This window comes from Photorhabdus tasmaniensis, assembly GCF_011189505.1.
Lineage (GTDB): Bacteria > Pseudomonadota > Gammaproteobacteria > Enterobacterales > Enterobacteriaceae > Photorhabdus > Photorhabdus tasmaniensis.
The window spans coordinates 1-57,671 of sequence record NZ_PUJU01000015.1; the positions used below are offsets into that span (position 1 = coordinate 1).

Here is a 57,671-nt window from a genome sequence, read left to right on the forward strand (position 1 = left end):
GCCCATTGTTCGGCGCAGGTTGAAAACATAAAGATTACCTCAAGTTGTGTTTTTTATTGAGATCAATCTATGAGGGAAAAGTTCAATAACGAGGGGGCGGGTTAAAATATTTGTGTAGGAAAGACAGGTTCTTAACATGGCGGCAAGCTCCGTTTGGTGAACGGAACTTAATTAAAATAGAGTGACGGATAAAAAACAAGCACTTTGTCAATAATCTGCAACCACCGACTTTAGTCGGTGGTTGTTGAGATGCCACTATAGTGCGCTGACGCCCCTAGGCTTCAGAAATCGCACCGGTTGAAAAGGTGCTTCTCTGATATTGCTCACCTCAGGTGGCTCAGGGGTAAAGTGTTTTTTCGTTTTCATGAGCGGAGAAATTACCTGACTGAAAGAATCAAGCAACAGGCAAAAGCGGATCAAGCGATGTTCGCCATATTTTGGTTATCAATAGGGGGCTGGTGAATGGTTCCCAAATTTTACTTGTATGAATAAAAAAATAGGGGTGTAATAAAAATTATAATTGAATGATTCATAAGATAATATTATATATATATTAATAATTTTTTCGTTATAACACATTTTTGTTTATGAAAATTTCAAGAGAAAATAATGAATAACAAAATGAATTGTACTATTAAATCGATATTTAATGGATTTCCTGATATACCTCCTGAAAATTATTTTCAGGAAGGTTTTTTCAGAGATCCTGCAAGAACAATAAATACTGATGATAGATATTTTCTATCTCCAGCGGATGGATTCGTTATATATATAGACATAATAAACCCAGATGAAGCAATTGTTGAAATAAAAGGAAAAAAATATAGCATCCAAGATATTATAAGGGATAAGTATTATAATAAACGTTCACTTGTTATTGGTATTTTTATGACATGCTATGATGTACATGTTAATAGAGTGCCATATAATGGCATGCTTAGTTATTCAGAGCATGAACCCCTAGAAACAAACAATCTACCTATGATTGATGTGGAAAATAATATTTTTTACCAAGAGAATCCAAAATTTATACATGATGATTATTTGCATTTAAATCAAAGGGTTATAAATAAAATATATTCTCCTTCTATCAATATTAACCCGGCAGGAAAATACATCGACTAAGCTGCATACTTGATAAACCTCGAATTGAAATAACTGATGACGCGTTTTGGTTGGCGTTGTAACTTGCGCATACAAGAACGAGTTCGTTTTTTGATCTCTTCGACACTACGCATTGCTGGCCTGCTGTGTATCATCCCTTTGACATCACAGTTCAGATATTCATCTGGATTCAGTTCCGGTGAATAAGCCGGAAGATAAAACACCTCCAGACGACGTTTCACTGAGGGCTGCTCCAGCCAATCTTTCACTTTTTTGGCATGGTGAACCCGCAGGTTATCCAGAATTAAAAAGCTTTTGCCTGGACGGGATGTCATCAACGCCCGCATAAATTTGAGCAGGGTATCTGCCGTCATATTGGATTCATACAGCATAAAGCGGACGGTTCCCTGATTAGAAATGGCGGAAATCATATTCAGGGTATGCCGCCTGACGGGGATAGGCTGAGTCGGTGTTTTCCCTCTGGGCGAATAACACCGGCCATGTTGCTCGGTATTTCGGATACCGGTTTCATCGCCCCAATAGATTTGGGCCTGTTCTTTTTTGGCGCGTTCCTGGATCTGGGGATATTCTCCGTTCAGCCACGTTTGTACACGAGCCGGGTTCTGCTCCCACGCCTTCTTCAACGGCTTTTGCGGCGTAAATCCCCATCGTTTGAGGTAATCACCGAGTGTTCGAACCGGAATATCCATTCGCCAGAACTGATAGATCAAGGCCGCGACGGCCCGCCGTGTCCAAAGTGAAAAACCCAGATTGTAATGATCGGGCATATGGTCTCGGATGGCCTCAATGACTTTCTGTTGCTGAATGGCGTTCAGACGGCCCACTTTATTTTTGGGGCCCCGTTTCTTGATGGTGAGTACGGCTTGACCCTCGGTCTGATAGCGTTTGAACCAGCGGCCAGCGGTATCCGGATGAATATTCAATATTTGGCCGATTTCGCGGAAGGTCATATTTTTTTCCCAACGAAGCCGGATAGCTTGCTGCCTTAGCAGTGCTTGTTGCTCAGTAGTGAGCTTGCGTGCGTCTGTTTTCATTCATACAGTATATCAGATATAAATTTCCGCCGGGTTAATAAAGAGTATTATGTGGCACAAATTGGTGACTATGATGTTGATACAATAACACCATTTCATATACAGCAAAAAAAACCTGTCTATCAAGGTGATAGGTTTTCTATGATTCGATATGGTTCACAAGTTGATTTAGTAATTCCTGTTACTAATGATGATGAACTAATTTCATTGGTAACTGAAAAAGAACATGTTACAGGTGGTATAACCAAGTTAGTCAGGATTAATGATAATTATCTATAATAAAATGTTATAAACTACAATTAAGGTCTTACAATGATGAAGAATTCTCCTAATATTATTTCTGATATAAAAATGCCAGTCTTTTTACTAGCACCTCCATTTTCACTAAATACAAATGTAAGAAATAACATTTGGATGGAAGAACTTGATGATTCTGAAATCAATGTTAACAATAAAGTTGCATTGAGGCAGTTTTATAATCTTTATAGCTTTATGTCATCACAGTCCCTTGTTTATTTATTGCCATCTGATACTCATCAGGAACTACAAGATCAAGTGTATACTGCTAATTTGGGAATTATTATTGGTGATGAAGATCAAACAGCAATAGTCGCCAATTTTTCATCAGAAATAAGAAGATCAGAAACACCTATTGGAGTGAATTTCTTTGAATCATTAGGTTATAAAACTGAAGTTTCACCTTATCACTTTGAAGGTGAGGCAGAGCTAAAGCATTTATATGGCAATATATTTGTAGGTGGTCATGGGATAAGAAGTGATATTAAATCCTATGATTGGATGGAAGATAAATTTGGCCTTAAAATTGTGAAAATAGAAGAAAAAGATCCTTATCTCTATCATTTAGATTGTATAATTTTACCATTAGATAAAGAAAATACTCTCGTATATACTAAGGGATTAAATAATGATGAATTGAAAGAATTAGAAAAAGTAACAAATATTATCAGTATTGATAAAGACGTTGCGTACAGTGGAATCTGTAATTCTGTTAGAGTTAATCAATATATTCTTTGTTCATCTAATATTAATAATCTAAAGGTAGGAACAGAAGATTATATTAATGAGATGAACAAAAATCATGAATTGGAAAAAATTTGCTCTAAATTGGCATTAACACCAAAACTATTCAATTTATCTGAGTATATGAAGAGTGGAGCATTACTTTCCTGTATGGTAATGCACTTGAATAGATACTCCTATAAAATACAGGTAATATAGTGTGATTTTTATCGTGTCATTTTAATTAACTTTGTTACTATATAATATATATTTAAAAGCATGAAATAGATTCTTATAAAAAATAGCATCTGTACATTTTATTTTTATTAAAATGACCACTTTGTATAATTATCAAATATAACTATTATGATGACCAAATTGAACAAGCATTACTCCTTGCTGTATAAGGGATGACACAAAATTATCTAAATTTTCAATTTATATTGAAAACGAAAATATTTTTATTTTCATAGGATATATTCCAAGGAAGGTTTTTATTACATTTTAATATGACGTATTGATGGTTTTTAATATTCACTATAATATATAAATCAGCATAACTTGATGTAGCCTACATGTCTCATAAGCAATGCTGCCTTGTCATTTGAATTTAGATATTATTAATACAGAGGTGATTTGTATTTTTGTAACTACATGTTACATATAAGTTTAAGACACTCATAAATAAATATAAACTACCACTAGGTTAATATGTCATATTATTTTAATTCTGCTATAACTGAATCTAAGTCCTAACTGTGAACAACATATGAAATATATTAAATTTATTTATTCTTTTATACGCAAACAAAAAACACCATTCATGCTAGCTATTTTTTTTACTATTATAGCTGCTTTGGCTGAGGTTGCATTCCCATTTCTTGTACAAGAACTGGTTAATTTTTTATTGAAAGACAAGCTAATTCTTAATTTTTCATTTAATCAACTAATAATTTCGCTGGTATTAATATCGTTATTAATTGTAATAAGTCATACTATTATTATTTGGATGCAAACAATTAGCACATCTGAACTAAGTTATAACATGAGGAAATCGCTTGTAGACTCTTTTCTTTCATTCCCATATTCTATAAATAGAAAATTTCATTCCGCAAGTCTAGCATTTAGAATAAAAAACGATACTTACCTTATATCAGATAGAGTTAGAAATTTATATAGTAAATTTCTCTATGATACTTTATCTATTATTGGTCCATTTATTGCCATAGCCCTAATTGATATTAAATTATCTATTTTAACATTAATGATAGTTAGTTCAGTCACTTTCATTAGTAAACCTATAACCAATAAAGTAGCTGTTTATGAAAGAATCCTACAAATTTATAACTCTCGGCTGACAGGAGTGATACAGGAGTCATTTTCTTGGATTAAGACTGTAAAAATTTTTAATTCTGAAATATCAGAGAAAAATAGAATCAACGAGGTAAATGTTAAAGTAAAAAATATCGAACGGATAACAGGTTTATTTATGTCATTATCCACTCCTCTTGGTTTCTTTGCTCAGTTTGCATCAACAATCATTATACTTTGGTATGGTGGATTATTATTAATGGATGGAAAAATCAACCCTGGAAATTTTATCGCAGCATTCACCTATGAGCAATTAATGTCATATTCGATTAAAGGATATAGCAATCATTTAAATATATTTTCTTCCTTAAGGTCATTGTTAGAAAGAACTTTAGAATTATTAGACGAAAATAAAAAAAATCCTTGTCGACAAAATCAATCAATAATAAACCACAGCTCTAATAACATTGATATAAATATAAAAAATTTCTCCTATAATGATAGAGATGTTTTGTTAAAAAATATAAATATTTGCATACAAAAAGGTGAGCGAATTCTTATTGTTGGTGATAATGGACAAGGTAAAAGTACGATATTTGATATCATGACAGGACTAACACCATTAAACGAAGGAACTATTTCTATTTTTGGTGATACTCTATCCTCTATAGGTACTAAGAGTTGGTTGAAAAAATTTGGCGTAATGTCACAACAAACTCAGATTATAAAAGGTACTTTATATGATAATCTTCATATCGCTAACACAGAATCAACTAGAGAAGACATGATCTCTTCATTAATAAAAGCCGGTGGTAATGAATTACTGGATAAACTAAAAAACGGCCTAAACTCATACATTGATGAAAAAGGCTCTTCTTTGTCAGGTGGAGAAAGACAACTCATTGGATTAGCGCGATTATATCTTAAAACACCACAGATATTATTATTTGATGAACCAACTACTTATTTAGATAATAACAAGATAAATGGTTTTATAGAATCGATGAGTAACCTTGTTTATGGTAAAACGGTATTCATGATAAGTCATGATCCACGTATATTCAAACTTGCAGAACGAGTTATCAAAATCGATAATGGGGAAGTTACATTCGATGGGGATTCACAGGTATATTTGGAGAAAAAAACAGAAAAATAACAAGTTATATTTTATAATGATTTAAATCTGGATTATTATTACTTAAAATCGCATAAAACCCCTTAATTATTAGCTATATAAGGAGTAATTGATTATCTTATAGTTTTGATTTTTTATTTATCTTTAAATGAAATAAAAATAATTAAGTTTGCAATCATAAAATAAAACTTATCACTCTGTGGTAAGTATATTCTCTGCATCTTAAAAAGTGAGTTTTAGTGAAAATAAAAATTAACTGATGTAATTATATCACATTAAAATATAGTGGGTATTGAATGAACGAAAATTTACTAGCATCAGATGTGAAGTTAAGAACTTCAAACATATCCTTACCAAAAACAATGTTAGCTCAAACAATAAGGCCTGAGAGATATGGTCATCCCTTAATTGCCTTTGAATTAGAAAGAGTATCTATACCCCCCTTGGAGCCTGATGAATGTTTGATCAAAGTTATGGCTGCGGGAGTCAATTATAACGGCATATGGGCTGCTAAAGGATACCCAGTTGATGTTGTCAACCTTCAGAAAAAATATGGAACATACAATGGACTTCATATTGCTGGCTCTGATGCATCTGGGATTGTAATAGCACTGGGTAAGAACGTTACAAATATAGCTATAGGGGATGAAGTAGTGCTGCACTGTGGCTGGTGGGATGGTAGTGTATCGGGTGATGAAATTATGGATAAATCAGCTAAAATTTGGGGTTATGAAATAAATTTCGGAGCCTTTGCTGAGTACACTCGTGTTAAGCAACATGCAGTCCTGCCTAAACCAAGCCATTTAAGTTGGGAACAAGCTGCTTCCTACATGCTATGTGGTGCTACGGCCTATCGAATGTTCCATGGTTTTGAACCCCATACGGTTAAAGCTGGCGATGTAATACTCATCTGGGGGGGGAGTGGCGGATTGGGTTCAATGGCTATTCAATTAGCTAATGCTGCTGGTGCAATACCTGTAGCTGTTGTTAGTAGTCAAGAAAAAGCTGATTACTGTCGAAAAATAGGTGCTAAGGGAATAATAGATAGACGTAATTATAAACATTGGGGGCCTATAGAAGATCTGATCAACCCATCTAAATACTCACAATGGGTTAGTGAAGCAAGACGCTTTCAAAAAGAAATTTGGAAACAAGTAGGAGAAAAGAAAAATCCTAACATTGTAATAGAACACCCTGGTGAAGATACTTTTCCTACATCTTCTTTTGTTTGTTCTCAAGGAGGAATGGTAGTAATTTGCGCGGGTACCAGTGGATATAGAGGTACATTTGACATTCGTTATCACTGGATGCGTCAAAAAAGATTCCAAGGCTCTCACTTCGCTAATCAAACTCAATGCACTGAATTCAACAAGCTAGTATGCCAAGGTGTAATATCACCATGTTTAACAAGGGTTTTTGACTTTGAAAACTTACCGGAAGCACACCAAATCATGCTTGAAAATAGAGAGCCTTTAGGAAACTTCGCAATTAGAATTGGCTGCCGAGTGGAGAAATAAGAAAATGCATTTCATTCAGAGATTCTTAGACATTTCCCATAATCACCCAGAATCACTAGCAGTTATTGAGAATTCATCTGAAATCTCGTATAGGGAATTATATGAACGAGCTAACCGCCTAGCAAGCATTATTGCTTTAACTGGCACAGGGAATATGGTAGGCGTGTTAATGGGGAAAAGCATTGATTATATAGTTTCAATTTTATCTATTCATATGTCAGGCAGAATAGCTGTTCCCCTAGATAGCAGTTATCCAATTGAAAGATTAAAGCAAATGATTACTTCTGTCGATTTATCGTTATGTCTAGTTAACCAACAACTGAACATAGAATTGGCGAAAACCTTAAACGAACAGACTAATCAACTATGTATCAATGAATTGCCTATGTCTCCTGCAAATAATAGAGATGATGAAATTACTATTAAATTGCAAGATAAAATACCATCCTACGTTGTATTTACATCAGGAACTACTGGAAAACCTAAACCTGTTGTGGTGCCCTACCAAACTTTGTCTACACTGATTTCTTGGATGGGGAAAACACATCAACCAAACGGCACCACATTACTATATGCCACTCAAGGTTTTGATGTTTCATTTCAAGAAATTTATAGCACTTTATGCTACGGTGGTCAGCTATTAATTATCACAGACGAACAAAAGAAAAATCTGCATACTTTAATTCAACTGATATCCTTACGATCAGTAACTCGTCTATTCTTACCTACTTCGATGTTAATCCCTTTTGTTACTTTTGGGTTACATGCAACCCAGCCATTAACCGATCTAATGCAAATAATTGTAGCTGGTGAACAATTAAAAATTACACCAGCTATTAGACAATGGTTTAAATCTCATTCCCATTGCCAACTTATTAATCATTATGGACCATCAGAAACGCACGTGGTGATGGAATATCAACTAGAAGGCGAACCAAATGGCTGGCCAGATTTGCCTCCAATCGGTCAAGTAATTCCGGGCAACATTGCTTACTTACTTGATGAACAGTTTCAACCTGTTTCATTAGGCACTATTGGTCAGCTTTATATTACAGGGCAATCTCTAGCATTAGGCTATCACCAAATGAAAGAGCAAACGCTAGAAAAATTTGTAATACATCCCAAAACCCAACAAATAATGTACAAAACTGGTGATCTCTGTGCTCAAAATAATAAAGGAATGTTTGAATATAAGGGAAGATGCGATCGACAGTTTAAAGTCCGCGGTTATCGAGTTGACCTGAAAGAAATAGAAACTACCGTTACTGACTCTGGTCTGGTAGAGGATTGCCTTGTAGTAGCTAAACAGTCAGGTATGACAACTCTATTAATACTCTACTTTACAGCAAAAAGTAGTACTCATGATATCAGCCTAACTTTACACGCATACCTAGCAGAAAGACTACCAGACTACATGTTGCCATCTTTCTATAAGAAAGTTACAGATATTCCTCTAACTCAAAATGGCAAAGTTGATATTAAAAGACTCCCAACTATTGGGGGAGTTAGATCTCAGATACCTTTGCCCTATGTCGCACCACAAAGCAAGCTTGAATCGGCTCTGAGCGATTTAGCTGCAGCTTGTTTTGGCCTAGATAGGATTGGAGTTAATGATAATTTTATGGATATTGGTGCTAATTCTCTTACCCTAATTTCTTTTTTGGCCGAACTTCGCTACATGCTATCTCATGACTTTCGTCAAACTGAATTATTCGAGTTTCCTACTATTAGACTCTTGTGCAATCACTACCAGCAATTGAATAACAATAATAAAGAACAACTGAGTAACACAATTAGACCTTCCAACAAACGTAAAACAAGAACTAATGCCATTCAACATATACACGGGAAAAAGAGGGGGTAGTATGCTAAATAACCAAGAAGATCAAACATCATTAGATGAAACCACTATTGCAATTGTTGGAATGTCTTGTCGCTTTCCAGGAGCTTCATCAGTAACACAATATTGGAAGAATCTCCTATCTGGAACTGAAAGTATCCAAGTCAATACATATACCGATGGAGGAATTCATTCCCATGCTGAACTACCTGACATAGAAAACTTTGATTACAACTTTTTTGGATTCAACTACAAAGAAGCACAATTGTTAGATCCACAACATAGATTTTTATTAGAGTGTGCTTGGGAAGTGATGGAAAATACATCACTACATTCTAAAAGTGAGTCAATTGGAGTCTTCTGCGGTGCAGGCCCAAGCTCGTATTTCATCAACAATGTTCATGGTCAATCTGACCATAGCGGAGCTTGTGGTTTGTATCAATCAGCTGATACGTTAACTCAATTTATGGCTACTGATAAGGAGTTTCTTGCTAATCGAATTGCTTATAAATTTAATTGTTGTGGTCCTGCAATTAATATTCAGGCGGCTTGTGCGACCTCAATATTTGGTATTCAAGCCGCAATTCAAGCAATCTTATTAGGTGATTGCGATGCGGCATTAGTCGGAGCAGCAGCAATTCCTGTTCCACAATCAATTCCTTACTATTTCGAACCTGGTATGCCTTTTAGTTCAGATGGTCACTGTCGTCCATTTGATGCGAAAGCTAGTGGGACTGTGTTTGGTTCCGGTGCTGCTATCGTTGCCCTTAAAAGACTTACTGATGCTATAAACGACGGAGATCATATCCATGCCATTATTCGCTCAGTAGCTACAAACAATGATGGCAGCAATCGAGCAAGTATGTCAGCCCCTTCTATTGCTGGACAAACCCGTGTTATTCGTGATGCTCTTGAAATGGCAGACATCGATCCTGGACAAATTTGTTATATTGAAGCCCATGGTACCGCTACTCCAATTGGTGATCCTATTGAGATAAAGGCATTAGCTAATGCCTTTATTGATCGCCCCCTCGAAAATACTTGTTACTTGGGAAGTGTAAAAGGTAACATTGGGCACCTGGGATGGGCGGCAGGAATGGCTAGCTTAATTAAGGCGGTATTAATTACTCAACATAAAATAATCCCTCCCACTATTAACTTTGAACAATACAATCCACAATTACATATTGAAGAAACCCCTTTTACCATCAACAAAGACGCGATAGTTATAACAGAACCTCGTGTCATTGTTGGTGTCAGTAGTTTTGGATTAGGAGGGAATAATTCACATATAATCATTGAGGAAGCTCCTAAAAGAAGTCTTATTACTCCATCACCATATCATGAGAGAGCACACTTACTACCTATTTCAGCTCGAAATAGTGATAGTTTACAACAATTACGCACTTCTTATTTACAGTTTCTCGAAAATCAGGAAGATAGCACCTTTCCTATATTCGTTGCTAATCTCCAGCATTCTAGAACATTTTTCGAAAAACGAGCATTCGTTATCGCTAGCCATAGGGAAGATGCTATAAGTACATTAGATAGTTTGTCGCTTAATACCAAGCAAGTAATAGAAGAAGTACCCAAAATTGCTTTGATGTTTTCTGGTCAAGGAGGAGAACATCAAAATATGGGAATGGAACTTTATACTTATGAAGCACTATTCAAAAAAGAACTAGACAAGTTCGATCCTGTGTGTTTAAAAATTTTTGATACTACTGCCGCAAACCTGCTATTTGATCCCCAATTAAATGAGAGAATAATAAACGATATTACCTGTTCACAACCTATGATATTTGCCTTACAGGTGGCAATGGCTAGGTTGTTACTAAATAGTGGTCTCACTCCTGCGGTCTTATTTGGTCATAGTTTAGGAGAATATGCAGCTGCTTATATAGCGGGAGTTTTCAGCGCCGAGCAAGGATTCAAAATTCTAGTAGAACGAAGTAGGTTATTAGATTCGTTAGGAAATATAGGAGCGATGATATCTCTTGAATGTGACCATACGTGTGCATTGAAATTAATAAAATCTTCAGGAAATAATTTTTCGATTGCAGCAATAAATACAGCCAATAATACGGTAGTTTCAGGAACTTTAGAAACAGCTGACCAGTTAATGCAAATAGCAGCAGAGGCAGGTGTAAAAGCAGTACGATTGAACATTTCACGGCCAGGACATTCTTGGTTACTTGATCCACTGCTAGATCGTTTCGAAGAATACCTTGCTAACGTTGAATTAAGTTCTCCCACATTACCTTTTATTTCTACAGTAACGGGGAAATTAGCTGAGAGTGAAGTGACGACTACTAAATATTGGTGTCGTCAGTTGCGAGAAACTGTGAACTTTAAAGCCAGCGTAGACACTACTATTGAGATTGGAGGGACACATTTAATAGAGATCGGCCCCAAAGGTACGTTATCAGGACTTATACTTGGAGATGTAAAAAATATTTTGAGTGTACTACCAATATCCAGAGGAGGGAGAAGAGATCATCGACAATTTTTGACTGTTTTAGGAGAATTGTTTTACGCCGGTATCAACATTAATTTTCCTCACAATGAAGAAAAAATGCCTGTTCTTGAGGGATTACCAACATATCCATTCCAGCGAGTTCGTTGCTGGATTGAAGCACCAGATGCTTTCCACTCTTTAGAGAATTATTGTTACCAATTAATTTGGCAACCATTAACAGTGGAAAAAATAAATGTACAATCCACCATTTCTCAGAAAGTTTTGTTTCTAGCGCCAGATGAAATACTCAACAATACAGAAATTGGTTACTTAAAAAATTCCTTTCAACAATTTCATATTGTTGACTTGAATACACTGATAACAGTTGATATGCCATCTGATGAAACCTTGAAGGCCACCACAGCTCAAAATTTTAATATGCTATGGCAAAAGTATTCTGATGGTGTGGACAAAATATACTTAGATCTACGCAATCAGCTAAACAACGATATATCAACAGCCATAACCACTTGTTCTCTAGTGCTAAATTTTTTGCAATCTATCATTAATACTTATAAACTCCAACCACAGATTTGCTTGCTATTTTCAAAGAAACCTAGCAGCCATGAAGATATGACCCTCTCACCTGTAACGAATAGCATTATAGGTATGCTCCGTTCGTTGCTAATCGAAGAACCAAACCTTAAGGTAAATGTTATTAATTTTGCCAGAGAAGAAGCACCCCAGAATGAAGAGGAAGCAAGCCCGATCCAATTATTACCGTTAACTGAAGAATTAGTCGTGACAGTTCTGCGAAATCAAATATTCGTGCCACGAGTAGAAAAAGTAGAAAAAGTAGAAAACACTCATTACATATACCCAACAGAACAAGATTATATCCTGATAGGTGGCGCTGGTGGAATTGGTGTGCAATTGATTAAAAATCTTTGTGCCGATCAAGTCCGTTCCATTCATGTAATCGGACGCTCGGCACATCCTAATAAGGAGCTGAGCGAATTAATGGATCGTTACCCAATTATCCAATATTTAGGATTTGATCTATCAACAGAGACAGGATATAAAAAATGTAATGATTGGTTACAGAGTACCTCAATTCACAAAGCAGGAGTTTTCAACCTAGCTGTAGACCTCAATGATAAATTGTTTGGGAGTATTCAATCACATGATCTAACTCTCTCATTCAATTCTAAATGCACTAGTATCTTGAACCTTTATCAACTATTGTGTAAACATAAAGTGGAGATTAGCTTCATTTTCAACTTCTCTTCAGCCACCTCAGTTTTAGGTAATGGTGGACAATCGAGTTATGGTGCTGCTAGCGCTTTTCTCGATGTAGCTCATGCAGCTTTATTTCCTGCTGCGGGTAAGGTATTCACAGTCAATTGGGGAGTATGGCGTGATGCAGGGAAATTAAGAGATGACCAACAGAGAATACAACGTCTTGAATCAGATGGACTTTTTAGCCATAACTGTGAGCAAGGACTCTTATTTATTCGCCTATTGTTAGCCAGTCCAGCTCGTATTATAGCTTTTATGAAAATTGATCCAAAAGTACTAAGTAATAAATCCCCTTTACTAGCACGCTTTCTGGAAAATTTGGTGGATGACACAGACGATAATAATCCCTCTTCATCAATAACCACCATAACCCGCCTTCTCGCGTGTAGAAATGAATCTCAAATGAGTTGTGTGCTCGAAACATGGCTCATGTCTACTATTGATGCATTAATTGGTCTAGAAGAGTCCATCTACGGTCAATATGACACGATAAAAAATATTGGTTTAAAAGCAATGGGTTTTGATTCCTTAGCGATCGTACAACTCAAAAATGCAATTGCCGTTCAATTAGATCTGCAGTGGACTGCTAAACAGCTATATTCTTACCAAACATTAAGTGAGTTACATACTGACTTGCTCTCTCACATAATCCAGCCAGCCTGGCATGAAGCTCATCGAGTATATAATGGAATAACCTCAAAAACTGAGCAAAATTTTTCAATTTCATTACAGCAATCTCGTTGGCTTTCGCTTATAGACAAAAATTATGGCCTGCGTATTATTCCCTATCTGATTTATTGCCCTTTCAATCTCGGGCACTGTCGCACAGCCTTGGCTAAGGTGATAGATGAACATCGTTTGCTGAGAACTTATTTTCCTAGAGGACTGCCATCTGTAAAAACTACATCACAGATCATGGATGATTTTGAAACGTTAAGTTCTAATCTATCTTCACTAACGACCGAAGAAAAAATTCAGCAAATTACTTTTTTAATCCAAGAAATGGAGCAGAGACTTCCTAAACCTAAAAATAATATAACTTGGACTATACACTTTATTGATGTAGGAGAACCGTTCTTTATTGCACTTTTAGGTGTTCAGCATCTGGAATTTGATGGAAAATCTCTAACGCTGTTTTTTGATGTATTTGGTAAATACTTACATTGCCTCTCAAATAATAAACTGTTAGATCATGTCGAACACAAACTCGACTATAATGTATATGCTCAACGTCAGAAGCAGTATCTACATAAACAGTGGAACAATGATTCTATCTTTTTCAAAGGACTATATAACTCCTTTAAAGGCCCGACTGTGTTACCGAACCATCCTGGATTTATGCCTACAATAGCTCGTTCATCATCACGACACAGTATCGAAGCAATTAATGCTAACAGAGCCTTGAACGAACTTTCTGAACTATATAGATTCAGTGTATTCCACGCAATTTTGTATGTTTATGCCAAAAGCATGGCCGACATTATTGGCCAAGACCAGTTGATTATCAGTACAATTAGTAGTGGTCGAGGATTGGGTGAATTCAATGACATAATCGGTCCGTTCACTTCACCTCTACCAGTGCCACTTACTGTAAGCCATGATGACTGGTTAACTGGAATTTCAATAGTTGCACGCACACTTGATGCCATTCATGATTATCCATTAATGCATCCATCAATGTTAATAAGTAAGATACCTGCGTTTGCAGGACTACCAATCGATACCTACTTTTCAGATATAGGTATCAATTTTCTCAATTATCGCCATATAACTGAGGAATCAGAAAAGATAAGAATCGAAGGAATAGAGATTTTAGGTCCCGTATCAGCGAATTTATTATCAGGAGCCAATGTCGAAGATATGCGGCGTGTTCCAGGTCTTCACTTAGTTGTTGAGATTAATGGTGATGATTTGCGTTTCAACTTTTGGTTTCATTCCGAACGATTTACAACAGCTGAAGTCGATCGTTGGGGAAAAAACATGTTACTACATCTAAAACAATTACTGTTTAGCCTGAGAAAAGACAATGAACAATAACAGACTAACGTTATTATGTTTTTCCTACGCGGGAGGCAGTGCTGAATTCTATCTGCGTTGGCAAAATTTACTGCCAAACATAAAAATTATCCCAGTGGAAATTCCTGGTCGGGGACGAGCATTGAACTTACAAGCATTGAATACACGTGATCATCTGGTTGATTATCTAATGAAACACTATACTCAATGGTGTATTCCTCCTTTTGCTTTCTTTGGGCATAGCTTAGGTGCCCGCATAGCACTTGAATTTTTATTGGCTCTTGAAAAAACTTGTGGAATCAGAGCGTCCCAATTGTTTGTAAGTGGATGCCTTGCACCAGCACGCTTTACCCAAGCTATGCGTATTCGGGAACAAGATTTGAGTGATGCAACATTATTACAAGTGCTAGCAGACCTAGGTGGGACGCCTCCTGAGCTTATGACCAATTCAGCACTAATGAAAAATTCTTTACCTATGATTAGAACTGATTTTCAATTGGCAATAGACTTATCAAAAAGCCCCGTAACTAGTATTTCTACCCCTATATACCTTCTACTAGGCAATAAAGATAAAGTTACTAGCCTATTTAAAGATTACTTAGGTTGGGCTCAATATACTTCCGGTAAATGTCAAGTCTCAGTTATTGACGGAGAGCATTTTTTCATCCGTACCCAAACAAAATCGGTTGTTAACTTAGTGAGACATAAGTTAAAAGAACTTTCATTACAAGAGAATAAATTTTGAAGTATTGAATTTGTTAATCAATAAATTAAGATCACTGCAATGTATTAGATGGTAAATTATAGTCCTATTTTTTCGTTTACTAGATACTTATTCTAAGTATAAACATTTCTATAAGGATCATTGACTTTGACACATTCACTCTCTAGTTCCTATATTAATAAGTCTGAAATCTATGATAAAGCAAGACCACTTTACCCACGAGAGGCACTTTTATTTATTCGCCATCAGCTTAATTTATCATCCGAATTACCTGTGTTGGATATTGGTTCTGGAACAGGAATACTTACAAGACAATTAGCAGCTACAGGCATACCCATGATCGGGATAGAACCTGATATACAAATGCTTTCCAAAGCTAGGGAAAGGACTAATCTACTCAATGTAGAGTATTGTCATGGTTCTGCCGAGCAATTAGGAATGGCATCTTGCTCAGTAGCAGCTTTGGTATGTGGGCAATCTTTCCATTGGTTCGAACCGAATAAAACTCTTTCTGAATTCAGACGTGTTCTGGCAACGAATAATCCAGTATTTCTTATCTGGAACATTCGAGATCCTGATCATGATAAATTTCATCGTTCCTATGAACAACTATTGAAAACTTATTTTAAGCGTTATTCAGAAACGTTGCAGATTGACAATATATTGGAAAGTAGAATTCACCAGTTTTTTAATGGCAATTTTAAGGAATGTACATTTAATAACAGTCAGCAATTGGATATGATTGGACTGATTGAGAGAACTATGTCTTGTTCTTATGCACCAGAGATAAGAACACCTGAATACGATTTCGCTAGCATGGCCATAAAAATTCTACATCAATCCTATCAAAAAAATAACTTAATCTCTATCAATTATAAGACCCGAGTAATATATGGACATATTTAGTGCGAAGATTCACTCTAAAAAAATGCATCAAAAAATAGCAAGGGAATTTTAAAAAAAATAAAACTGAAATCACATTAGTAGTGTCAAACATATTAACAGGGTGAACTCTCGCCCTGCCATACTGGCAATGACTGTAAATATTGAATTTATTTTGTGATTTACATCAATAATAAAAAAATCAAGCAATATAGGTATAGTATGTTAAAACATATTGAGTAATAATGTTAGCTTAAGCCACCAAAGTGATTGTATCTCACTGATATATACCCAATAGATTTCAAGTTGCAGCGCGGCGGCAAGTGAACGCAGCCAACAAAGCAGCAACTTGAAAGATGAAGGGTATATATATAATCAGCTATTCAACTAGTCTTATACTCTGTTTAAAAGGTAAATAAAAATGGAATTTCCACTCCCTAAAGATGTTGAATTTAAATATTCATTAGTTTATGAGAATTACATTAATGGAGACACGGTTAAAATAAATGAAAATATGCAAATGCCTTCATCAAGTGTAAGAAAGGTTTTCATAATGACAGCAGTTATGTCATATTTAATTGAAAATAAAATTTCAGTTCATGACGTTATTAAAGTCACTCCTCCTAATACTACAAGAAATGACATTTCTGGGTGTTTACAATATCTTGACATGGCTAATGGAAATATATCCTATCATGATTTATTACATTTAATGATTACCTATAGTGATGTATTATCTACTAAATATCTCGGAGAAATTATAGGAGTAGAAAAACTAAATCAGTACTGTAAGAAACATGGATTTTATGATACAGAACATTATTATCTGGTGCCACCAACTCAAGTACATAACATAAAAAAAATATGACAACTGCCGCAGATGTTTCTCTTTTTTATAAAAAATTGTTTTATGAACACTCCAATAATAACCAGAGTAGTTTTCATAAAAACCTAGGATTAGATTTTGATTATACTGTTTTAGCTAGAAAAATTCTGGCTAGGCAGCAATTCAGTGACCAATTACCTGAATTCCTTCCTGATGAATACATTGTTGCACATAAACATGGTTGGGGTGTAAATAACTTAGGTGATGCTGGAGTCATTCTAAAAGAAGATACTTTTGAATCACAATATTCTTTAGTTATTTTAATTAAAGATGTTAATTCAACTACATATTTAAATCATGAAGCAATGGTTATTGCTTCACTCTGGATATCTGATGTGTCTTTACAGATCTTCAAAAATAATTATAAAGGTAGAATAACTGAACGCACTATCTTAAATTAACTTGAAGATATAATTTAACCTGAAATTTGCTTAAGAAGGGAACTAAGCGCCTGAGGTACGATCAAAGTTTTTGTCAAAGAAAACAAAATCGTGGAGATCCTCAGGCATGTCTAATTTAGAAGAACTTTACTGCTGCGTCGATGACTTTTGCCAAAAATCTATTCCTCTCTGCGCTTTTTTTTCGTCACGCAAGGCTGAAACCCTGGGGATCGCTTTTATTGATTCAACCAAAATTGCCGTTTGCCATAATCTCCGTATTCCCCATCATCGCGTATTTGAGGGCGTCGCACAGCGAGGGAAAACCAGTACAGGCTGGTTTTATGGCTTTAAACTTCATCGGGTTATCAATGATTGTGGTGAACTTTTGGCGGTTAAGTTGACCTCAGGAAATAAAGATGATCGTCATCCCGTCAAAGCGCGGGTACAAGGGTTAACAGGGTGTTTGTGGCGATAAAGGGTATTTGTCACAGGCCCTGATGAACGGGAAGCAGAAGGAATAACGTTAATCACTCATGTCCGTAGTAATATGAAGGTAAAAGCGTTATCTCTCTGGATAAGCTGATGTTAAGGAGGCGATTTCTGATAGAAAGTGTGCCGCAGGCATACAAACTGGCAGCATAGGGAACGCAGCCAGTATGTAGCATAAGCTCAGGAGGAGATGGTGGCAGGCCCACCGAAGTCCGCTGTCGGAAGCCGGCTTCAAACCCCCTCAAGCGGCTGCCGTAAAGAGCGGTGGTCGTGAGCGTTGAGGTCAAAGCGCGAACAACAGTTCGGCAGGTAGGGTACAAAGAGACGAGTAAAACCTAACCCATGTGGATGCGTCGTAAAGAAAAGATTTGACATCAAAACCGGGGGCGTTTTAATCAAATACTAAAAAATCTAGAACAGCTTATAGCAAGTTGTCAGTCAGCCAATGAAATAGCCTTATTTCTTAAAAAGAATAACCTTGAGACTTGGCTACAGACATTTAAGCAAGCCAGAGACGAAGCGGCTTCTGATTACACCAATCTCCAACAGAGATTGGCACAACAAAACCATCATCTGGAAGTATTAGAAAGCGAGATAGAAATTGGAGATTTACATGCAGCAGAGCAGGAGCGTAATAAGCCTAATATTCTTATCCAAATTTTTAATCGCTCCCGCTACGTTAGCTATCTAAAGCACGTCAGTGACGTTAATCTTCAACAGCGGACATTAAAGCAACAACGTATAGATTTACTCAAAGAAATTGATACTTGTACTCAACAACAACCGTTATTGTTACAAAAGCAGCGAGAAGCAGAACAGTTACTACAGGAAAAACACGACGCATATACACTTAAACAGCAGAAACTTGCGCGTTTCTGTCATGAACATCCTGAGATGAAGCTTCCGGGCACTGAAAAATACATTAATGATAGTGAGCTACAAAGAAATGCCTACTGGCAAGATCCAACGATAAACCATTTCCGCTCACAGCTTTTTATCGCTGCACTCGATTTACACCAAGCCTGGCTTTTAGAAGTACTAAAACATGAAATATTCCGCAAAAAAGTGTTTAAATTGCCAGAGATGCTTGATGGAAAGATTGATCCTAACAATAAAAAAATATGGCAGCTGCTATTTATGATAGTGCCTGTAGTATCAACAACTTTTACCTCCTTAGGCTCGATGTTTAGAAGCTTAGGAAGTGAAGAGCTTGGTTGGTTACTGATTGACGAAGTAGGACAAGCTATACCTCAGGTTGCGGTGGGAGGTTTATGGCGAAGTAAAAGGGCTATCGTGGTTGGAGATCCTTTACAAATAGAACCTGTTTTCACCACCCCGCCAAAGTTGGTTGAATATATCAGTGGTACCATACTTAAAAAAGATGCGGAGGAATGGAACCCTAACAGATGGTCAATTCAAACTATTGCTGACAGAGCAAATCGTTACGGTTGTGAATAACCGTTGGATTCACTCTGGCGGGAGCTGTACTCTAAAGCAGTACAAACCATCATTGGCTCAAGAAGTCTTAACGCTATTAACTACATTAATAGAAAAAGAAAAAAATCTTTCTCAGATTTATATTATTTCGCCATTCAAAGCAGTTAAACAGCAGTTAGGTACAGAACTATCGTCCCATAAAGATTATTTTCATCAATATCTTGAAGGGGATAATAAAAAGAAACAATTCTCTAAATGGATTAGTCAAAATATAGGAACCGTACATACCTTTCAGGGGAAAGAGAACCATACCGTAATATTTGTCCTTGGATGTGATATTCAAAATGCGGGTGGCGCAGTGTGGGCTGCAAGTAAACCTAATTTACTGAATGTTGCTCTTACTCGTGCCCGTAAAAATATTTATATTATTGGTGACATTAACGTTTGGCAGGATAAAACCATACTTTAGTATGGTAGCGTCAGAATTGAGCACAAAAAACAGTAGCCACAGCGATAATATGAACCACTATCAAGACCAATTTAAGATGACGCCCTAAAATATAGGAATATACGGAGAAGAAATCATGGATAAATTTTCTATTGCCCGCTCCTCATACTATCACCGTGTAACGCGATTAGTAAATCCTGTTAGGTATTTCTACCTTACTAAGGAAATAGATAATTACTCGACAAAGATACAAAAACATTATCGCAGAAGTAAAATATTACTTAGCATTTTCAATATATCTCCTACGCTAAGAGCAATTGAACTCAGCAAGTTTAGTGAACTATATGAGAAGAAATAAAAAGATGAAAGCTTAATAAAATATGGACTAAAGAAAATATCGTCACGAATAATTAAAAAATCCAACTGGAACGACTTTGAAGCCTATTTACTCAAGTGCGGATTTTGCTTCCGTAACACACTTCAAATTATTAAAAATATCTTAATAACCTATCATTATAATTATGATGTGAACTACACAACCATAAAAAGGTTTTGTAATAACCTAATGAAATCTCACTCAATTTCTGACCATCATAACGAAGTTTCTTGGCTTCTATGGATATGTAAAGAACTTAGATTAAATCTAAAAAAAGATGTAATACGGGATATAGAAGAAATGCCAAGTTCAATCTGTGAGCTAATCGTTCTCGACCTTTTCAATTCAGAAATTATAAAAAATAATATACATGAAGGGTGAATTCACATAATCAGTGCAACATCGTTAATCTGGAAGTAAACATGTTCGTATTCCTTTAAATAATTCATTCGGTGTTTTCCCTCCCCGTGTTTTTCGGGGGGTATTAAATGAGCTTGCCGATTTATTTAAACACCATTTAAATAGATGTCGATCGGTAAGCTGTTTTTTTCGGTGATTTGTTAACTGAGGATAAAAAACAGGTATCCATTAATGCCAGATTTTGAAAAGGTACAGAATAACTAAAAACGGCTTATTCCCTATCATGTTTAATGCATTTATCAACGACGTTATCCTTCGCTTATTTTACATTTACCTATTCTGCCATAACCATTTAAAAGCACGAAAACAAATATATTAAATCTTTTATATAAAAAACGGATTTAACTATAAGTGCGGTTTTTTTAAATTACATTAACCATTAACATAAAACTTGAAATAAATCAGCGAGAAAAAGAATATTATCCGAAAAAACATAACGGGGTATCTTTATACCACCAAGCTATTTACGAGTTTATTTATGAAGATAAAACAAAGGATGGTAACTTATAAAAGCTGCTCAGAATTGCCAGTAAAACAGCTTCAATAAAGATAAAAACCGAATATGATTAACGTTGATTAAATGTAAAACACAATATACCATGATGATTAAATTTATCCTTATTAAGCATAAATGGAATGTGGCAAACTACCTGAACCAGTAAAAAGAACAGCGCCATGTTGTGCCAACCCACAGAGCTGAAAACATAAAGGCTGAGAATACCACCAACCAGAATTCCCAAACTAAACCCTGCAACCTGACCGACATTCACTTTGACATAACGGCTGCCTACAAAAGTGCGCACAGCCAGAGCATTAACCGCAACATCCTGGCTGGCATAAAGAAGATTGATGAATGTGAGTATGATCAGCAAACCGATGACATCAGTTTGTGGGCTGAAAAACCACAGAGAAGCGACAGCAAGCAATGAAAGTATTTTAAATAGTTGAATCCAGGCTAATCCGGCAGAAAGTTTGCCAAATCCCCACGGTTTATGGTTTTCAATGAAAGAAGCCCAGATAAATTTGAATGCCCAGGGTAACATGCATAAACCAATAAGGCCGATAAACTGCATATCAGCCCCTTGTTGCCGTAAGATCCCCGGCAAAGCAAAAATTGCCAACCCCAAAGGAGCACCTTACGCGCAATAAAGGCCAAATAAACCAACAAGGTTATGATTATATTTCATGATATTTCCTAAACTCATTGATTGCGCGAATGATGCCATGACGCATCAATATTAGTGTTGATATAGTCAAATAAAGCTGAAGATTTATCGTTGAGGTAAAAATGCCCGCCATCAAACACTTTCAGTTCAAATTTCCCTTTAGTTATCCCCTGCCACTGCGCCATCTCTTCCGGAGAAACTTCCGTATCGCGTTCGCCTGCACAAGCAAATACCGGGCAATCAAGTTGTTGCTGGCAACGGCGTTGATATGTTTCGATAGCCTGAAAATCCGCACGGAAAATGGGCATTAACAACGCCTTCAATTCAGGCATTGTCTGGTAATCAATCGCAGAACCGCCCAGAGACGTAATTTTATTCAGCAGTTGCTGTTCATTCCGACGGTGATAATCATTACCACTATTTTTGTGCGGCGGCAGGCGAGCAGAAACAAATAATGCACAGATTTTTCTACCCTGTTGTTGCATACGCAATGCCACCTCAAATGCCAGCGCAGCGCCCATGCTATGCCCGAAAAAATAAGTCGCACGTGAAGGCAAAATATTCAAGGCCTCGACCACTCTGTCTGCCAACTGATGAATACAAGTTTGTAACGGCTCGCTAATCCGCGAGCCATGTCCAGGTAATTGAACGGCATAAACCGCAGTATCTTTTGAAATTCCGTCACGCCAGGGGATAAAATATTCTGCTCTGCCTCCGGCGTAATGAAAACAGATCAGTTGGCTACCGATTCCCGGCTTTATCAGTCGCATTGCTCTATCAAGCGATACCTTATCAAACATAGGTAAACATCCCCTTGTAGTAAAAAACTTGAGGAATTATATAAACAACTTAAAAAAATTCAAATGCAAATGATAACCACTTGCATTATTGTCATTGTGGATAAAATAATACACCTCAATCTTTAATTCAACTTATTGTTTTAATTAAGATTAAATATTATCCAAATTTGTTAAGGCGGTTAAATTATCCAGATCTGAAACAAAACTGAGCCCTTGCAAAAACGCAAAACATACCTCAAATACTTAAATCTCTATTGCTATTAGGCTATTTTATTTACTGTTTTTTATAATAAAAAGTAAGCCCAGGCTATACAAAAGAATTATTTATCTGCTCAATACATTTTAAACATTTTCATTAGCCTCCAATATAAATACGCCAAAATGATGAAATGAGCCAAATAAATAGATACGGTGTATTATTAATATCATCGCCCTGACGCTATTATATCCAATAAATCAAACTCAAATTTACTGATAATAAACTTGCAGCCATCACCTCGACTCATTTTTTCTCACAATAAGAAACAGTGACTACTCCCCGCGCCACTCTGAAACTGTCACAAAAGACCGATGTTTCTTGCCAATCCACCTACTGACTGAGCCGTTCAGCCAGCCCGCTTCGCCTTTGAGTCGGCGTCTGAATAGCCTGACGCAATACCGCCTCATGTGCATAAAGAGTCAGTTTTTTTCTGGCGCGGGTCATCGCCGTATAGACCAATTCACGGCTGACAACCGGTACAAATTGGGTTGGCAGTACCAAAGCCGTATGCTCAAATTCTGAGCCTTGCGATTTGTGCACTGTCATCACATATGCGGTTTCATGCTGTGGTAAACGACTTGGCTGAATTCCTTTAATCTGCCCATCAGGCAGTTGAAAATACGCACGCAGCTCATTATTTTCGTCCCTGAGCATAATACCGATATCGCCATTAAATAGCCCCAGTGTGCTGTCATTACGGGCAATCATGACTGGCCGGCCAGCATAACCACGGCTGAAAATCCCGGCAGGGCGACGAATAAGCCCCTGACGATGCAATAGCTGTTCTATTCGCTCGTTAAGCCCACTGACACCGAATGGCCCTTCTCTGAGTGCACACAACAGACGGTAGCGGTTAAATTCAGCCAGAATCTCTTTAGCAGGTGCCTGCTCTGCTACCCGTTGCAAATAAGCGTGATAACCCGATACCGTTTCTGTCAGCAACCGCTGATAATTTGCATCGTCTGATAGTGGGTAAAAACAGATATCATCCAATGGCTGTTGCAGAATAGAGAGAGCTTGCCGGCTTTTTCCTTGATTAACTGCCGCAGCAAGTTGCCCAATTCCCGAATCTGCATCAAAACGATAGCTTTTGCGCAATAAGCACAGACGATCACGAACCTCTGGAACGTTTTCCTGATCACCTGCAACCAAATGACATCCCGTCAACCGACTTAGCTGTTCCGCTCTTACAACACTGTATCCCTGTTCAGCAAAACGACAAATATCACCCAACACAGCGCCAGCTTCCACTGACGCCAATTGATCACGGTCACCCAGCAGAACGATTTTCGCCGTGGGTGGCAATGCATCAATCAACCTGGCTATCATGGGTAAATCCACCATTGAAGCTTCATCCACCACCAGCACATCCAGATTCAATGGGTTATCTCGGTCATAGCGCAATCGCTGGCTATCAGGTTGAGCGCCTAACAGTCGATGAATCGTCTGCGCCTGATCTGGCATAGATTCAAACTGTTTTTCTGTCAGAGGCAATTTTCTAACAGCACTGTTAAGAGATTCAGTCAATCTGGCAGCCGCTTTTCCCGTCGGTGCCGCCAATTGAATAATCTGTTTTTTATCCGGGTTAAGCTTGATTAAGGCCGCCAATAACTTAGCAACGGTTGTCGTTTTGCCGGTTCCCGGTCCACCAGAGATAACTGAAACTCTGCTAGTCACTGCTACAGCAGCAGCCACTCTTTGCCAGTCCACTGTTTCATCAGACAGTATGAATAATTCATCCAGAATCGTTCTCAGCTGCTCTTCCTGAATACTCTCGGCTGATTGATTAGCGGAGAAAAAAGCGGCCACCTGGCACTCACTTTGCCACATTCTCTGCAAATAGAGTCGATTATGCGAAAGCACAACAGGCGTTGGTTGAAAACCACTACTGACGGCAGCACAGTTTTCCAGTGCCACCAGTAAACTCTGTTCATCAGGTCTGCCTGCAATCTGCCATAACTGCTCCGCAAATTCACGATGTCGCCCATCAAAAAAATGTTCAGGTGTTATCCGGTTAACAGGAAGGCAAACGTGGCCGGTACCGGTTTCAGCACTCAACAACGCCATGACCAACAACAGAACAGGATCTTCATCCTCAATCAATGTACGAGCAAACTGTAAATCCAATGAGCGCAGGAGCCGGAGATCTACTGCCTGTCGTAATAACGAAATCATCAATTTTTCTCTTTATCAGGCTGTTCATTACCACGGAAAAGCAGATCCAAAGCATCCACAAATTCAGCCGCAGGGCGACAACTGAAAATACCATTGCCCGGTTGTTGTTTATCTATTCCCCTCAAAAACAGATAAATCACGCCGCCAAAATGTTGTTGGTAATCATAATTAACCAATCTGTGACGCAAATAACGATGCAATGCCAGTGTATAAAGTTGATATTGCAGATCATAGCGATGCTCAATCATGGCTTTCTCCATTGCTTCGTGGGTATAAGCCTGACTCCCCTCGCCCAGCCAGTTTGATTTGTAATCCAGTACATAAAACCGGCCTTGCCAACAGAAAACCAAATCAATAAACCCTTTCAGCATGCCTTTTACCTGCTGAAATTCCAATTGAGGGCAGCGGGCAGAAACAGGATCGTAACGACGCATCACCGCATCCAGCTCCTGAGCTCGCAAAAGTTGTTCAACCGGCAGATAAAACTGCATTTCATCCTGTTGGTGATGAAGCGAAATTTCTGCAAGCTGTATACCTTCATCATTCAATGGAGTTGTAAAAATATCTGCCATCCATTGTTGTAATACCCCACTCCAGTGTTCATCAAACCCGGCCGGTTTCAGTTGTTCTGCCAACCATTTCTCATCAGGCAATTGGCTAAAATCAAGCTCTTCCAGAATAGAGTGCAAAAAAGTCCCCGCAGAAGTTCCCCGTGGAAATGTATGTGGTGTCATTTCAGGTTGTTCTGCTATTTGTTTCTCACCACTGGCATCAACATCCAACTTTGGCGCGATAGACTGAACAATGACGTCAATAGACTCTTCCCCAACAACACGAGGGAAAGTATTACCATGATGAACAGCAGAGTTTTGTAGACCAGAATAACTGGTGATCCGCCAATCATCCTGAACCTTACGATTAAACTGCCTTGCCGTCAGCAATAAATCATTTTGGCTTCGTGATTTCCATGGACTATCATCAGTATCACTGATTGCGGAGATAATAATCCCATCCCCGCTCAATTCATTAAGACATTTCGCCAGAAAATCAGCATCACCTTTAACTCCCTTTTGCAGCAGGTAACCCAGAGCACACTGATGCAGATCAGTATCCCCGGCCTTTTTCTTATTGCCTTTTATCAGTGGAGCCACACCGACACTGCAATGGTAAACAGAGCGTGTCAATGCGACATAAAGCAAACGCAAATCTTCTGCCAGCCTTTCTTCTTCCGCCAGTTTGATCGTTTCCTCATTAGGGAAAATATCAAGGCAAGCATCAAAACTTGTACGATCATGATATATCGCCTGTTTCTGCGCCCTGAAATTACAGACAAATGGCAACCATACCAGCGGATATTCCAACCCTTTAGATTTATGAATAGTACAGATTTGTACCAAATGGCGATCGCTCTCCAGCCGCATTTGCTGGTTTTCCGACTGTGGATCAGGATGAGATATTTGTTGAGCCAGCCAACGGGTAACCGCATGTTCACTGTCGAGTTGTAGAGATATCTCCTGTAATAACTCACCAATATGCATCACATCCATCAAACGCCGTTCACCCTCATAACTGACAAGCAAATTTTCAGCAATATGATGGTTTGCTATTACCCCCCGTAACATCGGTAACACTCCACGGCGTTGCCACAGACGGAAATAACCATCAAATTCATCAACTAACTGATCCCACGCCTTTTCATCATGATTCAGCTTGTCTATCTGACGAGCAGTCAAACCAAATAAACCACTGGCAAGCGCACTTCTCAGAACACGTTCTTTCTCTGGCGACAATACAGCTTGCAGTAACCAAAGAACATCCTTTGCTTCTGCGGTATCAAATACACTTTCCCGGTTAGAAAGAAATACAGAAGGAATGGATAGCAAGTTAAGCGCGCTACGGATCAGTATGGCTTCCTTTCTGCTACGCACCAAAACAGTAATGTCGGCAGCAGCCACAGGCCGGGAATCATCTCCCTTATGCAACAGAGCACGTCCTTCACTGCCAGCCTGCAACCAATCACGAATTTGCGCAGCGCAAAGCCGTGACATCGTTTGTTCATAATCTCCGGTAGAAATACCTTCTCCTGGCTGTAACCAGAAATTCAACGCTGCCTGTTCTTGACCGTCATAACTAAAAGAAAGTCCCCGATTTTTCTCTGCCGCAGAAACCTCAATAAAAGGGATTTGTTCAAACAAAAATGGATTTTCTGAACGTATAAATAGCTTGTTGACTGCCTGTACCATTGAGTAGGCCGAGCGCCAGTTTGTCTCCAGAGTATAGTGAGCACTTACCTGAGAGCGGGCACGAATATAAGTGAAAATATCTGCACCACGAAATGCATAAATAGCCTGCTTAGGGTCACCGATAAATAGCAACCCATTTTCAGGTTGATCGCCATAGATGGTATGGAAAATCCGGTATTGCTGTGGATCGGTATCCTGAAACTCATCAATCAACGCAACCGGATAGCGCTGGCGGATAGTTTGAGCAAGCAAATCACAGCCCGGGCCTTTCAAAGCATCATCAAGACGGCTTAGTAAATCATCAAATCCCATCTGACCACGTATCAATTTTTCCCGGCGGATTGATTGGCGAATTTCAATAATCGCTCTGGAGATAATCAAATCACGTAAAGTCAGTGGTTGCTGATATAAATCATCGATAGCCACAAAAAGTGAGTGCTCAGGTACATCACCTTTTTTTGTCTTTTCTGTTAATACCGACTGCCGGAATTTCTCCAGCTCTTTTGGTAACTGATAATCATCTGTAGGTTCCTGAACCCAATCAGTGACTCTATTCAGCCAATTTGGTAAGTGCTTACTACTATAACTTCTCTTGTCTACACCAGAACCTGCAATTAAATCATGTAATTTTCCAGCCACTTCATTCCATTGGCCTTTAACGCCGCTGATCAACTGGATAATTTTCTCATGGCGGCTTAACAGCGTTTCATCACTGTCTGGCGCATCAACAATATATGGCATATCCCCTTGTAAATAAGGGTGTAGTTCAGCTAACAGTGCTTCCGGCCCACTCCATTCCTGACTGATGACCATTGCCATTGACAACGGCAATGGATAGCAGTAACGCCGCCAGAAATCAGCACACCCTTGTTTTTCTAATGGATGTTGATCCTGAATTAATGTCTGTTCAAACAAAATCCCAGATTCAAAAGCATTATGCGCCAACATTCTCTGACAGAAACCATGAATGGTATAAATCGCGGCCTCATCCATTTGCCGCTCGGCGGCCAACAACCAGATAGCTGCTTGCTCTTTATCCGGAATTTCATCCAATAGCTGTTGATAGTCGGATTCTGCGCCTTCTACTTCGCTTCGAATACAAGCCAGGCGAAGTTTATGGATATTTTCACGGATGCGACCACGCAGCTCATCTGTTGCGGCTTCCGTAAACGTCACCACCAGAATTTCTTCCACGCTTAAAGGCCGTGGAAAAGCGGCATTTTTCCCCAATCCAAGTAGCAAACGGAGATATAAAATGCCAATGGTGTAGGTTTTACCCGTCCCGGCAGAAGCTTCAATCAGCCGCTGACCATTCAGCGGCAGAGTTAATGCATTAAGCCTATGGACAGATATCTCTGTACTCACTGAGCCCTTACCTCAACAGGTAACTGTTTCTGAAGTTCAGTGACATTATGATAGGTTTTCCAACCTTTCAATTTCGCATACCCATCCGGGGTTGCTGATTTGCCAATCACTTGGGAAATCAATGACAGTCCGTGATGTTTGGTTACCGCATCCTGGTAGAAATTAATCAGTTGCTTCTGTGTGGTTTTCTTTAGTACCTCAAGCATCTTATCTCGGCTATCAAAACTAAAGTTATTGCGGCTAAAATCACCGGAGAAACGGGCAACTTCACTATAGAAAGTTTGTGGCGGCTGCTGTCTTTCGTTAATCAGCGCATTTTTGTACTGCTCAAAATCAGTTTGAGACATCACTTTCAGTTTACTCGCTGCTTTCTGATAGAAATCCAGATAACGCTGATTCAAGTATTTTGGTTGTTTACTGTTACTTTGTAGCAGAAAACCCAATCCCCACTGTTCCCCGACACTGGTATTGAAAGCAAACACGGCATACCCCAATTGTTCCGTTGTTCTTAGCTGCTCATAGAACCAAGTTTGAAGCATATTGCTCAACAAACTTGAATAAATATAACCCTCTATACGGTCATACCCCGTCGGGATATAAACTTCGGCTAAAGCACCGTCGGTGCTGCTGCCAACACGCTGGAAATTAACCGGGTAATTTTTATCAATCACCACCTTGTTCCCACTCCACCAGTGGCTTCCTTGATTTGCCAGTTGATGATGGGCAGATTCAGCAATGACTTTGCTCTGCTGTTCGGTCAGGTTTCCCATGATCATCATCTGCAAAGCCGCGTTTTTGATCATCTGATGACGATAGTCAACAATATCCTGAATGGTGATGGTTTCCAGCTCTTTCAAGCGAACAGATTGTTCCGTGTAAGGCACCGCAGAAAGGCGCTTCAATGGTTGCATCGCCATTTCATAAGCTTTACCGTTATTAGAAACTTCTATCTGTTCGCGATACCAGGATTTAGCTTGTTCGAGTTGACTGTCAGTTGGCGTAAACGCCATGTAATTACTGATTAAAGAGGTTAAGAGTTGCGGCAGATTCTGAGTGTAGCCACTGACGCCTAATTGCAATCCCTGCGATGAGCCACTAGAGATACTCATTCCTGCAACAGAAGCCTGATAACCAAGCTGGTCAAGGGAAAGCCCTGCCAAATAATCAAGCAAAGAGGAAGTTACCTGCTTACGGGCACTGTTCAGACTTTCCGCATGGCGCAAATCAAGAACAATGCTGGCTTTAGGCTCATCAGCAAAATATTGGCTTGGCATATAGAACAAACGGAGATTCTGCTGTTCAAGAATCATCTCAGGATGCTTCTGACTTTTACCTGCTTTTATCAGTTTCAAGTCGTCAGGAATATAAGGATTTGGCACCGGCAGAGAAAAGTTCATCTGTTCCTCTAGCTGCTGCCATTTTGACTGCTGCTGTGATGTGATTCGATCAACCTGATAAGGTGCCTGAACAAAATAAGCCTGTTTATTGTGCGGCTCTTTTGGGCTGATATACCAGATACGCGCATTTTCAGGGGTTAACTCAGCAAGCCGACTGGCAATTGCTTTCGGATTATAATTATCAGCCACATAGCCGGAATTCAGTACATTGGCAACGGGAACCCGCAGCATAGCATCCGATAACCATTCGATATAATTCATATCACGAACGATAGAGCCATATTGGAAAGAGAGCTTTAAAACCTTAGCGATTTCATCAAAATAACTTTTCTGAATGCCTTTTTGTTTTAATAAATTGATATAAGCAAAAATAGCCGCAACAACCTGATCTCGTTGCTCGAGTCCTTTGTCTGTTAACGTAACATAAATAAAAAAAGCACCTTTGTTGCGATCAATCATCGGTGCGGCACCTGCGCTGATACTTTCTGCCAGCCCCTGAGTTTGCAGCCAGTCTGATAATGTATTCAGGCTACGATTGCCTATGACATAACCGAGATATTCATCCGTTTTACTGCGAAAATCAGCACTGTTATTGTCAATACTGAACTCCAGTTGCAACGCTTTTTGCGGTTGAGCAGGAACATAATGGATGATAATTCCTTTCTCTTTTTCTGTTACTGCCGGGACGGTAATCGCGGGTACGCTCGCTTTTCTATCCGATATCCGGCCAAAAGTATCAACCGCAATTTGAGCCAGTTTATCAATAGGCTGATTGCCGTAAATGACACCTTTCATCAGATTGGCTGAATAATAGCGCTGATAGAAATCCACCAGTTCTGTCTGTAATTTACTGCCTGGCTTATCTTTCAACGTTTCCAGATTACCACCAGAAAAACGGGCATTTGGGTGCGCAGGATTCAGGGTTTCTGAGCGTATTTGGGCAACCCGCATCCCATCACGAGCGCGCGCCATTGTCAGTTCCGCATTAACGGCGTTTCGCTCCCGATCTGCGTTTACCGGGTTAAGCAAAGGTTCAGCCAGTGCATCAGCCAGACGATCTGTGGCATCAGCTAACGCTTCATTTTCTACTTCAAGGTAGAAAGCTGTACGGTAAGAGGCGGTGCTGGCATTATAGCTACCACCGTGTTTTTGCAAAAACTCAGATAAACCACCCGACTGTGGATAGCGGGCAGACCCCATCAGAACCATATGTTCCAGATAATGCGCAAGCCCAAGCTGGCTGTCAGGGTTTTCCATACTCCCAACCGGAATCGACACCGCTGCCAGAGATTTTGTCGCCTTCTCATCAGACACCAGCAAAACCGTCATATTATTTGCCAATTTGATTCCCTGATACTGACGGTGATCATTTTCGCTTTTATGAATTGTCTCTTGCAGTGGCTGCCACTGTTGTGTTTGTGCATAACCTGCCGTTCCCCAAAAAAGCAGGAACATCACAGCAATCATGCGGACAAGATGTTTATGCATTATCGGATATTCTCCCTATGTGTTCTGATATCGCGCTATCGGTAACAAATAACTGAGCGCTTCCTGTTTAAGTTTTGCTAAAAATGATTTATCAACCTGCCTGAAAGCCCGCTGAACATAAGGATCGTCACCTTCCCCTCTGCGTCCTTGGTCCCCAAGCCATGCTTTCAATAGCTGGCTTTCAGCTTTTGATTGAATTTCATCACTACTGTCAATCTCACCCGTTTCTTTATTCATACATGTTGAAAGCCACACCCAACCACTTTTACAAAACAAGGGCAAAGGCACTGATCTTCCGCGCTGATAACCTTCAACCAATTGATTTAGATAATCTTTCGCTTGTTCTGACGGCACCGGGGCAAAGCACCATTCGCTGTTATCACGTCCATAACTGCGGCTTTCCCCCTGACCACCAGCAAAACAGTAAGCCAGATGTTCAATCCACAACTGCATACCATCATTTGCTGTTAGACTAGCTGGTCGCCAACGTAGCAAACCATCCGGTTGCACCTTATTAATTCGTCCAGTCAGAATGACTTGCCCTAAATCATGATGTAAATCGACAGAGAAAGTCTCTGTTTGTTGTTCGCGAATTTTATCCGCCAGCGGCTGCATCTCTTTTTGCTGTTTTAACCAATAAACCTCACCAAAAGCACCAAAAGGCAGCCCTCCAGCCGCACGAAGTCGGTTGAAGAGTGGCTCAGGCGATTGTTGTTCAATGAGTGTATTCAACAATAGCTGATTAAATTGATAACGTTGAAAGTTATCCAAAACAAAAGGTTCTTCCTCTGGTAATTCCGTTTCTTCAATGACAAAGTTTATTTTCAGGCAACGCTGGAAAAAAAACCGAACGGGATGACGGTAAAAGCGGATTAAATCATCAAGTGTAATTTCCCGAATGTGTTCTGCTTCAATAGGCTGACAAAATTCAGAATATGCCGCACCTTGCTCAGTTGCTGCCGGTAGCCACTCTTCTGCATAACTTTGCTGATAACTGCCCGGTATAAAGTTTTCCGGCGCAAATGGAACTCGAGTATGAAGAGACAACAGATGTTTTCTGATATTAGCGGCACTTTCATCAACGTTCAGTTTTTTATTACCCGGCAAGCAGAAACTCTGGCAAACATAATCCAGCAATTCGTTAACCAGCACCGAAGGATTGCATTCCGTATCATCTCGAATGGATTTGCCAATGTAACTGATATAAAGAAACTGTTCAGCGGATATTAGCGCTTCAAGGAATAAATAACGATCATCATCCCGCCGTTTTCTGTCTCCCCTTTGGCTTTTTTCTGCCATCAGGTCAAACCCAAGTGGTGGAATTGAACGGGGGTAAATACCGTCATTCATTCCCAATAAACAAACAACCTTAAAGGGGATAGAACGCATGGGCATCAAGGTGCAAAAGTTGACAGATCCAGCGAGAAAACGCTGACTTATTTTTTCATCATCAAACCGAATCGCCAATTCATCCCGCAACAGAACCAGTGGCACGATTTCCTGATAGCGAGCATTCAAACCATTGCCTATCACTTTTTGCCACTGCTGCTCTATCATTGCCAGTACTAATTCAGTTTCACTGTCTGCGACGAAAAATGCCTCCAACAATTGCTGACAAACAGGTAACCAGCCCATTAACGTCTGATTCTCACCCAGAATTTTGCGCCAGTAGCTCAATTGCATTAAAAACTCAGCTAATTGGCCGGCAAGCTCCGCCGCTAAACCGCTGGATTCATCATAAGGCAATACCTCTTTCCAAGGGCCTGACCGACTATCCATGGCATAACCCAACAACATTCTGGTCAGTCCAAAACGCCATGTATGCTGGCCTGTTACCGGCAAGGATAACTCTTCCACATTGTCATCATCCAGCCCCCAGCGAACACCAGACTCTTCAACCCAACGCCTTAATAAACGTAAACCCTCTTCATGAATTTCAAATTTATTTGCCAGAGCAGGCACTTCCAGCAATGCTAAAACCTGCTCAGTGGTAAAACGGCTTTGAGGTAAATCAAGCAGGGTAATAAATACCTGTAAAATTGAATGCGCCTGACGGGCTTTGCGATCAGAAATTGCGAATGGAATATAACGTTCAGCAGAGACATTACCGAATACCGCCTGAACATAGGGAGTATAATTGTCGATATCCGCGACCATCACAATAATATCCCTTGGCGTCAGTGATGGATTATCTTCCAGCAACCTTAAAAGCTGATCCTGTAAAACTTCCACTTCCCGTTGAGGGCTATGGCAAACATGGAAAGACAAAGAACAATCCGAAGGATTAATCAACCGTTTTTGCAGGCTATTTTCAAATGTTTCTTTTGTTGCGCCAATCTGGGCATGATCCTCCAGATAGAGAATATCTCTTTGCAGCTGATGTAACATGTTGTCTTGTTCTAATTCGACAAAAGCGTGAACATCCGAACTTTGCTCAAGCTGCGACAGTAAATAAAGATTATCACGCCCCAATCGCCCCCATGACGCCAACAAGGGATGACTGATATCCTGTTCACCTTCATCGTTAAATAGTGATTGAGCATTGCCAGGATCTTTAAAATATTCCAGTTCCTGCTTATTTTTATAGTGACGCGGTTTACGGCTGTTCAGTTTTGCCAGAAAAGCATAATTCTGAATATCTCCCCAATAATATTGACATGGATTGGTAAACATCAGGTGAATATCAATATGCTGTCCCAGTGCCTGTAAGGCTTGTAAATAAACAGGCGGCAACGCAGAAATACCACAGATAAATACCCGTTTCGGTAAACAAGCTGAGAGTTCAGTACTGTTTTCCAATAGCGAAATAAAACGGCGATACAAGTTAGCCCGATGCCATTGAGGTTGTTGTAGCTGGTGGGTATATTCCGTTAATTCCAGCCACAATCTCTTCTGCCACAATTGATTATCACTCAAACCATCAATAAGCAGCCCTTGCTGCCAGCTTTCCAGCCATTGCGGGCGATAAACAAGATATTGGTCAAACAGGTCAGCAACCCGCCCGGCCAATTGATGAATTTTCCGTTTATCAAAATCCTGATCAAGATAGTGCCTGAGTGCAACAAATTCTGCTTCTGGCAATAATTGAGGCAATAATGTCATCAGTTTCCATGTCATGGCATCTTTACTGAAAGCGCTTTCTTTAGGGATATCAGGCAATACTTTGGTAAACATATCCCAGATAAAAGTAGCCGGAAGCGGAAACGAAATATTGGCTGATATGCCTATTCTTTCAGCCAGTTGGATTTGCAGCCACTGTGACATTCCTGGGCTTTGTACCAGAATGACTTCCTGCTCAAACGGATCAGTCAGAGGATTATTTCCGATAAGTATTGTTATCAGCTCTTTAAGAAGATCCAACTGATTAGAATGATAAACCTTGAACATCAGGACTCCCGTTTGAACAAATCCACCGGCTTGCTTTACTTTGCTGATTATAAGGCGTTGTCACTATAACTGTAAGCTGATAGCAATCAGATAACTGATATGTCGTCTGAAATTCAGCATGCCATCCCGGTGGCGGTGTTAATTCTGCTAAAGCACTTTGACCTGCAATTAATTCATATTGTTCCAGGTATCCATAAGATAATTTGTCCGCCTTTGATTGTTGCCAATGTTGCTGAAATCCAAATAATAGCGCCTGATGATAACGCATTAATCCCAGCAAAGAGACAGAAAAGACCATAACGGCAACCATAACTTCGGGTAAACTCATCCCTGATTGATGATCACAGAAAGGATCTGATTTCATGAGCAAAACCCCTCATCTACTTCAGGACAGAAATCCAACCAACCGCTTTCTACCGGAATAAGAGAATCACTGCCACCAGAAGAGACTAATTTCATCCATTGATATAATCCGACAGATTGCCCGGATGCCACTTCTGCCACACCTTTCAGCAGAAAAAAATTACTTGAGTACCTTTTTAAACAACTTGTCAGATGGAACTCCTGCTGTTGCAGGCAATACCATTCTTCTGTTTTATCACTATAAAGTAGCCATGACTGAGCCATTCCCCATGCCAATGCAGATTCTGCTTGCCGAAAAGCTTTTAAATATCTGCGTTCATCGACCATCATGATTAATGCATTATCAAGATGATGATGTAAAGCTTTCAGCATCATAAGGCTGACAGCCAGCAACATCAGCACTGAAATCAACAATACATTTCCTTGCTGAAATTGCAGGCAGACATTTGGAGAATGCTCAGTCACGGTACTTATCCCCTGATATTGCGCAAACGTATTACTGCCTGATATTGGTAGTTTATTGATGGATGTTTAAACCAATGTGCAATAAGCGTCAATTTGATAAAAACTAATCCATCTTTTGTTGGTAATTTTTCTGCTTTAAATGAATCTACCATTATCTCATTTGGGTCAAATAGCCTTTCCCAGCCATTTCCCTGACAGTTACCCGCACCTCTTTTCCATTCCACTGACTTATTACTAAGACGATAGCCAAAGAATTCTGACTCACTGTGTTCTGGTGGTTCCCATTGGTTATTTACATTAAGATCGTATGCAATAATTAGGCATGAATCCTCACTTTCATCATTTTTACTATTGATTAATATTGGCTTTCCATCGCAATAATACTGGCAATATCCTGCTCGACGAATATCTTTTTCTATAATATGTAATGTTTGTTTAACGAAATAGCCTAAACGATATCGCTGATATAATTCCATTATTTGTCTGGTTAAAACCGGGTAACTTTTAGCAATCGCCAGTAAGATAATCGTGCCAATAGCCATTGCCACAATCACTTCTAACAATGTCATTCCAGATTGGTTTTTATGTTCCATTATTACAATAGAGTATCACTTATTTTATAAGAAAAAGCATCATTAACCACAAGCTGGGATACTATTAAACTTATTATTACTACATGATCTTACTCTTCCTCGTGAAGAAAAAATAACTGATATTTCACCTGCGGAATTAGCCAAGATAAAACTCGCGGGCATCATCGTGTTTCTTATTCCATGAAACTCTATCTGCTCCTTAGTTGCTGAACTTATAACAACATCCTGATAGGATGATTTTATACCCTCAACAGTATCTAAATCACAATCAGCAAGTGCAGATCTAGAAAGCGCTATACACCACTCTTTTCCCGTTTTCAGCCACAATACGACTTCTTTGTTTAGATAATTTGCCATAGATTGCTGTCTGGCGATAAATGTTAATACCTTCTGTACTGATTCCTGTAATCTGGTCCTTTCCTGATGATCGCCCCATGCTTGTATCCCCCATAAAGAAAATATTGAAATTAAAACAATAACAATCATCAATTCCAATAAGGAAAAACCTAATTGATTATCAATATTATAACTACCAGTTATATTAATGTTATCTTCCATTAACAATTCCTTACATCCTTTCGTAAGACATTCTATTTATTTTAAAAACAGAATAAACACATAATTGAACTTTATGCGAGAGTGCGTCAATAAAAAAATAACAACACATTATTGTTACATTTAAATTGCGTAGAGCCTCGCAAAAATCAACAAGAATAGACGTTTTTGTTTCTTATTATTATAATACACAGTAAGTTCACATGGTTATGAGAGAGAGGACTTCCAAAAATGCAATCTAAGGAAAAATAAGGTATTTTCAAGTAAGAAACTTATTTTCTTAAAGAGTTATATAAAGATAAATAATATCAGTCAGAAAAATAATTCATCAAGAATATAGATATCAGCAATGACTCTTTCTATAGGCTCTAAGCACAATAAATCCATCAGGATATGTTTGACCAATGTGCCATTCTGGTTGGTGCCTTGAACTGTTTCGGTATCTATTCCTGTAGAGTCTATTTTATTAATATCAACACCATTGAATGTTCACATTTTGCAAAATAAAACTTTACATATTGTAAAATTTTATTTTTAGAGTATACTATCCGAACAGCTAAGGAAGGGGAACAATGCGGGTCATATCCAGAACACCATTTATTGAGGCGCAAAAGCGTTTTCCCAATGAGCGTGACGCTATACAGGGTGTATATCTCCTACTTAAGTCACTCCATGTTAAAACCCCGCTTGAATTAAAGCAGTATTTTCCCAGTCTTGATCGTTTTAAGTATCGCGATCGATGGTGGTGTATCGATATTGGTGGTAACAATGTCCGGTTATTGGCCTTTATCGAGTTTTCAATGGGGCACTGTTACATTAAACACATCGTATCCCACACAGAATACGACAAGTTAACCGACTACTACCGGAGAAACAGAGCATGATCAATTTTGTAGTCGTTCAGGAACGGGCTAACGCTCTGTTTTCAGAGATCCCTTGGCTGACCTACATCAATACCTCAGAACAGCACAAAGAAGCACTGGCTTTGATTGATGAGCTTTTCAAAAACTATGAAAATAACAAAGGGTTAATTGAAATTCTAGCTACTGCAATTGAACGCTATGAAGATACTGCGCCTGAATTTGCAGAATTTAATCAGGCTATTGAAAATATTCCTACCGGGGTTGCAGCCCTGCGGGTTCTGATGGATCAACACGGCCTTAAACAAGCCGACCTTAAAAACGAAATCGGGGGAGCTTCCCTCGTATCACAAATTCTGAGTGGAACGAGGTCGCTAACAGTAACCCATATAAAAGCCTTGAGTACACGTTTTAAGGTTTCTAGCGCAGTTTTTATCGATTAGCTTTATCTGTTCCCTCAGGGAGACAATTTATCATAAATTGTCTCCCTCCAGATTGTTGCTAATAACCAAGCAACTAAATAGCAACCGGTGCCTTTATTCCTGGATACGGGTCATAATCGACAATGTCAAAATCATCAAACTTATAATCAAAAAGTGATTTCGGCTTACGCTTTATGACCAGTTTTGGCAATGAACGCGGCTCACGACTGAGCTGTAATTGTGTCTGTTCCATATGGTTGTTATAAAGATGAGTGTCACCACCAGTCCAGACAAAATCCCCCACTGCCAGATCACACTGCTGTGCCATCATATGAACCAACAATGCATAGCTGGCGATATTGAACGGCAAGCCAAGGAATACGTCACAAGAGCGCTGGTAAAGCTGGCAGGACAGTTTGCCATCCGCAACATAGAACTGGAAGAAAGCATGGCACGGTGCTAATGCCATTTTATCCAGTTCACCGACGTTCCAGGCCGAAACAATGATCCTGCGTGAATCCGGATCGCTTTTAAGCTGCTCCAGCACCGTTTTCAGTTGGTCGATCTGGCGGCCATCTGCCGTTCCCCATGCACGCCATTGTTTACCATACACAGGCCCCAAATCGCCGTTCTCATCCGCCCATTCATCCCAAATAGTGACACTATTTTCATGCAGGTATTTGATATTCGTATCACCATTCAGGAACCAAAGAAGCTCATGAATAATTGAGCGGATATGACAACGTTTAGTTGTCACCAGTGGGAAACCATCCTGCAAATTGAAACGCATCTGATGCCCGAAAATGGAGACAGTCCCCGTCCCGGTGCGGTCTGCTTTCGGAGCGCCTTCTTCAAGCACTTTTTTCATTAAGTCCAGATACTGTTTCATTTTACCTCTTGTACCTTATTACCTTGGTGTTTGTATGCCCATATCATCATTAAAATTCCCGCCAGGATCATTGGAACAGAAAGAATTTGTCCCATGCTGATCCCATCGAATAAACCCAGTTGTGCATCCGGTTGACGGAAGAATTCCACTATTATCCTGAAAACACCGTAGCCAATTAAGAACAGGCCGGAAACACTGCCCATTGGACGAGGTTTACGGATATATAAATTTAAAATAATAAACAGGACGATCCCCTCTAACGCCATTTCGTAGAGTTGTGAAGGGTGACGGGGAAGAACGCCATATTGTTCAAGTATTGATAACAGTGAAGGGTCAGTTGCTGCCAGTGCCATATCTTCACTACGGGAGCTTGGGAATAACATTGCCCATGGTGTATCCAATGTGACACGCCCCCATAACTCACCATTAATAAAATTGCCAATTCGCCCCATACCTAGGCCAAAAGGGACTAACGGTGCAATAAAATCAGCAACTTGTAAGAAGTGGCGTTTAGTTCTGCGGCCAAATAACCACATTGCGCAGATAACCCCCATCAAGCCACCGTGGAAAGACATTCCTCCATCCCAAACTTTAAACAAATAAAGCGGGTTATCGAGAAAGGCAGGGAGATTATAAAACAGTACGTAGCCAAGACGGCCACCAACAAAGACGCCAACAAAACCTGCATAGAGCAAGTTCTCTACTTCGTTTTTTGCCCAACCACTATGGGGTTTCGCGGCCCTGCGTGTCGCCAGCCACATGGCGAATACAAACCCTACCAAGTACATAAAACCATACCAATGAAGGGATACGGGACCTACTGAAAAAATAACCGGGTCAATATTAGGAAATGCCAGGTAGCTGTTACTCATCGTTCCCCACTTAATATTTAAAATGAATACCCTAAGACAAATGATTGCGAATCATAGTTAAGCCGCTAAACGGATTAAATTCCGCCTCTGACCAAACCACCAATCCCATGCTGCTCCATAAACGCTGCTGACAACTCCTTTACTCTTACACTGGTTTCAGCCTGTAGTATTTCAGTCATCAACTTCTCAACCTGAACCCTCTCCAAATGACGTAATAAATATTTAATCCTTGGCACGCTACAACCACTCATACTCAGGCTACGATAGCCAAGGCCAATTAATAGCAGAGCACCCATAGGAGAACCTGCCATTTCACCACAAATATTGATAGCAAGACCTGCTTGCCGGCTATTTTCAAATACCAGTTTTAATGCCCGAATTACAGCCGGGTGCAAACAGTCATAAAGGGAAGCGACATGGGTGTTATTTCGATCTGCGGCCAACAGATACTGGGTCAAGTCATTGGTGCCAATAGAAACAAAATCGACTCTGTTCTTGAGTTGTGGCAAGAGAAAGATGGCCGAAGGAACTTCTATCATCACGCCAAGTTGCGGCATAGGTATCTGGCGTGCCAGAATTTGCTCAACTTCCTTTTTGGCTCTGTCAATCAACCGCTTGGATTCATCAATTTCTTCCATACTGGTGATCATGGGCAGAAGTATTTTCAAATTACCGCGATTAACGTTAGCTCGGAGCATAGCCCTAAGCTGAATAAGAAAAATTTCCGGTTGATCCAGTGTCACCCGTATACCGCGCCACCCCAAACAAGGGTTTTCTTCGCTGATGGGCATATATGGCAGTTGTTTATCCGCACCGATATCAAGTGTACGCAATACCACCGGTTTATCGGGAAATAATTGCAACATCTCCTGATAACGGGCTTTTTGTTCCTCTTCGGAGGGGAAACCACAGTGCAACATAAAGGGTATTTCGGTTCGATAGAGACCAACACCATCAATATTGTTGCCTATCTGTAACTCATATTTCAGACTCAACCCCGCATTAAGTTGAACAAGAATACGCTCACCACTTTTGAGACGCGCTTCCCGATCAACATCCCCTTCAGCCAGTTTGCTAAGTGCTTTTTCTTCTTCGATGATCTGTTTATATTCCTGAGAAATCAGCGGTTCAGGTTCAATAAAAACTTCGCCACGGAAACCATCAAGGATCAGCATACGATTGTGCAGAAGTTCCGGCTGGATATCAGCCCCCATAATGGCCGGGATCCCCATCGCACGAACCAATATGGCAGAGTGTGAATGTGTCGCGCCATCACGAACAATAACCCCGGCTAATCTTTCCTGCGGCATTTCTGCCAATAGGTTAGCACTCAGTTCATCAGCAACCAGAATAAACCATTCAGGCCACTGATGGCTGACAGTCGGTGAATCATCCAGATGAAACAGTAATCGTTGCCCAAGTGCCCGCAGATCCGATGCCCTTTCCCGCATATAGGCGTCTTGTAAGCGGGTGAATTGTTCTGCGTATTTCTCAATAACTTGTTTAACCGCCCATTGCGCGACAGACCCTTGCTCAATACAAGAAAACAGATCTTGTTTCAATTGAGGATCATTCAAAAGGTAGGAATAGAGATCAAAAATCGCGGCGCTCTCTTTTTGAGAACCGGTAGTAAAACGCTTACTGAGCCGCCGGCATTCCGCCATCGTATCTTCAAGTGCCTGAATCAGACGAGAACGTTCCGCTGCATGATCAAGGGTTGATGCTTCAAAAATTTGCTCAAATGAGGGCTGGGAACAATCCTGCCACCCTTGGGCCATGACGATGCCATTAGAAATTGCCAATGCTTTAATTCGAGTCTGCCGGTAGTGACCAAACACGCCCTTGGTCTGAGCCTGAGCAAGGATCACGGCCAGCTGTGTCGCAAGCGTCACCATAAAGGATTCTTCGGTTTCATTAAACAAGCGTTGTTCCTGCTGCTGAACGACCAGAACCCCTTGCAACTGACGACGATAAATAACCGGAACCCCTAAAAAAGCACGGAAGTTATCTTCCTTAACCTGAGGCAGGTATTTGAAACTGGGATGGCTGCGTACATCCGCCAAATTAATCAGTTCAGATAATTGACCAACTTGTCCAACCACTCCCTCACCAAATGCCAGGCTGACAATTCTTCCTCGGGGTTTCCTCAATCCTCGGGTTGCCATCAGGTAATAACACTGCCGTTGATGATCAGCAAGATAGATAGAGCACACATCTGTGCTCATCGCCAGGCAAGTCTCATTCACCAATAGCTCAAGCGCTTCGGCCAGATTGGTTGCCATAGCAACTTTTTCAACAATTTCCCGTAAGCGCATAAGCATGGTGTTAACCTAACTTCTTTTGCGACGATAAGAATATGAAGAACGCGACAACGATATGCTTTCTTGCATTGGCATCACAACCGAAGCAAATTCTTTCATCACACGCCGGTAAACATCACGTTTAAAAGAGACAACCTGCCGGACAGGATACCAATAGCTGACCCAGCGCCAGCCATCAAACTCCGGGGTATTACTGTGCTGCACATTAATATCTTCTTCATTACAAAGCAGTTGTAATAAAAACCACCGCTGTTTTTGACCAATACAGACAGGTCTTGTATCCCAACGCACCAAACGCTTGGGTAATTTGTAACGTAACCAATTACGGGTAGAGGCCAGAACGCGTACATCCTTCCGGCCCAAACCCACTTCTTCATACAGTTCCCGATACATAGCCTGCTCTGGTGATTCCCCCGGATTAATCCCCCCCTGAGGGAATTGCCAGGAATGTTGCCCATAACGCCGGGCCCACAAAACCTGGCCTTGTCGATTACAAATTACAATTCCTACATTCGGGCGGTAGCCATCATCATCGATCACCAGACTACCTCAATAAACTAAATTTGAAAGATGACTAATTGTTTCACACTACCCTCAAGTGGTAAACCTCTATCATTGGACTTTGCAGTCGCTAGCTAAATCTCTACAATAGCGCCATCTCAACGGGGTGCTGGCTGTTTAAAACAGTCTTGCTGAGAGTAAACCCGCCGAACCTGATCTGGCTAATACTGGCGTAGGGATTTGAGCTGCTAATTGTTTCACTGAAATTATCTTTTCGTTTAGCGCGCCCTCAGATCCTTTGCCAATCCTCTTAAATTAAGGAGAGCAAAGTGTTTAAGACGTTATTTTCGAAATTAATCGTACTGACGGTACTGTCAGCCTCTGCTTTGTTATTGAGTCAGGTTGCACAGGCAAAGCCGGTATTAACTGTCTACACCTATGATTCTTTTGCCACCGAATGGGGACCAGGGCCTGCGATTAAAAAAGCGTTTGAAGCTGAATGTGACTGTGAACTGAAATTTGTTGCTCTGGAAGATGGTGTGTCCCTGCTCAACCGCCTCAGAATGGAGGGAAAGCGAACGGCTGCCGATATTATCCTTGGTCTGGATAACAACTTGATTCAAGCGGCCCAACAAACCGGTCTGTTCACTGAAAGCCAAGTAGATACCCGCAAACTGAAACTGCCTGTGCCATGGAATAACAACGTATTTATTCCTTATGACTATGGTTACTTTGCCTTCATTTACAACAAAAATACGTTGCCAAATCCGCCAAAGAGCATGGATGAACTGATTAACAGTCACAATAACTGGAAAGTAATCTATCAAGATCCCCGTACCAGCACACCAGGGCAAGGTTTGCTGTTGTGGATGCAGAAAATTTATGGTGATGATGCCCCACAAGCCTGGCAAAAACTGGCAAAGAAAACACTGACAGTCACCAAAGGCTGGAGTGAAGCTTATGGTCTGTTCCTCAAAGGCGAAGGCGATTTGGTCCTGAGCTATACATCTTCACCGGGCTATCACATTTTGTCTGAGAAGAAAGACTATTATGCTGCGGCAACGTTTAGTGAAGGTCATTACTTGCAAGTCGAAGTTGCCGCCCAACTGGCCTCCAGCAAGCAACCGGAACTTGCCCAGAAATTTATGCGGTTTATATTAACTCCAGCTTTCCAACAGGAAATTCCAACCACTAACTGGATGTATCCGGTCATTGATATTCAACTACCAGAAGTTTATTCACAGCTTTCAATACCAGAAAAATCATTACAGTACCGTGCGGAAGACGTCGCAAAACACCGTAACCAATGGATTCGTGCATGGCAAAGCGCTGTCAGCCGCTAATAGCCGGATGGCTGTTGCCGGGGGCAATTGCCTCCGGTCTTTTGCTATTGGTCGCTTTATTGGCATTCGGTACACTTTGGTTTAACGCGCCTGAAGGAGATTGGTACTTGCTGACAGAAGATCGCTATTTGTGGCATGTGGTGCGTTTTACATTCTGGCAAGCTTTTTTATCGGCTCTGTTTTCTGTTATGCCCGCTATTTTTCTTTCCCGGGCACTCTACCGCCGTCATTTTCCGGGCCGAACCTTGTTTCTGCGCCTGTGTGCTATGACGCTGGTTTTGCCTGTATTGGTCGCTCTGTTCGGTATTCTGACTGTCTATGGCAGAGTCGGTTGGCTGGCGCAGTTCTGTGAATGGGCCGGTATCAATTACCATTTTACACCTTACGGTTTACAGGGAATTTTGCTGGCGCATATCTTCTTTAATATGCCACTGGCAACACGGTTGTTACTGCAATCACTGGAAAACATTGCGGTGGAACAACGGCAGTTAGCCGCACAGTTAGGCATGAATGAATGGCAACATTTTCGTTTCGTTGAATGGCCTTACCTGCGCCGCCAAATCCTGCCAACCGGCGCGCTGATTTTTATGCTCTGCTTCGCCAGTTTTGCCACAGTGCTGGCTTTAGGTGGCGGGCCTGCGGCAACAACTGTCGAGTTGGCAATCTATCAGGCGTTAAGCTATGACTACGATCTCGGCCGTGCCGCGTTACTGGCTTTGATTCAGCTGACTTGCTGTCTTGGTCTTGTTCTTCTTAGTCAGAAACTTAACCGTGCTCTGTCCATCGGCTATAGCAATCAACAGCAGTGGCGTAATCCACAAGATACTTTGCTGAGAAAAATCTGTGACAGCATGTTAATTATCGCAGCATTGTTACTGCTGGTTCCCCCATTGTTGGCTGTTGTCGTAGATGGTCTGAACAGCGGGTTATTCAACGTATTACGCCAGCCTGTATTACGCCAGCCTGTATTGTGGCAGGCATTTATCACATCCATTGTGATTGCGTTAGGCGCTGGATTATTGTGTGTTTTATTTACGATGATGTTGCTGTGGAGCAGCCGCGAGCTGTACCTGCGTTATTCACCCCGCTGGGGACAAGCGATGGAAATAAGCGGTTTGTTGATCCTGGCTATGCCCGGCATTGTGCTGGCAACCGGTTTTTTTCTACTCCTTAACGGCACCATCGGCTTGCCCCGCTCGCCCTATGGTCTGGTGATTTTAACCAACGCACTGATGGCGATTCCTTATGCATTGAAAGTTCTGGATAATCCCATGAAAGATCTGGCAGCCCGCTATAATCCGCTGTGCCGATCCCTGAACATTCAAGGTATTAACCGACTGCGTTGGATTGAGCTAAAAGCATTGAAAATCCCGCTGGCGCAAGCTCTGGCTTTTGCTTGTGTCCTTTCGATTGGGGATTTTGGTGTTGTCGCGCTGTTTGGTAATGAAGATTTCCGTACACTTCCTTTCTATCTGTACCAGCAAATAGGGGCTTATCGTAGTCAAGATGGAGCAGTCACCGCCTTATTGCTGTTATTATTATGTTTTATGCTGTTTAGTTTACTTGAACGCTTACCGGGGCGACGTAATGCTTAAACTTAAGAATTTGGCTTACACCTATGAACATCTGATGATGATCTTTGACTTGCAGATTCAGGCTGGGGAGCGTATCGCCATTCTTGGGCCCAGTGGGGCAGGTAAAAGTACATTACTGAACCTGATCGCCGGTTTTCAAACAGCAGAAAAAGGTTCCGTATGGCTGAATGGAGAAAATCACACCAATACGCCACCTTCTCAGCGCCCCGTATCCATGTTATTTCAAGAAAATAACCTCTTCTCTCATCTGACGATTGAACAGAATATTGGGTTGGGATTACATCCCGGATTACGCCTTAATAGCAAACAGCAACAGACGTTACAGCAAATAGTCTCCCAGGTTTCGTTGGAAGATTGTCTTACTCGTTTGCCTGCTCAACTTTCTGGTGGACAACGACAACGGGCAGCATTAGCGCGTTGTTTAGTACGCCAGCAGCCAATTTTGTTACTTGATGAGCCCTTTTCCGCGCTTGATCCAGCCTTGCGTAATGAAATGCTGGTATTGCTGGAGCAAGTTTGCAATGAACGCCAGCTTACTTTGCTGATGGTTTCGCATAATCTGGATGATGCCGCCCGTATAGCTGACCGCGCTTTATTAATTGTTGATGGCAATATTCATTATGACGGTTCAACCAATGCATTGGTTGCCGGTACTGTTTCTGAAGCGGCTATTTTGGGTAGGAAGGTCGATTCTAATTAGGCGTTATTAATGCCATCGCTGTCAGAATAAATGGGAACAGGATATGGCTTGGTATTTCGATTACTTCCTTCTGTGACCATGCGGGTACTTCTGCTTATAGCATCAGAGATGATGAGCCGCAACCAGAACGTCCATCATCACCCTGTCAGCTTTGTGAAGCTCCTTGATAAATCCTCGCCCTTGTTAGCGATGGCGATAGATGGTAACGAGTTGTTGGATGCGAGATTTATGTGTTATCGGACAAGCCCAATGGGGCAGTTGGAGTTTTTTTATGAAATCAAACTGACAGGTGCCACCATTGTTAATGTTTCCTACAATTATCCGCATTCAATAGACGACAACGGAGTAATTCCGTATGAAGTCGTTATGCTTGATTACAAGTCTATTTCGTGCAGTCACCTTGCAGCCGGAACGACAGGTTATAGTATTTCGCAATTAGCTGGGCGTGAAGAGGAAAAGCCGCTATTTTCTGGATTCTCAAATATTAAGCCACGGATTGAAACGGTTATCACTTCTTTGTTTAGCAAGCAATTCAAACTTAAACATCAGGGCGATGTTTGTCCAAATATTGCATATGGAGTGAGAACAGAAAAAGGATTAATAGAAGATATGTTTAAAACATCTGGTGTGACAAAACAGTTCGAAACAAAAAAAGAAGAAACTATCGAAGTTGAATATTTATATCAAACAAGAATAGGGCTCTAATTATGGCTATTTTAAAAACTAAAACGATTAAGGGTGGGGCTGTTACAGAGATTGAAATGGATATCTTTTATTTAAATCAAATTCCTGATGCAATGGAGAGAATGGGTTGGGAAATGGCTCCAAAATTAATGCGGCATTGGTTTAGTATTAAACCTGATTTTTCTTTTTTCGACCATAAAGATCTTAAGGATAAATATGTTAGAGGGGATGCTACCCTGATCCCACCAGAAAGATATAATGATTCAATTGTAAAAATGTCATGGGCCAAGAAATATATACAAGTACAGGAAGGAATAGAGCATTTAATGCACAATTGGTCATCTGTTAATGGAATTGGACTATTAAAAAAGAGATTAATGAATAACGTAACAAAACTAGGTTATTCAGATTCAGTTATCGAATTGGATACATACGCACAAGTTAATAGACATCCGATAGGCTCTATGACAGATAAAATCAATGATTATTATGGAGCTATAGGTAAAGCATTATTAAAAATGGCAGTAAAGGGATATGTAGATAAAATTAATAACAAAGATGTATTTATTACTGAATCAATTGGGCTGTATATAAAAGATACATATGATTTTGTCGGTGATGAAGAATTTCTTGGCGTTTGGGGTAAAAATGGAGTATTAAGTAAAACTAAAATGTTGTTATTCAAAGGCTACTATGATGGCATGCAATGGAAAGAATTAGCTGGTGAATATTCAGGTTATGTCCCTATCCAAAATCTTGATTTTAGAGCATGGCAGAAAAGGCGCAAAGAAGGTGGGGATTTTATAGTTTTCTCTGATGTTTTATGGATGCTTCCTTTAGATAAAGACAGAGTGATTTATTTATGAATATGAAAAAAACCATAAAATATATTTTTTATTTCATTGTATTAATATTTTTTTTATGGTGGTTTTTTTTATCACATGTGACTTTTTTAAAGAAGGAAAGAGAGATAAGCGATAGAAATGGAGAATATATAGCAAAATATTACAATCCATTACCCATTAATTTATTTGGGGTTTACTACCAAATAACGGAGAGAGATCCTATATTTGTTGTTCTATATGACAAGCATGGTAAATATATAGGGCAAAGTTCACCTTTTAATATGACAAGATCATTTGTGTTCTTTGATGCAAATCCTACATTACCAGAGAAAAACCCCAAAGATCTATTGGATAACCATTTTTATATTGTGATTGTAGGTGATGGCCTTGATGATGCCTATGATATAGATATAAACCATAAGAAATGGTGGAGTAAAATACTTAAGTATTTTCATTAATTTTTCGGTAGTTAACTTTAGAAAATTAGGTTCTAAATTTGATAAAATTAATGATTGGTATGGTGCTATGGGTAATTCAAATATGAAGGTGTCTGTTAGAGGTTATGTGGATAAATTAAGTGGTAAAAATGTTTTTATATATCCAAGCGATAATGGATATGAAAGTGTTGATATAAATTAGAACGATAGGTTTCAATAAAAATGAGGGGAATACTACGGCATTCCCTTTTTTTACACTATTGGCGAGTTCAATCCCGAAATTCAACTTTTGTTATTACAAATTAAAAATGACGGTTTTATCACATATGAGATAATCTCATGGATATCACCAACAACCTATGTGAAAAATTTTGCTCTCATGTTTTCGTTTGTTTAATTTCGAATTTAAGAGAATTTTTTATTATTTTCACGGTGTTAAATTCATGCCTTATCAAAATAATGTAAAAAAGGTAATTATTGAAGCTATCCTTAGCTTGGAATTAGAATGGGTACTAAATTGCCTATACTTCCTAATCGACCTGTCTATTAACGAACATAGGTACATCACTCTATTTAAATTGATTTTTAGACGATCACGTTACCGAAATCATTCCTTATCATAAAGAGGGTTTCTATTGCATCCTAATAGTTCAAAAAAACAATTAAACGCAATCATTTTTTAAGGTGATGAACATCACACTATCTGTTAATTTTAGTTTTAAAACCGAATAATAAATGTAACATATTTCTTCTTTTGAGGTTATTTAACATTATTATTTTTCAAAGAGAATGATGAATGGATTATCAGAATTTATTTCAATTAACCATGCAAGAAAAACATGACCTCTTTTTAGCATTAAACAAAATTGATTACGATCCTACCGGGAGTGATTCATATATTCATGCAGTAAGATCCGCAATGATGTCTTTTTTACCTATAAGGATAATATCAGCGCTAAATAAACAGCGGGCATCTATAAATCCTCGGCCATACATAATTTTAAAGAATGTTCCAATAGATTGTGAAATATTTTTCTCTCCATCACCAAACCAATATATCCCATCAGCAAAATCAGGAAATATTAGTGAAAATATTTTAACCGGCATAGCGTCACTCATCGGTGAGCCATATTCGATGTTTTTTGAAGGTAAAGAATTAATTAATAACCTTATTCCGACTCATGAATCAAAAAGCGAATATACGAGTTTAGGGTTTGATGTTGAACTTGACTTTCATATTGAAAATGCAGCTTTAAAGCATTTTGAACAATATAATGTTTCACCACTCGGCTTGCTACTTACAGGAATCAGGCATGATCCCAATGGCCCTCTGACACGAATATCCGATTCACGTCTATCCATTGCTCAATTAGAAAAAGAGGATATAGAAACATTAGCTGCACCATTGTACAGTATTAAATTGCCTTACCGCTGGAGACAATCCACATTGATTGGAAAAGAAGAAACCCACCTCGTTTCACTTATATCAGAAAATCATATATTACCCGACATTAGCGCTGTATTTTATCCTGGTATGATAGCAGCCAGTACAGCAAAAGCTGAAGTTGCTTTGGAAAAATTCTATAGTTTGATTAAAGAAAATTCGGTAGGAATACATATTAACCCAGGTGATTTATTATATATCGATAACAGATTTACTTTGCATTCAAGAGATAAATTTTCTCCAACATTCGACAATATAGGAACGCCATTACGTTGGTTGCAACGTGTATTTATCTCATCAAATCTTTGGAATCATAGATATTTAAACCAAATTGAACACAGAGTTTTCTCTATTTAGAAGGAACTTCAGATGTTAAATGTTTTCTTTTCAATTCTGCCCATATTCATGCTAATTACTCTTGGTTTCTTATCCAAGAAATACATAAAAGACGTTTCTAATTTCTGGCACTTTTCTGATAAATTTGTTTACTATCTCTTTTTTCCTACTTTATTAATCTTAGATATTAGCGAAGCTAATTTCTCTGGCTCTAATAACTTCTACCCAATAGTATCAACGATAAGTTCAACAATCATCATTGCTATTGTTATTTTTACTGGCAGATTTTTCTTTAATACTACTCCTGCTCTATTTACCTCTATCTTTCAAGGTGGAGTTAGATATAATTCATATGTTTTTATCGCACTTTCACAATCACTATTCGGCAGTGACGGGGTTGTATTATCTGGATTTTTCGTAGCCTATATGATAATTATTACTAATATTATGAGTGTATTGGTAATGAATCATTATGGCAGTGGAAGTAAAAAGAGCCTCAGTGGTGCTATTCTTGCTTTAGCCAAAAATCCGCTAATTATTGGTGCTATTATTGGTGTGTTACTAAACTTTTTTAATATTCATATTACCGGCTCAATTAAGCAACTTTTTGTCTATTTATCAAATGCAGCGACACCATTAAGCTTAATGTCTGTAGGAGCGGGGTTGATCATTAATATGCACATAAGAAAGATACTTTCGATCTCCTACGCAACAATATTAAAATTGCTTGTAATGCCATTGATAACCATATTAATAATTAAATACTTGGGTGCATCAGGCGTTCCTGCAAACATTGCTATTCTATATTCCGCAGTACCTTGTGCTGGTAATGCTTATATATTAGCTAGACAAATGGGAGGCGACCATGAAGCAATGGCATCTATTATCACATGGACTACGTTATTATCCATCATTACTGTCACTTTAATTCTTGGCAGTGTGCAATTATAGAAATACGCATAAAAATAAAGCCAAATAATATTAAAAACGTATTGCTAAAAACAAATGTAATACGTTTTCTATTATTCTATTCCTATAGATAAATTAAAAATAACTCAAGACATTATAAATATCACCACAAATAAATAATCCATCCGCCTAATTTCATTAATATTTAAATAATCAAGAAATTAAACTATACATATTAAATTCTTATTAATGATTTATTATTATGCTGTTCTTGTAAAGCCAACATTTAAAGCCCAAAGATTATTTTCACATAAAAAATTTAATCTCTTAATAATATAATTTCTTACATATAAACATATTTCCCAATTATATTTTTTCGTTTTTATAAAATGTTGAATAAATAATGATAAATTTTAGGAAGGTTATTTATTAGCGAATGGTTATGTCTGATTCTTCTAAATTTGATATTTCAAGTTGTTGGGTTTTAATTGCGTAAGTGAGGGATTATACCTGCCTGTACTGAGAGAAACCCTTGCCCTCAATGGCTACCTGAAACAAGTCAGGGAACGCACTGCATTTATTATCTCCGATGTTTTTGATGAGCAGGATTGGGTGCCTTTCGAACACGATTGCACCAGTCTCAGACGTTTTATCTATCAACATCACTCTATGTTGACCAGACACCTCTGGCTCAGGATTTTCAGAAGCAACTGTATGCTCTGGTTTTTCTTGAACAATTTTATCAGGCGTTTATTCGTAGTTATGTTACCAGTACCCTAAAAGGAAAATTTGGTGATAAACTAATCTACTGTAAACGATTGGACCGTATCGCTGATGCTATCCTGCCATTTTTACAGGATGATTTTATAACTTTGCTCACCGGACAGTTGATCATGCCTTTTGGTTAAATACTATTTGGTTGATTACTATTTTTTACAGGTGACGACTGGCTTTGCTTCCATTAACATATCGCCCCTTTGACGAGTGATCAGGCGATTTGTGAGCATCTTGCTATCTGCCCATTATCTTCGTTAAATCAAACAAAAGCTGTCGTCCTTCACCTATAAATAACATTTATCTAACAGAAACTGAGTCAAAATTTATGCCATTTACCCTCGGTCAACGCTGGATCAGCGATACAGAAAGCGAACTTGGATTAGGAACCGTTGTTGCATTGGACGCACGAATGGTCACTTTGCTTTTTCCTGCCAGCGGTGAAAACCGCCTTTACGCCCGCAATGATTCTCCTATTACCCGCGTTATGTTTAACTCGGGGGATGTTGTCACCAGCCATGAAGGCTGGCAACTCAAAGTGGATGAAGTCCAACAAGAGAATAGCCTGATTATTTATACAGGCATACGTCTTGATACTCAGGAAGAAAATGTCAGTCTGCGCGAAGTGTTCCTCGACAGCAAGCTCACCTTCAACAAGCCACAGGATCGCTTGTTTGCCGGTCAGATTGACCGCATGGATCGCTTTGCCTTGCGCTTTCGCGCTCGCAAATATCAAAGTGAACAATTTAAACTGGCTGAAAGTGGTCTGCGGGGTATCCGCGCGAGCCTGATCCCCCATCAGCTTCATATCGCGAATGAAGTCGGCAAACGCCACGCTCCAAGGGTATTGTTGGCTGATGAAGTCGGCTTGGGTAAAACCATTGAAGCCGGGATGATCATCCACCAGCAATTGCTGGCAGGTCGCGCTGAACGTGTTCTGGTTATTGTGCCAGACAGTCTTCAACACCAATGGCTGGTAGAGATGCTGCGCCGTTTTAATCTACGTTTTGCCCTGTTTGATGATAGCCGCTATACCGAAGCCCGACATGACAGCGATAATCCATTTGAAACAGAACAACTGATACTTTGTTCACTGGATTTTGTCCGCCGTAATAAACAACGTTTTGAGCATATGCTTGAAGCTAATTGGGATCTGATGGTGGTGGATGAAGCTCACCATCTGGCCTGGAGTGAAGATGCACCCAGTCGTGAATACCAGGTTATTGAAGAATTAGCTGAACAGATCCCTGGTGTACTGCTACTAACCGCCACACCAGAGCAGTTAGGGCAGGAGAGCCATTTTGCCCGCCTGCGCCTGCTTGATCCAAGCCGTTTTCATGATTATCAGGCTTTTATCGACGAACAACAAAACTACCGCCCAGTTGCTGATGCCGTAACTCTGCTATTATCGGGTGAACAACTTAACAATAATCAATTAAATCTGATGGGTGAGCTGATTAGTGAGCAGGACATTGAGCCTTTGCTGAAAGCCGCCAACAGTAATAGTGATGAAAGTGAAATCGCACGCCGTGAACTGATTTCCATGCTGATGGATCGCCACGGCACCAGCCGTATTCTGTTCCGTAATACCCGTAATGGCGTGAAAGGCTTTCCTCATCGGGAACTGCACCAGATTAAATTACCTCTGCCAACTCAATATCAAACAGCCATTAAAGTCTCCGATATTATGGGCGCTAAAAAATCGCTGGAATCACGCGCAAGGGATATGCTTTACCCAGAGCAGATTTATCAGGAATTTGAAGGCGAAAACGCGACATGGTGGAATTTTGATCCCCGCGTAGAATGGCTGCTGGGTTTCCTGACGGCAAACCGTGATGAAAAAGTGCTGGTGATTTGTGCTAAAGCGACCACAGCTCTGCACCTGGAACAGGTACTGCGTGAACGCGAAGGCATTCGCGGTGCCGTTTTCCATGAAGGATTATCACTGGTTGAACGTGACCGCGCCGCAGCCTACTTTGCTTCTGAAGAAGAGGGGGCACAGGTGTTGCTGTGCTCCGAAATTGGCTCAGAAGGCCGTAACTTCCAGTTCGCCAACCAGTTAGTCATGTTCGATTTGCCATTCAACCCGGATTTATTGGAACAACGTATCGGACGTCTGGATCGTATCGGCCAAAGCCGTGATATCCAAATCAGTGTGCCCTATCTGGAAAATACCGCACAGGCCGTTCTGATCCGGTGGTATCACGAAGGTCTGGATGCATTCGAACACACCTGCCCAACTGGCCGTACTATCTACGATAACTATTATGAAACTCTGCTGAACTATCTTGCCAAACCGAATGAACAGGATAAATTTGGTGAATTTATTGAACAATGCCGCCAACAACATGAGCAGCTCAAATCACAACTGGAGCAAGGCCGTGACCGGTTGCTGGAAATGAACTCCAATGGCGGAGAACATGGCTTACAGTTAGCAGAAAAAATTTCAAAGTATGATAATGATACTGAATTAGTGAATTTTTCTCTCAACTTGTTTGATATCGTTGGTATCAATCAGGAAGATCGCAGCGATAACATGATAGTGCTGACACCCTCCGATCATATGTTGGTTCCGGATTTCCCAGGGCTGCCACAAGATGGCTGTACTATCACATTCGATCGTGAACAAGCACTGTCCCGTGAAGATGCCCAGTTTATCAGTTGGGAACACCCGATTATCCGTAATGGGTTGGATCTGATCCTTTCTGGTGATACCGGCAGCTGTGCTGTCTCTCTTTTGAAAAATAAAGCCTTACCCGTTGGAACCTTGCTGGTAGAGCTGATTTATGTGGTTGAAGCACAAGCGCCAAAACATCTGCAATTGACCCGTTTCCTGCCACCAACCCCATTGCGGGTACTGATGGATTTGAAAGGCAACAATCTGGCTGGTCAGGTGGAATTTGAAAGCTTTAACCGCCAGCTTAACGCAGTTAATCGTCATACTGCGAGTAAACTGGTTAATGCGGTACAAAAAGAAGTTCACGCTATTTTACAACAGGCAGAAGGTTTGATAGAAACTCAGGCTCAATCGTTGATTGAACAAGCGAAACAGGAAGCTGATGAAAAACTCACCGTTGAGCTTTCCCGCCTGGAAGCACTTAAAGCCGTCAATCCGAATATTCGTGATGATGAGTTGGAAGCGATTGAATCTAATCGCCAACAGTTACTGCTTAACCTGAATCAGGCAAGCTGGCGTCTGGATGCTATCCGCCTTGTTGTTGTTACACACCAGTAAGTATTAGCAATACCCAGAGGCTAGACCGGGATGGGGCGTTTCTCACCAAGCCCCCCATTCCTGTGCCTCCCTTGATATTCTGCTACCGGAGCCTCAATGGAAGCTTATAACCCTCCCACCGACCCATGGTTACATGTGCTCTATCAGGATCAACACATCATTGTGGTTAATAAACCCAGTGGGCTACTCTCTGTTCCTGGCCGGGCAGAAGAACATAAAGACAGTATTATGACGCGGATACAGCAGCAGTTTCCGACAGCAGAGTCTGTTCACCGGCTGGATATGGCAACCAGCGGCGTAATGGTGGTTGCATTGATCAAAGATGCGGAGCGTGAATTGAAACGCCAGTTCCGTGAACGGGAACCGAAAAAAACCTATATTGCACGGGTTTGGGGACATCTGGAACCAGAAACCGGTATTGTCGATCTACCATTAATTTGTGACTGGCCGAACCGACCAAAGCAGAAAGTTTGTTTTGAAACCGGAAAATCAGCTCAAACTGAATACGAAGTACTCGCTTATGAAGATGAAGCGACCCGGGTAAAACTCTCACCGATAACAGGTCGTTCACATCAGCTCAGGGTACATATGCTGGCACTTGAGCACCCTATTCTGGGAGATCGGTTTTACGCCCATCAGCAGGCAAGAGCAATGTCTCCTCGCCTGCAATTACATGCACAAGGGCTCTATATCACCCATCCGGCCTATGGAACCCCAATGCATTTTCAGTGTAAAGCCGATTTTTAATTAATAAAACTGCGGAATTCTCCCCCCTAAATTCTCATTGAGCGTGAAACGAACTTTTAGGATTAGGGGAGATGGATAGCTAACAATCCATAGGACTGTCAGCGCAGGGATAAAGCTTTAGTCATTCTTAACAGGAAATTATCTTCGTAAAGAAAGGCAATAGAATTTTTTATTGCATGATGATCTCTTGTTTTATATTCATTAATAATGAGTTGTAATTTTTTAGACAACTCAAGAATACTACCTGATCCATAAAGTTCACCATTTAAATCATTAATAATATCGTTTGGACCACACTTACAATCTGAACTTATACAATAGATACCATAAGATATTGCTTCCGCTAATACCATACCAAAACCTTCATATTTTGATGTTAAAATAAAAGCTGACACTTCTTTTATACTATCCATAACAAATTTCCAAGGCTGATCTTTCCAACCGTGCCAAATAATATTGTTATTTATATTAAGTTGTGAAGATAATTCTTTTAAATAATCCTCATCATCACCGGAACCTATCATATGTAACTCCCAATGACCATACAATTGGGAAAGAGCTAAAAATAGTTCAGTTAGATTTTTTGACTTGTAGGCAAGAATTCTTCCAACATATAAGAATCTAGCTATATTTTGGGGTTGAGAAATTATAAAAGAGTTCATTTTGATAGGGTTGAAAATAAGATGAAGTTTCTCTCTTTTTATTCCAAAGGATAACATTTGGTCTCTTAAACCAGAACTGATTACAATGTGCTCGTCAGCACAGCACAAATCTTTAATTTTCTGTAAGGTAGGATCCCTAATGGAGGTATGCAGCCAAGAGTAAGTTCTTACCGGGAAATTAATTTTTTTACAAGAAAGTCGAGCAATATTGCAGGATGTAGTGTCTAAACTGATTAGAATCTCGGGGTGGAGTCTTTCTAATATCAAGGACAATTCACATGCAATATCTTGGTGAGATTCGTCACTACTTGATGCCAAGGAGATATGCTGAGCATGAGATAACCAAGTACGGTTTTCAATTCTGTTTATCTTATTTAGGGATATGAAAATGAAATTAATTTCAATGTTGGCACGGTTAATCAAATCTATTAAATTTGAACATACAGTTTCTACCCCGCCATATCCATTCAAGAAGAGATCATGGTATATTATAAATATTTTTTTCATTATGAATCCTTTACTTAATTAACCAAAAACGTTCTTGGATTTGGGTTTTACTAATAGAGTGATGATATTCTTTCAATGAGATTAAAAGATTTGATTTGTTATCAAACAGAGGTTCTAATTGAGACTCATAAAAGAGGATATTTTGCATTTTTTCTTTTAAATCAATATCCACCAATATGGCATTCTTATCAAATTTGTTATTTCTTAATAAAGCACTTTCCAAACTATCTGGGTTAATAGTAGGATATTTACCTAAAACATAGGGAAAGTCTTCATAAAGTAATATTTTAAAATTACGTGAACCTTTTATGTTATATGCCAGATTGTTTATTATGATGTGATCTACATGTCGACCTATACCTAAAGGGGCATATATATAATCAGGTTGATAATTTGACAATGTTTTGTTGATAAGATCTTCAGCCATATCAGATGCATAGTCTGATTTATGTACCAGGCCACTATAAATCATGGCAGAATGCTTATATATAGGCTCACCGCATTGATCGACTCTGTAAATACAATCTAAAATTTT

Annotated in this window: 43 protein-coding genes, 2 pseudogenes and 1 riboswitch (1 of these 46 running past the window's edge); of the genes and pseudogenes, 28 read left to right on the top strand and 17 right to left on the bottom strand. The window is 39.7% G+C overall.

All coding sequences use genetic code 11. From position 1 onward, the window contains the following. Positions 1-609 precede the first annotated feature (609 nt). Positions 610-1,125 (top strand): phosphatidylserine decarboxylase, encoded by a 516-nt coding sequence (locus C5471_RS08970; RefSeq protein WP_133813736.1) that lies wholly within the window; start codon positions 610-612, stop codon positions 1,123-1,125. Here the strand turns inward: C5471_RS08970 and C5471_RS08975 are convergent. Next, complete coding sequence (locus tag C5471_RS08975) at positions 1,122-2,159, bottom strand: IS630 family transposase (protein WP_133813735.1); 1,038 nt, start codon at positions 2,157-2,159, stop codon at positions 1,122-1,124. The genes C5471_RS08970 and C5471_RS08975 overlap by 4 nt on opposite strands. A gap of 51 nt (positions 2,160-2,210) precedes the next feature. On the opposite strand from C5471_RS08975, the gene C5471_RS08980 reads away from it, so the two are divergent. From C5471_RS08980 to C5471_RS09040, 13 genes and pseudogenes are all read left to right on the top strand, one after another. Then, positions 2,211-2,438: a phosphatidylserine decarboxylase gene (locus C5471_RS08980; RefSeq protein ID WP_166295802.1), complete on the top strand. Its 228-nt coding sequence runs from the start codon at positions 2,211-2,213 to the stop codon at positions 2,436-2,438. A 33-nt stretch (positions 2,439-2,471) separates the two neighbouring features. Continuing rightward, on the top strand, positions 2,472-3,398 hold the full coding sequence (locus tag C5471_RS08985; protein ID WP_207627270.1) for a dimethylarginine dimethylaminohydrolase family protein: 927 nt from the start codon (positions 2,472-2,474) through the stop codon (positions 3,396-3,398). 550 nt (positions 3,399-3,948) lie between these two features. Beyond that, complete coding sequence (locus C5471_RS08990) at positions 3,949-5,646, top strand: ABC transporter ATP-binding protein (RefSeq protein WP_133813733.1); 1,698 nt, start codon at positions 3,949-3,951, stop codon at positions 5,644-5,646. 275 nt (positions 5,647-5,921) lie between these two features. Then, positions 5,922-7,142 carry a crotonyl-CoA carboxylase/reductase gene (gene ccrA, locus C5471_RS08995; RefSeq protein WP_207627271.1) on the top strand — a complete coding sequence of 407 codons (1,221 nt, stop codon included), beginning with the start codon at positions 5,922-5,924 and terminating at the stop codon, positions 7,140-7,142. Then, the gene (locus tag C5471_RS09000; protein WP_133813732.1) at positions 7,120-9,006 is read left to right on the top strand and encodes a non-ribosomal peptide synthetase; all 1,887 of its coding nucleotides are present in this window, start codon (positions 7,120-7,122) and stop codon (positions 9,004-9,006) included. The genes ccrA and C5471_RS09000 overlap by 23 nt, the downstream gene beginning before the upstream one ends. A gap of 1 nt (position 9,007) precedes the next feature. Then, on the top strand, positions 9,008-14,776 hold the full coding sequence (locus C5471_RS09005) for a type I polyketide synthase (RefSeq protein WP_166295805.1): 5,769 nt from the start codon (positions 9,008-9,010) through the stop codon (positions 14,774-14,776). Next, positions 14,766-15,500: a thioesterase II family protein gene (locus tag C5471_RS09010; RefSeq protein WP_133813730.1), complete on the top strand. Its 735-nt coding sequence runs from the start codon at positions 14,766-14,768 to the stop codon at positions 15,498-15,500. The genes C5471_RS09005 and C5471_RS09010 overlap by 11 nt, the downstream gene beginning before the upstream one ends. Before the next feature lie 126 nt (positions 15,501-15,626). Next, the gene (locus tag C5471_RS09015; RefSeq protein ID WP_166295808.1) at positions 15,627-16,385 is read left to right on the top strand and encodes a class I SAM-dependent methyltransferase; all 759 of its coding nucleotides are present in this window, start codon (positions 15,627-15,629) and stop codon (positions 16,383-16,385) included. Positions 16,386-16,782: 397 nt separating this feature from the next. Next, entirely contained in the window at positions 16,783-17,229 is a 447-nt protein-coding gene (locus tag C5471_RS24820) for a serine hydrolase (protein WP_133813728.1), read from the top strand. After that, positions 17,226-17,648: a serine hydrolase gene (locus C5471_RS24825; RefSeq protein ID WP_133813727.1), complete on the top strand. Its 423-nt coding sequence runs from the start codon at positions 17,226-17,228 to the stop codon at positions 17,646-17,648. The genes C5471_RS24820 and C5471_RS24825 overlap by 4 nt, the downstream gene beginning before the upstream one ends. A 160-nt stretch (positions 17,649-17,808) precedes the next feature. Continuing rightward, positions 17,809-18,257, top strand: a pseudogene (locus C5471_RS09030) (IS982 family transposase); the annotation flags it as partial. 411 nt (positions 18,258-18,668) lie between these two features. Then, on the top strand, positions 18,669-19,574 hold the full coding sequence (locus C5471_RS09035) for an AAA domain-containing protein (protein WP_166295811.1): 906 nt from the start codon (positions 18,669-18,671) through the stop codon (positions 19,572-19,574). Positions 19,575-19,626: 52 nt separating this feature from the next. Next, the gene (locus tag C5471_RS09040; RefSeq protein ID WP_207627272.1) at positions 19,627-20,022 is read left to right on the top strand and encodes an AAA domain-containing protein; all 396 of its coding nucleotides are present in this window, start codon (positions 19,627-19,629) and stop codon (positions 20,020-20,022) included. Positions 20,023-21,405: 1,383 nt separating this feature from the next. On the opposite strand, the pseudogene C5471_RS09045 reads toward C5471_RS09040, so the two are convergent. From C5471_RS09045 to C5471_RS09090, 10 genes and pseudogenes are all read right to left on the bottom strand, one after another. Continuing rightward, positions 21,406-21,870, bottom strand: a pseudogene (locus C5471_RS09045) (MFS transporter); the annotation flags it as partial. A gap of 128 nt (positions 21,871-21,998) precedes the next feature. After that, complete coding sequence (locus C5471_RS09050; protein ID WP_133813722.1) at positions 21,999-22,763, bottom strand: thioesterase II family protein; 765 nt, start codon at positions 22,761-22,763, stop codon at positions 21,999-22,001. Between the two features lie 589 nt (positions 22,764-23,352). Then, a complete protein-coding gene (recD, locus tag C5471_RS09055; RefSeq protein ID WP_133813721.1) occupies positions 23,353-25,197 on the bottom strand; it encodes an exodeoxyribonuclease V subunit alpha in 1,845 nt (614 codons plus the stop codon). Further along, on the bottom strand, positions 25,197-28,805 hold the full coding sequence (recB, locus tag C5471_RS09060) for an exodeoxyribonuclease V subunit beta (RefSeq protein WP_133813720.1): 3,609 nt from the start codon (positions 28,803-28,805) through the stop codon (positions 25,197-25,199). Before recB ends, recD begins: the two co-directional genes overlap by 1 nt. Next, positions 28,802-31,690 (bottom strand): pitrilysin, encoded by a 2,889-nt coding sequence (ptrA, locus tag C5471_RS09065; RefSeq protein WP_133813719.1) that lies wholly within the window; start codon positions 31,688-31,690, stop codon positions 28,802-28,804. Before ptrA ends, recB begins: the two co-directional genes overlap by 4 nt. A gap of 15 nt (positions 31,691-31,705) precedes the next feature. After that, positions 31,706-35,077 carry an exodeoxyribonuclease V subunit gamma gene (gene recC / locus C5471_RS09070; RefSeq protein WP_133813718.1) on the bottom strand — a complete coding sequence of 1,124 codons (3,372 nt, stop codon included), beginning with the start codon at positions 35,075-35,077 and terminating at the stop codon, positions 31,706-31,708. Beyond that, entirely contained in the window at positions 35,055-35,441 is a 387-nt protein-coding gene (locus tag C5471_RS09075; RefSeq protein WP_133813717.1) for a prepilin-type N-terminal cleavage/methylation domain-containing protein, read from the bottom strand. Before C5471_RS09075 ends, recC begins: the two co-directional genes overlap by 23 nt. Then, positions 35,438-35,905 (bottom strand): DUF2509 family protein, encoded by a 468-nt coding sequence (locus C5471_RS09080; RefSeq protein ID WP_208862170.1) that lies wholly within the window; start codon positions 35,903-35,905, stop codon positions 35,438-35,440. The genes C5471_RS09075 and C5471_RS09080 overlap by 4 nt, the downstream gene beginning before the upstream one ends. A 5-nt stretch (positions 35,906-35,910) precedes the next feature. Then, positions 35,911-36,498, bottom strand: a complete 588-nt coding sequence (locus C5471_RS09085; protein WP_133813716.1) for a prepilin peptidase-dependent protein — start codon at positions 36,496-36,498, stop codon at positions 35,911-35,913. Between the two features lie 42 nt (positions 36,499-36,540). Next, positions 36,541-37,056 carry a prepilin peptidase-dependent protein gene (locus C5471_RS09090; RefSeq protein ID WP_133813715.1) on the bottom strand — a complete coding sequence of 172 codons (516 nt, stop codon included), beginning with the start codon at positions 37,054-37,056 and terminating at the stop codon, positions 36,541-36,543. A 569-nt stretch (positions 37,057-37,625) separates the two neighbouring features. Between C5471_RS09090 and C5471_RS09095 the strand changes: the two genes are divergently transcribed. Both C5471_RS09095 and C5471_RS09100 read left to right on the top strand, forming a co-directional pair. Continuing rightward, positions 37,626-37,937 carry a type II toxin-antitoxin system HigB family toxin gene (locus C5471_RS09095; RefSeq protein ID WP_133813714.1) on the top strand — a complete coding sequence of 104 codons (312 nt, stop codon included), beginning with the start codon at positions 37,626-37,628 and terminating at the stop codon, positions 37,935-37,937. After that, positions 37,934-38,356, top strand: a complete 423-nt coding sequence (locus tag C5471_RS09100; RefSeq protein WP_133813713.1) for a helix-turn-helix domain-containing protein — start codon at positions 37,934-37,936, stop codon at positions 38,354-38,356. The genes C5471_RS09095 and C5471_RS09100 overlap by 4 nt, the downstream gene beginning before the upstream one ends. Before the next feature lie 73 nt (positions 38,357-38,429). Here C5471_RS09100 and thyA read toward each other — a convergent pair whose 3' ends face one another. The 4 genes from thyA to rppH all read right to left on the bottom strand — a co-directional run bounded on the left by thyA (position 38,430) and on the right by rppH (position 42,957). Continuing rightward, positions 38,430-39,224 (bottom strand): thymidylate synthase, encoded by a 795-nt coding sequence (gene thyA, locus C5471_RS09105; RefSeq protein WP_133813712.1) that lies wholly within the window; start codon positions 39,222-39,224, stop codon positions 38,430-38,432. After that, on the bottom strand, positions 39,221-40,096 hold the full coding sequence (gene lgt / locus C5471_RS09110) for a prolipoprotein diacylglyceryl transferase (RefSeq protein ID WP_133813711.1): 876 nt from the start codon (positions 40,094-40,096) through the stop codon (positions 39,221-39,223). The genes thyA and lgt overlap by 4 nt, the downstream gene beginning before the upstream one ends. 74 nt (positions 40,097-40,170) lie before the next feature. Further along, positions 40,171-42,417, bottom strand: coding sequence for a phosphoenolpyruvate--protein phosphotransferase (ptsP, locus tag C5471_RS09115; protein ID WP_133813710.1), 2,247 nt, complete (start codon positions 42,415-42,417; stop codon positions 40,171-40,173). A gap of 9 nt (positions 42,418-42,426) precedes the next feature. After that, positions 42,427-42,957 (bottom strand): RNA pyrophosphohydrolase, encoded by a 531-nt coding sequence (gene rppH, locus C5471_RS09120; RefSeq protein ID WP_046974115.1) that lies wholly within the window; start codon positions 42,955-42,957, stop codon positions 42,427-42,429. 113 nt (positions 42,958-43,070) lie between these two features. Then, positions 43,071-43,175: riboswitch (TPP riboswitch) on the top strand. Positions 43,176-43,247: 72 nt separating this feature from the next. Here rppH and thiB point away from each other — a divergent pair. From thiB to rluA, 12 genes are all read left to right on the top strand, one after another. Further along, on the top strand, positions 43,248-44,261 hold the full coding sequence (gene thiB / locus C5471_RS09125) for a thiamine ABC transporter substrate binding subunit (protein ID WP_133813709.1): 1,014 nt from the start codon (positions 43,248-43,250) through the stop codon (positions 44,259-44,261). Next, entirely contained in the window at positions 44,237-45,856 is a 1,620-nt protein-coding gene (gene thiP, locus C5471_RS09130; protein ID WP_133813708.1) for a thiamine/thiamine pyrophosphate ABC transporter permease ThiP, read from the top strand. The genes thiB and thiP overlap by 25 nt, the downstream gene beginning before the upstream one ends. Then, complete coding sequence (thiQ, locus tag C5471_RS09135; protein WP_133813707.1) at positions 45,849-46,556, top strand: thiamine ABC transporter ATP-binding protein ThiQ; 708 nt, start codon at positions 45,849-45,851, stop codon at positions 46,554-46,556. Before thiP ends, thiQ begins: the two co-directional genes overlap by 8 nt. Before the next feature lie 108 nt (positions 46,557-46,664). Beyond that, a complete protein-coding gene (tssD, locus tag C5471_RS09140; RefSeq protein ID WP_242688630.1) occupies positions 46,665-47,261 on the top strand; it encodes a type VI secretion system tube protein TssD in 597 nt (198 codons plus the stop codon). 2 nt (positions 47,262-47,263) lie between these two features. Further along, positions 47,264-48,106, top strand: a complete 843-nt coding sequence (locus C5471_RS09145; RefSeq protein ID WP_133813705.1) for a DUF6402 family protein — start codon at positions 47,264-47,266, stop codon at positions 48,104-48,106. Next, positions 48,103-48,543, top strand: coding sequence for a DUF6201 family protein (locus C5471_RS09150; protein WP_133813704.1), 441 nt, complete (start codon positions 48,103-48,105; stop codon positions 48,541-48,543). Before C5471_RS09145 ends, C5471_RS09150 begins: the two co-directional genes overlap by 4 nt. 46 nt (positions 48,544-48,589) lie before the next feature. Beyond that, positions 48,590-48,724, top strand: coding sequence for a hypothetical protein (locus tag C5471_RS24300; RefSeq protein ID WP_422630918.1), 135 nt, complete (start codon positions 48,590-48,592; stop codon positions 48,722-48,724). Between the two features lie 594 nt (positions 48,725-49,318). After that, positions 49,319-50,323, top strand: coding sequence for a TauD/TfdA family dioxygenase (locus C5471_RS09155; protein WP_133813703.1), 1,005 nt, complete (start codon positions 49,319-49,321; stop codon positions 50,321-50,323). A gap of 12 nt (positions 50,324-50,335) precedes the next feature. Beyond that, the gene (locus tag C5471_RS09160) at positions 50,336-51,253 is read left to right on the top strand and encodes an AEC family transporter (protein ID WP_133813702.1); all 918 of its coding nucleotides are present in this window, start codon (positions 50,336-50,338) and stop codon (positions 51,251-51,253) included. Positions 51,254-51,819: 566 nt separating this feature from the next. Next, entirely contained in the window at positions 51,820-52,119 is a 300-nt protein-coding gene (locus tag C5471_RS23945) for a hypothetical protein (protein ID WP_133813701.1), read from the top strand. A gap of 194 nt (positions 52,120-52,313) precedes the next feature. Then, positions 52,314-55,220 (top strand): RNA polymerase-associated protein RapA, encoded by a 2,907-nt coding sequence (rapA, locus tag C5471_RS09170; RefSeq protein WP_166295814.1) that lies wholly within the window; start codon positions 52,314-52,316, stop codon positions 55,218-55,220. Between the two features lie 96 nt (positions 55,221-55,316). Beyond that, positions 55,317-55,967 (top strand): bifunctional tRNA pseudouridine(32) synthase/23S rRNA pseudouridine(746) synthase RluA, encoded by a 651-nt coding sequence (gene rluA, locus C5471_RS09175; protein ID WP_133813700.1) that lies wholly within the window; start codon positions 55,317-55,319, stop codon positions 55,965-55,967. Between the two features lie 98 nt (positions 55,968-56,065). On the opposite strand, the gene waaB is transcribed toward rluA, so the two are convergent. After that, a complete protein-coding gene (gene waaB, locus C5471_RS09180) occupies positions 56,066-57,136 on the bottom strand; it encodes a lipopolysaccharide 1,6-galactosyltransferase (RefSeq protein WP_133813699.1) in 1,071 nt (356 codons plus the stop codon). A gap of 10 nt (positions 57,137-57,146) precedes the next feature. Further along, on the bottom strand, positions 57,147-57,671 hold the 3' portion of the coding sequence (locus C5471_RS09185) for a PIG-L family deacetylase (protein WP_133813698.1). Its footprint extends 255 nt past the window's final position; 525 of the gene's 780 nt are visible here — the last part of the coding sequence; its start codon lies off the right edge, out of view — the gene reads right to left on this strand; the stop codon is at positions 57,147-57,149.

Coding starts and splice junctions, on each gene's coding strand:
- C5471_RS08970 (WP_133813736.1), top strand. CDS start 610: ATGAATAACAAAATGAATTGTACTATTAAATCGATATTTAATGGATTT.
- C5471_RS08975 (WP_133813735.1), bottom strand. CDS start 2,159: ATGAAAACAGACGCACGCAAGCTCACTACTGAGCAACAAGCACTGCTA.
- C5471_RS08985 (WP_207627270.1), top strand. CDS start 2,472: ATGATGAAGAATTCTCCTAATATTATTTCTGATATAAAAATGCCAGTC.
- C5471_RS08990 (WP_133813733.1), top strand. CDS start 3,949: ATGAAATATATTAAATTTATTTATTCTTTTATACGCAAACAAAAAACA.
- ccrA (WP_207627271.1), top strand. CDS start 5,922: ATGAACGAAAATTTACTAGCATCAGATGTGAAGTTAAGAACTTCAAAC.
- C5471_RS09005 (WP_166295805.1), top strand. CDS start 9,008: ATGCTAAATAACCAAGAAGATCAAACATCATTAGATGAAACCACTATT.
- C5471_RS09010 (WP_133813730.1), top strand. CDS start 14,766: ATGAACAATAACAGACTAACGTTATTATGTTTTTCCTACGCGGGAGGC.
- C5471_RS24820 (WP_133813728.1), top strand. CDS start 16,783: ATGGAATTTCCACTCCCTAAAGATGTTGAATTTAAATATTCATTAGTT.
- C5471_RS24825 (WP_133813727.1), top strand. CDS start 17,226: ATGACAACTGCCGCAGATGTTTCTCTTTTTTATAAAAAATTGTTTTAT.
- C5471_RS09050 (WP_133813722.1), bottom strand. CDS start 22,763: ATGTTTGATAAGGTATCGCTTGATAGAGCAATGCGACTGATAAAGCCG.
- recD (WP_133813721.1), bottom strand. CDS start 25,197: ATGATTTCGTTATTACGACAGGCAGTAGATCTCCGGCTCCTGCGCTCA.
- ptrA (WP_133813719.1), bottom strand. CDS start 31,690: ATGCATAAACATCTTGTCCGCATGATTGCTGTGATGTTCCTGCTTTTT.
- recC (WP_133813718.1), bottom strand. CDS start 35,077: ATGTTCAAGGTTTATCATTCTAATCAGTTGGATCTTCTTAAAGAGCTG.
- C5471_RS09075 (WP_133813717.1), bottom strand. CDS start 35,441: ATGAAATCAGATCCTTTCTGTGATCATCAATCAGGGATGAGTTTACCC.
- C5471_RS09085 (WP_133813716.1), bottom strand. CDS start 36,498: ATGGAACATAAAAACCAATCTGGAATGACATTGTTAGAAGTGATTGTG.
- C5471_RS09090 (WP_133813715.1), bottom strand. CDS start 37,056: ATGGAAGATAACATTAATATAACTGGTAGTTATAATATTGATAATCAA.
- C5471_RS09095 (WP_133813714.1), top strand. CDS start 37,626: ATGCGGGTCATATCCAGAACACCATTTATTGAGGCGCAAAAGCGTTTT.
- C5471_RS09100 (WP_133813713.1), top strand. CDS start 37,934: ATGATCAATTTTGTAGTCGTTCAGGAACGGGCTAACGCTCTGTTTTCA.
- thyA (WP_133813712.1), bottom strand. CDS start 39,224: ATGAAACAGTATCTGGACTTAATGAAAAAAGTGCTTGAAGAAGGCGCT.
- lgt (WP_133813711.1), bottom strand. CDS start 40,096: ATGAGTAACAGCTACCTGGCATTTCCTAATATTGACCCGGTTATTTTT.
- ptsP (WP_133813710.1), bottom strand. CDS start 42,417: ATGCTTATGCGCTTACGGGAAATTGTTGAAAAAGTTGCTATGGCAACC.
- thiP (WP_133813708.1), top strand. CDS start 44,237: ATGGCAAAGCGCTGTCAGCCGCTAATAGCCGGATGGCTGTTGCCGGGG.
- thiQ (WP_133813707.1), top strand. CDS start 45,849: ATGCTTAAACTTAAGAATTTGGCTTACACCTATGAACATCTGATGATG.
- tssD (WP_242688630.1), top strand. CDS start 46,665: ATGATGAGCCGCAACCAGAACGTCCATCATCACCCTGTCAGCTTTGTG.
- C5471_RS09145 (WP_133813705.1), top strand. CDS start 47,264: ATGGCTATTTTAAAAACTAAAACGATTAAGGGTGGGGCTGTTACAGAG.
- C5471_RS09150 (WP_133813704.1), top strand. CDS start 48,103: ATGAATATGAAAAAAACCATAAAATATATTTTTTATTTCATTGTATTA.
- C5471_RS09155 (WP_133813703.1), top strand. CDS start 49,319: ATGGATTATCAGAATTTATTTCAATTAACCATGCAAGAAAAACATGAC.
- C5471_RS09160 (WP_133813702.1), top strand. CDS start 50,336: ATGTTAAATGTTTTCTTTTCAATTCTGCCCATATTCATGCTAATTACT.
- rapA (WP_166295814.1), top strand. CDS start 52,314: ATGCCATTTACCCTCGGTCAACGCTGGATCAGCGATACAGAAAGCGAA.
- rluA (WP_133813700.1), top strand. CDS start 55,317: ATGGAAGCTTATAACCCTCCCACCGACCCATGGTTACATGTGCTCTAT.
- waaB (WP_133813699.1), bottom strand. CDS start 57,136: ATGAAAAAAATATTTATAATATACCATGATCTCTTCTTGAATGGATAT.